This is a genomic window from Marinobacter halodurans (assembly GCF_004327985.1).
GTDB lineage: Bacteria > Pseudomonadota > Gammaproteobacteria > Pseudomonadales > Oleiphilaceae > Marinobacter_A > Marinobacter_A halodurans.
This window is the reverse complement of the sequence record NZ_SJDL01000011.1, coordinates 55,113-112,783: the sequence shown is the minus strand read 5'-3', so window position 1 is coordinate 112,783 and position 57,671 is coordinate 55,113. Positions and strand designations below refer to the sequence as shown.

The window sequence follows — 57,671 nt, the reverse complement described above, 5'->3', positions numbered from 1 at the left end:
GACGTCGATGTCAGCCTCTTTGGTGTCGTACATGCGCAGCAGCGTGGCGGTGGCGGGAATCGCCATGGCCACGAGGATCAAGAAGGGAACAATGGTCCAGAGGATCTCGACCCAGGTATGCTCGTGGAAGTTGGCCGGCTTGTGGCCCTTGGATCGGCGATGGGCGAAAATCGACCAGAACATGACGCCGAACACCACGATGCCGATCACCACGCAGACCCAGAATATGGTCATGTGGAGACCGTAGATGTCACGACTGACACTGGTGACACCGGGAGTCATATTGACGGTCCAGTCGGCGAGAGCCGATCCGGAAACCGGGAGTCCGGCCAGCAGTGTGCCGGCTCGTAATGCCGTCATGCGCATACCGTGTCTCCACAGAGTTCTGGCGCTTCGCACGAAGCCCCTTATTCTTGTCGTGGATACGACCCTGTGGCGCTACCGAAACCCGGCCCTGATACCAACGGGGCTGATCCCTGCCAACTCGGGTCGATCAGTTTTTTCTGCGTGACACTTCCATCGGGAAGCGCGTGCCTCCCGTCCCTTTTCCCGGTGCGACTCCGCACCAGCGCATCTGTCCCGGGAAGGAAGTCTTTTCACGGATTTCCGGGCCTGCCAAATCCGGCGGACCCGACTTGAGTATAGACAGAGGTTTCGGAATCCCTCAAAAAGCTGTTTAAAATTTAGACATCTTAAAACCCAGTATTTATTGCTTTTTGGAATAAATAGCCTTCAACAGATTGAGCCTGACGTGACACTGAACCCGCTCGACCGCCGTCTCTGGCATCTGGCCTGGCCGCTGATGCTGACCAATATCACCGTGCCCCTGCTGGGGCTGGTGGACACCGCCGTGCTCGGTCACCTGGACCAGCCGGACTACCTGGGCGCGGTGGCCGTGGGCGGCAACCTGTTCAGCCTCCTCTACTGGACGTTCGGTTTCATGCGCATGGGTACCACCGGTCTGGCTGCCCAGGCCTATGGCCGGCGCGACGACTTTGCCCAGAGCGCGCTGCTGGTGCGCTCGCTGCTGCTGGCCATCGGTATCGGGCTGCTGCTGATCGCACTGCGTGCGCCCCTGGTGGGCCTCGGCCTGCACCTGATGGGCGCCAGCGAGAGCGTGACGGAACTGGCCAGGGGCTATACCGAGATCCGCATCTGGAGCGCACCGGCGGTGCTGTGCCAGTACACGCTGGTGGGCTGGCTGATCGGCACCCAGTATCCGCGTGGGCCGATGCTGATGCTGATCATGGCCAATACCCTCAACATCGGGCTCGACCTGCTGTTCGTTACCGTCTTCGGCTGGAACAGCCGCGGCGTGGCGGCCGCCACGGCGATGGCCGAATACGCCGCGGCCGGACTGGGCTTCTGGCTGGTGTGGACCCGGCGTCCAGCCGACCTGGTGTTCGACCGGCGCCTGTTCGGCAAGCTGGCGGATTACCTCGCCATCCTGAAGGTGAACCGGTACATCATGGTGCGCACCATCCTGCTGCTGTTGTCGCTGGCGTTCTTCACCGCCCAGGGCGCGCAGCAGGGCGATACCATCCTGGCCGCCAACGCGGTGCTGCTCACGTTCCTGATGCTGATTTCCAATGGCCTGGACGGCTTTGCCAACGGCGCCGAAGCACTGGTGGGGGAATCGGTGGGCCAGCGCGACCGGGCACACTTCCGCGCCGTCTGCCGTACGGCGCTGCGCTGGTCGGTGTGGGGCGCCGGGCTGTTTACGCTGCTGTTCCTGATGGCCGGCAGCTGGATCATCAGCCTGCTGACCAGCATTCCCGAGGTGGCCACGACGGCCCGGCAGTACCTGCCCTGGATCTGGCTGCTGCCGTTCGCCGCGGTCTGGAGCTATCTGCTGGACGGCATCTTCATCGGCGCCACCCGCACGCGGGACATGCAGAACACCATGCTGTTCTCGGTGCTGGTGATCTACCTGCCGGTGTGGTGGCTCAGCCAGGGCTGGGGCAACCATGGCCTGTGGCTGGCCATCACCAGCCTGATGCTGGCCCGCGCCGCCAGCATGGGGTGGCTTTTCGTGCGCCACACGCGGGACGACCGCTGGTTCGCCGGGAACTGAATCGCAGGATATGCGTCCCATGGCGACACAACCTGGATCATGTCCAAAGAATTAACATTGCCGCGATACGTCTGATTCTCAACTACACTGATATTGGTTCTTGACCGACAACCGCAGGCGACGCCGTTTCGACCCGCCTGCCATGCAGTGGGGAGGCGTCTTGCAACCCGATCCTGGAGCGACACGAGCAGTCCCTGTGATGACACCCAACGCAGTACTCCACATTATCGACCAGGCGCGTCGACAGGAGGCCCGCTCAGGGACCTTCCTGGGTCAGATGGCGGAACGTGCCGCCAGTCTGCCGGACAGCATTACGGTCGAGGGACCGAATCCGGCCACCTGTCTGTTCCAGTTTGCGATCGAATACATCGAGATGGCACCGCGGCTGATCGAGTGCGTGACCACCTGTGCCCGGGACTCCGGCCACGAAGCGCTGTTTGAACCGTTTGTCGACGCTGCCATACGCTACTTTACCCGGCCCTCGATCCTGCTCGCCCAGTATGACGGCCTCGACGGCCTGCTGATCAAGGCCTACCTGTGCCACCGGCTGATGGAGGAAATGTACGAGAACAACTACTCCACCCGCGCCAGCCGGCTGGTCGACCTGGAGGCGATCCGCGCCAACCTGGTCACCCACTACCTGATCGGTGAGCCGTTCGCCAACGAGCTGGACCAGTCGATCGCCATCACGGTGGTGCAGATTGCCGGCACCCCCCATTACTACCGCCTCAACCTGACACCGTTTGTGGAACAGGCCCAGGACGCCGCCTGGGACTGGATGTGGGACTACTGGGAGAAGCTGCTGACACGCAACCAGATTGCCTTCAACCTCAATCCGGGGCTGGGCCTGAGCTGAGCGGCCGTCAAGCCCAACCAATGGCACATTGACGTGACGATCCAGGACGCTAAGCTTCAGTTTTAACTCAAGAAAGGACACTGCGATGCTGGAAAATGCGGATCTGGGCAAACTGATCGTTCGCCTCACCTTGGGCGGTCTCATCCTGTTCCACGGAATCTCCAAACTGTTCCATGGGGTGGGTTTCGTGGAATCGCAACTGGCCAGTCACGGCCTGCCGACCATCCTGGCCTACGGGGTCTACGTCGGTGAGGTCCTGGCACCGCTGATGGTGCTCCTCGGCTACCACACCCGCATCGGTGCGCTGCTCATTGCCATCAACATGATCGTCGCCATTGCGCTGGTCCACACGGGGCAACTGCTGAGCCTGAGCCAAACCGGCGGCTGGGCGCTGGAATTACAGGGCTTCTTCCTGTTCATCGCGCTGAGCGTGATCTTCCTCGGGCCGGGACGCTACAAGCTGCACTCCTGATGCCATTCCCCGGGAGCGGTGCCCGGCACCGTTTCCGGGTAGAATGGGGAGACATGCACGCCTGGGCAGACATCATGACACACACCCTCAAACCCGGCCGCTACCGGCACTACAAAGGCAAGGACTACGACGTCATCGGCGTGGCCCGCCACAGCGAAACCGAGGAAGAGCTGGTGGTCTACCGCTGTCTCTACGGCGACCACAGCCTCTGGGTACGCCCGCTGAACATGTTCCTCGAATCCGTTGACGTTGCCGGCGAGAGCGTACCCCGCTTCACCTACGTCGGCTGATACGTGAGCCGGGGCCGCCCCGGTTGTACGCTCCGCCTTTGACTCCGCTGGTCATTTCCTGCACATTAGCGCGCTTTTCGGAACAACCCCCCAAGGAAAAGCGCCATGAATGCTGTTGTCGCCGCCGTCGGTATCATGCTCGTCCTGAGCCTGTGCCGGATCCACGTTGTTGTCGCCCTGATCATCGGTGCCGTCGCCGGCGGGCTGATCAGCGGGATGTCCCTCGATGCCACCATTGCCGCCTTTAACAACGGGCTTGGCGGCGGCGCCACCGTAGCCCTGTCCTACGCCACACTGGGGGCGTTCGCCGTCGCCATCGGCAAGTCTGGCCTGGCCCACGCCCTGGCGGACAAGGCCCTGGCCATGGTCGGTCGCCAGGAATCCGCCGGTAACGGCGGCGGCCGGGCCATCAAGTTCGTGATGATCGGCTTGCTGCTGGCGATTGCCATTTCCTCCCAGAACATCCTGCCGATCCACATTGCCTTCATCCCGCTGGTGGTGCCGCCGCTGCTGTATGTGATGGCCAGGCTGGAGCTGGATCGCCGGCTGGTGGCGTGCGTGCTGACCTTCGGCCTGATCACACCCTACATGTTCCTGCCGATCGGTTTCGGCAGCATCTACCTGCATGAAATCCTGCTGGCCAAGGTAGAAACCAACGGCGTGGCCGTGGATGGCCTGAACGTCATGCACGCCATGGCGCTGCCGGCCCTGGGCATGCTGGTGGGGCTGCTGATTGCCGTGTTCTTCACCTACCGCAGGGGCCGCACTTACGACCTGGCCCCCATTGAGCGGGCCGAGCGGGTGGATATCGCCTACAGCAAATGGACGCTGATCATGGCCGGCGCCGCCATCCTGGTGGCTTTCGTGGTGCAGTTAACGCTGGACTCCATGATCCTGGGTGCACTGGCGGGCTTCGTGCTGTTCAACCTGTCCGGCGTGGTGAAGTGGAAGGAGGCCGACGACCTGTTCACCGAAGGCATGAAGATGCTGGCGATGATCGGCTTCATCATGATTGCCGCCTCGGGCTTCGCGGAGGTGATGCGCGAGACCGGCGACATCAAGACGCTGGTGGAAAGCTCGGTGGGCGCCATCGGCGACAACCAGGCGCTGGCGGCCCTGCTGATGCTGGTGGTCGGCCTGCTGATCACCATGGGCATCGGCTCGTCCTTCTCCACCATTCCCATCATCGCGGCGATCTACGTGCCGCTGGCGGTGCAACTGGGCTTCAGCCCGCTGGCCATCGTGGCGCTGGTGGGTACCGCCGGGGCGCTGGGGGATGCGGGATCACCGGCCTCGGACTCCACCCTCGGCCCCACCGCCGGCCTCAACGCGGACGGCCAGCACAACCACATCTGGGACACGGTGGTACCGACCTTCCTGCACTACAACCTGCCGCTGCTGGTGTTTGGCTGGATTGCGGCGATGGTGCTGTAAGGCGAGCCGGAATGGCGAACGAACAAGGCCCAACCGGTTGGTTGGGCCTTTTTATTGGCAGACTCGGGGTAGCGTAAAAATGTAGCCGACGCTTCAGCTTCGGAGGGCCCGCAAGGGCCCTGAGATCTATCAAACCAAGCGGAAAATATCCGGCCGACCGATGGTCGGCTCCGAAGCTGAAGCGTCGGCCACATTAAAGATCGATGCTCCGGCGTTGGGCTCAATCCTCGTCATCCTCATCCGCCGCCGCCTTGAAGAACACCACCTGTTTCACGGTATGGTCGTCCTCATTGCTGCGCTTGTTCACGCGGGTTTCCAGCTCGCCCAGCGGCTGGCCGTCCGGGGTCTGGGCGTCTTCAAAACCGCAGGCCACGCATTCGCGGAACTGGCCTTCCTCGGTCTGTTGCATCATGAGCTTGTCCATCTCGCCGCAGCGGGGACAAACTGCGCCGGCGATGAATCGTTTGGGGGTCGCCATCGGCTCTCCAGGGGTTGTGTTCGGCGGGGCCGTGGCCCCGCCATGAATCGATCAGGCCGCGTCGTCGGTGATGCCGGTTTGCCGCAGCAGGGCGTCCACTTCCGGCTCACGCCCGCGGAAGGCCTTGAACAGTTCCATCGGCTCGCGGGAACCGCCCCGTTCCAGGATGTTGTGCAGGAACGCGTGGCCGGTCTCCGGATCGAAGATGCCGTTCTCCTCGAACAGCGAGAAGGCGTCTGCCGCCAGCACTTCCGCCCACTTGTAGCTGTAGTAACCGGCCGCGTAGCCGCCCGCGAAGATGTGCGAGAAGCTGTTGGGGAAGCGGTTGAACTCCGGCGTCTCGGTGACGGCGATTTCTGAGCGCACCTGACGGTACATGTCGAGCGGGTTCACCGGCGTTTCCGGCGTGAACTCGGAGTGCAGGCGGAAATCGAACAGCGAGAATTCCAGCTGACGTACCATCTGCATGCCGGACTGGAAGTTCTTCGCGGCCAGCAGCTTGTCGAGCAGGTCCTGGGGCAGCGGTTCGCCGGTTTCGTGGTGCCTGGCGATCAGGCCCAGGGATTCCGGGTTCCAGCACCAGTTTTCCAGGAACTGGCTGGGCAGTTCCACCGCATCCCAGGCCACGCCGTTGATGCCGGACACGTCCGCCACTTCGACCTGGGTCAGCATGTGGTGCAGGCCGTGGCCGAACTCGTGGAACAGGGTAGTGACCTCGTCGTGGGTCAGCAGCGCCGGCTTGTCGTCCACCGGCGGCGTGAAGTTGCAGGTCAGGAAGGCGACCGGCAACTGCAGGCTGCCCCGCAGGTTGCGCCAGCGCACCCGGCAGTCGGCCATCCAGGCGCCGCCACGCTTGCCCTTGCGGGCGTACATGTCGAGGTAGAACCAGGCGATGGTCTCGTCACCGCGGCGGATGCGGTAGGCGGTGACGTCCTTGTGCCAGGTCTCGACGCCGGTGTCCGGTTCGATGGTCAGATCGAACAGGCGTTCGGCGACGCGGAACAGGCCGTTGACCACCGTCTCCGCCGGGAACCAGGGGCGCAGGGTTTCCGGCGAGATGTCGTAGCGCGCCTGGCGCATCTTCTCGCTGTAGTAGCCGATGTCCCAGGCTTCCAGCTCGTCCACGCCGAACTCGTCCTTCGCAAAGGCCTTGAGATCGCCAAACTCCTGCACCGCCACCGGACGCGATTTGGCCGCCAGCTCCTGCAGGAACTGCATCACTTCGTCGACGCTGCGGGCCATCTTGGTGGCCAGCGAACGCTCGGCGTAGCTGTCGAAGCCCAGCAGTTGGGATTGCTGGTGCCGGCGCTTGAGGATTTCCGCCATCACCGGCGTGTTGTCCCAGTGGCCGCCGTCCGGACCCACGTCGGAGGCGCGGGTGACGAACGCTTCGTACACTTCACGGCGCAGTTCGCGGTTGTCGGCGTAGGTCATGACCGGGAAGAAGCTGGGGAAATCCAGGGTGATCACGAAGCCATCCAGGTCCCGCTGCCGGGCCGCCTGGCGAGCGCCGTCAAGGGCGCTCTGGGGCAGGCCGGCCAGCTCCGCTTCGTCGGTGATGTGCTTGAACCAGTGCTGGGTGGCATCCAGCACGTTGTCGCTGAAGCGGTTAGTCAGTTCGGCCAGTTCCCGGGACAGGTCGGCAAACTGCTTTTTCTGGTCCTCGGGCAGGTCGACACCGCCCAGGTGGAAATCCCGCAGGGTGTTGTTGATGGCTTTCCGCTGGGCTTCGTCCAGCTCCTGGAACGCCGGGCTGTCCGCCAGGCGTTTGTAGGCGTTGCACAGCTCGGTGTTCTGGCTCAGCTCGGTGCCGTATTCGGTCAGCTTTTCCAGGCACCGCTTGTAGACGTCGCGCAGCTCGTCGCTGTTCATCACGCCGTTGAGGTGGGAGATCACCGACCAGGCGTTGTTCAGGCGGTCGTCGAGCGCCTGCATCGGCTGGAACAGGGTTTCCCAGGTGGGTTCGGACTGGGCGGCCAGGTCCTGGATCTGCATGCGGTTGTCGCTCAGGATCTGGTCGATCGCCGGTTCCATGTGCTCGACGCGGACGTGGTCGAAGCGGGGCAGCAGGTCGTCACTCAGCAGCGGATTGTTCATGGGGCTCCTTACTCGCCGAAATAAGGTCACTGATAATGGATCAATGACGGGCTGTTGCAGGCGGTGGTGGTCCGTGACAGGCACGGGACCGGTGCTCTACTGTATGACTCATCATACGCCAATGCCGCCCGCACGCGGATCTGTATAGGACTTATGTAATGACTCAAGTACGTTCTCACAAGGGGTTTAGCCCAAAAACCGGCGAACGGGTGTGGATCGATCCCAGTGCCCAGGTGATCGGCGACGTGGAACTGGGGGACGACTGTTCCGTCTGGCCGCTTACCGTCATCCGCGGGGACATGCACCGGATACGCATTGGCGCGCGCTGTAGTGTCCAGGATGGCTCGGTCCTGCACATTACCCACGCCAGTGACTACAACCCGGGCGGCCACCCGCTCACCATCGGCGACGACGTCACCATCGGCCACAAGGCATTGCTGCATGGCTGCACCGTAGGTAGCCGGGTGCTGGTGGGCATGGGGTCGATCATCATGGACGGTGCCGTGGTGGAAGATGAGGTGATCGTTGCAGCCGGTTGCCTGGTGCCGCCGGGAAAGACCCTGGAATCCGGTTACCTGTACGTGGGCAGCCCCTGCAAGCAGGCCCGCCCGTTGAGCGACAAGGAGCGGGGTTTCTTCAAGTACACCGCGGCCAACTACGTGAAGCTCAAGGACGAATACCGGGCAGAGGCCGGTCAGTAGACCTGGCGATTTTGCTGATCCAGATCAAAAAATGAGCCCTTGAAATCTGTCGAAGCGCTCTTAGATACGGAAATAACCAGTTCAGGAAAGCCCAGCCAGTTGGCGCCACTGTGTCGGGATCTTCCTTGAACGGGTCTGAAGTCGTTGCCTCCTGATCGAATCAGGGGGCGCTCAAACATGATCTCAGGTTCGTTTGGAGGAAACTCTCATGAGCAATCTCACACGTTGGAACCCCATCAGCGAGTTCGAGGACTTGCTGGATCGCTACAACCGTCACTTCGGCCTGCCCAGCACCCAGGGCGATCGCGAAAGCCGCGACCTGTTCCGCCGCAGCGACTGGGCCCCGGCCGTGGATATCCGCGAGACCCCCGAGGCCTTCGAAATCCAGGCCGAACTGCCGGGCATCCGAAAAGAGGACGTGAAGGTCACCGTGCATGACGGCGTGCTGACCCTGCAGGGTGAGCGCCAGAAGCAGGAAGAGTCCGGCGAAGGCAAGACGCACCGGGTCGAGCGTGTCTACGGCTCGTTCATGCGCCGCTTCACGCTGCCGGACAACGTCTCCGAAAACGACATCAACGCCACCTTCAAGGATGGCGTGCTGTCCCTGGTCCTGAAGAAAGTGGAACCCGCACAGCCGCGTTCCATCGAGGTTCAGGTCGAATAGGCCAACGCCACACCGGTACGCCCTCGCCCGCCCGTGGGCGAGGGTAACCGTGACGGTCCGCACGCCTACAGATCGATCACCAGCTGGTCGCTGAGTGCCCTCGAACAGCACGGCGTGAACTGATCGTTGGCCGCCTGCTCGGCTTCGCTGAGAAACAGATCCCGATGATCGGGCACACCGTCCAGCACCCGCGTGAGGCAGGTGCCGCAGATACCCTGTTCACACGACAGGGGGATCTCGATCCCCTGTCGCTCCAGCGCTTCGGCGACGGTCTGGTCGGCCGGTATCGCAATCACCTGGCCGGTGCTGGCGATCTTCACTTCAAAGCTTCCATCGTCCGCCTGGTGGGCGGTGTCTTCGGTGGCACTGAAGTACTCCCGGTGCAGGTTGGCGTCGGGCCAGCCGAGGTTCCGGGCAACGCCCAGGACGTACTCGATATAGCCCGGCGGACCGCAGACATACAGGTGCGTGTCCGGCGTCGGCGATGCCAGCACGCGCTCGGCATCCAGCCGTTCGCCGCCACCCTCATCCATGTGGACATGCACACGCCCCTCCAGGTCGGGCTGCCGGAACCAGTCCGTGAACGCCGCACGGTCCCGGGAGCGGACACTGTAATGGCATTCAAAATCGTCGCCGGCTTTTGCCAGCTCCTGCGCCATGGCCAGGATCGGCGTTATGCCGATACCACCGGCAAACAGCAGGCTGCGCCGGCTTCCGGGGTCCAGTGCGAACAGGTTGCGCGGTTCGCTGATTTGCAGCCGGTCGCCAACCTGCAGCTGATGCATGGCTTTGGAGCCTCCCCGCGATGCCGGCTCCAGCAACACACCAATCTGGTAATAGCCGGACAGGGCGCCGGGGTTGCACAGCGAGTATTGGCGTATCAGGCCGTCGGGCAGGTGCACGTCGATATGGGAACCGGCCGAGAACGGCGGCAAGTCGGCGCCGTCGGCGCGAGCCAGCTCGAAGCTGCGGATGCCGGTGGCCTCCTGGCGGACTGAAATCACAACAACATCAATCATAGTAACCTCGTGGCGGTCCGGGCGACCGCATCGCAATGGAGCAGGGGACCGTTTCAGACGGCCCGGGAGGTTTCAGGGGGACGGTCCGCAGCACGCTCCTGATCAATCAGTCGATCAATGATCTTGCGGGCCTGGACGCCACCGGCGTCGATGTTGAGCTTGAGCAGCTTGCGCTGCGGATGCTGGAGCAGGTTGAGTTGCTGGCGTTCGAGCACCTCCAGGTCCTCGGAAAAGATCTTGCCCTGGCCTTCGCGAATGCTCTCGGTGAGCGCCTCGTCTTGCGGTTTGAAGTTGCGGGCCATACCCCAGAAGTACCAGATGGAGGTGTCGGTTTCCGGAGTGATGAAATCCACCACGATGCTGGCGGCCTTGTCTTCCGGCGCTGCGTCGTAACCGCCTTTGCCGGCGTGGGCCACGCCGACTTCGATCATGACGTGGCTGGGTGGCGTGAACCGGCAGATCTGCCAGCGATCCACCGGCACATCCGGATCCAGGTCATTACCGCGCAGCGCGTTCTGCCAGAACGGCGGTGCCGGAATGTCGTACATGTGCCGGCTGGTAGTGACTTCCTGCCCGTTGACCTTGGTCTCCGGAGCCGCTTCATCGATTTCCTTCTGGCCAATGCTGGAGGCGTGCACGTAGGTTTCGTGGGTCAGGTCCATCAGGTTGTCGATCATCAGCCGGTAGTCGCACTGGATATGGTAAAGACCGCCGCCGTAGGCCCAGTCGTCGCTCTCGGCCCAGTGCAGATGGGGAATGTCCGCCGGATCCGCCTTGTCGGCCTCGCCCGGCCACACCCAGATGAAGCCGTGACGCTCCACCACCGGGTAGGTGCGAATGGCGGGAAAGCCGCGCACCCGCTGGCCCGGCATGCTGGAGCATTTGCCATCGCAGCCCATTTCCAGACCGTGGTAGCCGCAAACCAGCTGGCCATCGCGGACAAACCCCAGCGACAGCGGCGCACCGCGGTGGGGGCAGAAGTCTTCCACCGCCGCGACACGGTCGTTGTCGCCGCGGAAGAACACAATGGATTCATTACAGATACGCCGACCCAGGGGCCGGCCGTCGATTTCATCAGGGGTACAGGCCACGTACCAGGTGTTCTTGGGATACATAACAAACCCTCGTTCAGTGTTGTATTTGTGCGGGGCACCTTGATCTATGGATCCAATAAATAAGTTTTTTAGCCTGATGTCAAACAAAAATGCCTTTTATGGATCCAAAAAAACAGAATCCGTATTGGCCTACAGGCTGACGGAACGACGGCTACCGCTGGGTTTCGAACGATTAGGGAATACGGCCTTAAGTCGTCATAATGGGGCGGTTTCTGGATCCAGAACGATCCGCCGGATCGGTTCAATCGGGTCTGTCGGACAACGACCAACCAGCGGCAGAGCACGAGGCAGGTAATCGGTGGCAAGTGACAACAGCAGCGTGATCACCCAGCTGCGCAAGATGATCAGTGAAGGGGAATACCGCCAGGGAGAGCGTATCGGTGAAGTGCGCGTGGCGGAAGATCTGGGCGTCTCCCGTACGCCGGTGCGCCTGGCCTTTCGCACACTCGAGCAGGAAGGCCTGCTGGAGCGGACCGGCAAGCGCGGCTTTGTCGTCAGGGAGTTTTCCGAGCGTGATGTGCAGGTTGCCGTGGAAGTGCGCGGTGTGCTGGAAGGGCTGGCCGCGCGCAGGCTGGCCGAGGCCGGGTTGACCGATCCGGTTCGCGAACAACTCGAGCATTGCCTGGCGGAAGGCGACGCGTTATTCCGCAAGGGCTACCTGGAAGATGCGGATATCACCGCCTGGAGCCGGCTCAACGGCCATTTTCACCGCACCATCATCGAGGCCACCGGAACCCGGGTGATCGCCGATGCGATCCGGCGCAACGACCACCTCCCGTTTGCGTCGGCGGAATCCATCATCATCGACAAGCACTGCCTGGACGGGGAATACCGCAAGCTCTTCATGGCGCACCAGCAGCATTGGCTGGTCTATCAAGCCTTGCGGGAAGGTGAAGGGGCCCGGGCGGAAATGCTGATGCGCGAGCATGCCTACATTGGCCTGCGCTACGGCTCGCTGTTCGGGCTGACGGGCTAGGGAACAGAAACAGTGGCTGGGGGTACCGGCCCCACCCACTGTCAGCAATCAACCTGGGCGATCAGGCCTGCGCTGCGCCTTTAGCACCGAACTTCTTCAGCGCATCCACATACTCGACGCTGCGACGGTGTTCGCTGATGTGATCGAGGATGGTCTGGCCATGTTCATTGACGGCGTTCAGGTCGCGGCCCGCTTCGGTGAAGAAGCCCAGGAAGCGTTCGAAATCCCCGGCCCGCATGGCCTGGTAGGCCTTGATGAGCACCTGGTAGTCCGGGTTCAGGGCGGTGTCATACGGGGTGATGAACAGGAAGCTCTTGACCCGCTCATCACTCCACTCTTCCCCAATGACCTTCGGCTTGTCCGGTCCACTCATAGCTACCCTCATCAATGCTTTAAGATTTTTCCGACACCCACAGGAGGCCGGCGTGTGTCCCTGGAGGGGCGACAGTATAACGGGGTTGGCGCCTAAACGTTATATGAATAGCGCATGAGGTTCTGGCATGGCGTCATAAGAGCACGTCCAGATAGCGGTAACGCCCAAGCTTAAAGGCAGCGGCTGGATGCCCTTGCCGGAGGAGGGACATGGACGTCCCGGTCGCATTAGCCGGCCAGGGACGGCCGTCTAATGCAGCGGAGACAAGGGCATCCAGTCGCTGACCCGGCACGGGATTTAAGGCTTGGAGCATGTCGTGACTAGGGATTGATCTCCACGGGTAAATCCGCCGTGTCCGCCTTGGCGCTGCATTGCGGATCCCGGATGCTGATTTCCACCCGGCGGTTCTTGGCCCGGTTCTCGGGCGAGTTGTTGGGCACCAGCGGATTGGTTTCGGCACGGCCGGCGGCCACCACCCGCCCGGCCGGTACCTTGCGGTTCATCACCAGTTCGTGAACCACGGACACCGCACGCGCCGCCGACAGGTCCCAGTTGGAGCGATAGCGGGTACTCACTATCGGTCGGTCATCGGTATAGCCGGCCACCACCACGTCACCCTGGCACTCGGCCAGTACATCCACCACCCGCGCCAGGATCGGCTGCATGTCCGGTTTCAGCTCCGCGCTGCCGGACTGGAAGGTGGCGTCCTCGGCAAAGCGGATCACCACCTTTTCGGTATCGTACTTCACGTTCAGCGAGCCCTCGGCCACCTCGTTTTCCAGCTCCCGGATCAGGCGGCTGGCCAGCTCCGTGACGCCTTCCGGTATTTCGGTGACATTGGCCGTGGACTTGGGACTGTCGTCAATCAGTTGGGGCTGGTCCGGCGGGATGACGGCCGGTTGCCGGGCCGGCGCCGGGGGTACCGTGTCGCTTTCGATCAGGGTCAGCGGACTGCCGCCGACGGCATCGTCCTGGATCACGCTGCTGCCGAAGGCGCCGGCCAGGGAGCTGGCCATGGCCTTGTACTTGACCACATCCATGGTGGAGTAGGACAGCAACAGGATGAAAAAGGTCAGCAGCAGCGTCGCCAGGTCGGCAAAGGTGACGATCCAGTTCGGCGCGCCTGCAGGCTGCTTCTTCCGGCGCTGACGCGGCAGTCGGGATGCCGGCATGGATCAGGCCTCCCGTTCCCGCGCCAGGACCTGCTGCTGTTCCGGGGTGATGTAGGCCGACAGCAACTCGGTGATGACCCGGGGATTCTGGCCTTTCATGATGTTCTGGATACTGGTGATGATCAACGCCATGTTGCGCTGCTCGTCTTCGGCCTTGAGCTGGATCTTGTCCGCCAGGGGCAGGGCGATGAGCTGGGCGATGAAGGCACCGTACAGGGTGGTGAGCAGGGCAATCGCCATGGCCGGACCGATGGAGGACGGGTCGTCAAGGGTATTGAGCATCTGTACCAGACCCACCAGCGTGCCCAGCATACCGATGGCCGGCGCCGCGTCGCCAATCCCGCGGAAGATGCGTTCGGCCACCTCATAGCGCTCCATGCGCTGCTGCATGTCTTCCAGCAGGGCTTCCTCGATCAGTTCCGGCGGGTGACCGTCGACGCAGAGGTTGATGGCCTTGGCGAGAAAGTCGTTGCCGGTTTCATGGGATTCCAGGCCCAGGATGCCTTCCTTGCGCACCACCCGCGCCAGCTCGGAGACGTTGCGTATCAGCTCGATGGGGCGGTCCGACGTCTCGCGGAAGACCGTGCTCAGGGCCAGCCGAAAGGAGCTCGTGACCGACCGCAGGCGGAACTTGATCAGGGTCACGGCAAAGGTGCCGCCCAGGACGATCATCAGGCCGGGAATATTGAGGAAGGTGTTGATGCTCGCGTCGGCGAGCATCGCCACGGTCACGATCGCAACACCGGCGATCAGTCCGACGAGGGTCAGGATATCCATGGATTGCCTTATCTGGTTCAGGAACAGGCGAGCGCCCGCGGCGCCCCAATTCGCACAATCCTGAGAATAGCCTACTTGGCGACCCCAATCCTGTAACCAAGCGTTAAGGGGTGTGTTAAAGCCGACTAACCAACGCGGTCCCGCAATGCCGCCATCACCGGCGAGGTCTCCGGCCGCACCCCACGCCAGCAGGCAAACGCCTCCGCCGCCTGCTCCACCAGCATGCCCAGGCCATCGATGACACGCTCGGCCCCCAGATCCCGCGCCCATTGGTTGAACGGGGTCAGGCCGGGGCCGTACATCATGTCGTAGGTGATGGTTTCCGGACCCACCACGCTGCTGTCCAGCGGTGGCAGGTCGCCCTGCAGGCTGGCGCTGGTGCCGTTGATGATCAGATCGAACGCGTCTTTCGGATCCCGGAAGCCACAGGCCGTCACCGGCACCTCGCCGGCAAACAGCTCGGCCAGGGCTTCGGCCTTGGCCACGGTGCGGTTAGCGATCACCACGTCGGCAGGCTGCTCCTGCAGCAACGGGGCCATGATGCCGCGCACGGCGCCGCCGGCGCCCAGAACCAGGATGCGGGCGCCTTTCAGGTCGAGGCGCTGGTTGACGGTCAGGTCCCGCACCAGACCCGGGCCGTCGGTGTTCTCGCCACACAGACGACCCTCGTCGTCCCGGAACAGGGTGTTCACAGCCCCGGCCGCCCTGGCGCCGGGACTCAGCACGTCCGCCATGTTCCAGGCCTGTTCCTTGAACGGCACGGTCACGTTCAGCCCCTTGCCGCCACGCTCGAAGAAGGTCTTCACCGAATCGGCAAAACCGTCCAGTGGGCACTGGATGGCGGTGTACTCCACCGGTTCGCCGGTCTGGGTGGCAAACAGGCTGTGGATCAGCGGCGACTTGCTGTGGCTGATGGGGTGGCCCATCACGGCGTACAGGTCCTGGCTCATGCGTTGGTGTCCTCCTCGGCCAGCCAATCCCGGTCGGTCAGGAAATAGGCGGTCAGTTCGTGTTCCGGCGTGCCCGGCCGGGGCTGGCGGTTGTAATCCCAGCGGGCCAGGGGCGGCATGGACATCAGGATCGATTCGGTGCGGCCCCCGGACTGCAGGCCGAACAGGGTGCCGCGATCGTAGACCAGGTTGAATTCCACATAGCGACCACGGCGATACAGCTGGAAATTCCGCTCGTGCTCGCCGTAATCCATGGTCTGGCGACGCTGGACGATGGGCGTGTAGGCCTTCAGGTAGCTGTCCCCCACCGCCTGCATGAAGGCGAAGTCCCGATCGAAGTCGCCGCTGTTCAGGTCGTCGTAGAACAGGCCGCCGATGCCGCGCGGCTCCTGGCGATGGCGGATGTGGAAATACTCGTCGCACCACTGCTTGTAGCGCGGGTAGACGTCGTCACCAAAAGGCGCACAGGCGGCCCGCGCGGTACGGTGCCAGTGGACACAGTCATCGCGGAAGCCATAGAAGGGCGTCAGGTCGTAGCCCCCGCCGAACCAGTAGACTGGCGGCTTGTCCTCGGGCCGGGCAATAAAGAAACGGACGTTGGCGTGGGAGGTCGGCACGTAGGGGTTGCAGGGGTGCATCACCAGGGAAACACCCATGGCCTCCCAGGGGGCACCCGATAGTTCAGGACGGTGCGCCGTGGCCGAGGGGGGCATCTGGTTCCCCATGACGTGGGAGAAGTTAACGCCGCCTTTCTCGAAGATCCGGCCTTCGGCGATCACCCGGCTGATGCCACCACCGCCTTCCGGCCGCTCCCAACTGTCAGCTGCAAAGCTGGCCTGGCCATCCAATCGGGACAAGGTCTGGCATATGTGCTCCTGAAGCGATAGTAAGTACTTCTTGACTTCAGTGCTGTTGGGTTCCATGTCGTTCTCCGAATCGGTTCAACGCAACTGGCGTCCAGACACCAGGTCGATAATACGGCTGGGCTGGCGCTGACCGCCCAGGGCACCGGGCAGGATGTAGTCGAGACAATCCTCGAAATAGCGGGCGACCTGTAACCGACTGCGCGCTGGCGGGCGGCCCGCCGGATTACAGGAAGTGGAAACCACCGGCCCGCCAACCGCCATACACAGGCGACGGACCAGCGGATGGTCGCTGACGCGGATGGCCACGGCGCTGTGCTCGCCCTTGATCCATTCGGGAATCTGGTCGTGGACGTCCGGGATCAGGCAGGTGACCGGTCCGGGCCAGTGAGACAGGGCCCGCTCGCGCAGCGCCGGTTCGAGGGGGTCCAGCAGAAAAGCGACCTGCGCCGGCGTTGCTGCCGCCAGGATAACGCCTTTGTGCTGGGGACGATCCTTGAGGGCCAGCAGCCGGTCCACGGCGGCACCGTCCCAGGGATCGCATCCCAGTCCCCAGACGGCTTCGGTGGGGTAGGCGATTACACCGCCGGCCTCCAGCACGGCGGCGCTTTCCCGCAGATGCCACCAGCCTGGAGGATAGTCGTTTGGATTGAGTTGTGATTCGTTCATCGCTCGGCCTGACAGGGTTGGAGAGCCTCTGACGAACGCCCGAATCGTCACTGTGTGCCCAGGCGTTCATCAGAGGCCCCTTGGGCCTCGCATTATGGCGTTTGCTCTGGCAAGTGAACAGACCGATGCGATGACCGTCCGTCAATCTGTTCTCAATATCGGGTTCCGATCACGCCCTTTGGTAACCGCCCGGCACCGTCAGTACAAGACCTTCCATCTCCAGCATCAGGATAGCCTGCAACAGCACATCGGCGCTCAGCCCGGTGCGGTCGCACAGGTCATCGGTGGAGCAGGGATCGAACGCCAGTGCGCCGAACACAGTCCGGGCGTCCGCGCCAAGGTGCGCCGGCACGTCCGGCTCCTCGTCGACGGGCAGGGGTTCCGCCGCCGCCGAACCCCAGGCGGCCAGTTGTTCCTCGATGTCCTGGACCGACTCCACCAGCGTGGCACCCTGGCGGATCAGTTGGTGGCAGCCGCGGGCCAGGGGGTTGTGGATGGAGCCGGGAATGGCAAAGATCTCGCGCCCCTGCTCCAGCGCCAGTCGCGCGGTGATCAGCGACCCGCTACGCAGCCCGGCCTCCACCACCAGGGTACCCTGGGCCATGCCGCTGATGATGCGGTTGCGGCGAGGGAAGTGCCCGGCCCGGGCGCGGGTGCCGGGCGGAAACTCCGACAGCAGGGCGCCCCGCTCCGGAATGGCGGCGGCGAGCCGGCGGTGGGCGGCGGGATAGGCCACATCCACGCCGGTGCCCAGCACCGCCAGCGTCGAACCACCGGCCTCCAGCGCCCCTTGGTGGGCCGCGCCGTCGATGCCCAGCGCCATCCCGCTGGTGACCACGACCCCCCGTTCAGCCAGCGCACGGGCGAACTGCCGGGCATGGTCCAAACCGCTGCGGGTGGCGTTACGGCTGCCGACAATGGCGATCTGCGGGCGTGACAGCAGATCACGCCGGCCCTTGAGGTAGAGCACCGGCGGCGCGCCGTGGATCTGGCGCAGGGCCGCTGGATAGTCGGACTGCGCCCAATGGATCACGTCGATGGTATGGGCTTCCAGCCGCTGCCAGCAGGCCAGGGCGTCCTGCATGGCCGGATGTTCCGGGTCTCCCTGTTGCCAGGCCAGGACCGCGGCCCGGGCCAGCGGCGGCAGACCGATGGTCCGCAGGCTGGCCGGATCCAGGGTGAGCAGCTCGGACGGGTCCGGCAGGTGATCGAGAATGGCCTGCCAGCGGCGTTCGCCCAGACCCGGCAGATGGGCCAGCAACAGCCAGGGACTGCGGTGGTCCCGGAGAAAGGTGTCGTTGGACGACAGGGTGGTGTCTGTCATGGGTGGTCATTCCTTGGACGGGTCGGCACCCGGTTGGTACCGACAGCACAGGCCTTCCTGGCCAAAAAAAAACGGGAGGCGGCGCGGCCGGCTCCCGTTCGTATTCTAGCGTCGCGGTTACGGATTGCCTACACGGTCTCCGACAGCGAGGGTGCGGCTGGCCTTGAGGACCAGACCATAGCTCATTTTTTCATAGGTCTGGAAGATCATCATCAGGCCGGCGCGCTCGTCCGGCAGCTTGACGGCTTCCTTGGTGTAGGGGTCGGTCACGGTATTGCCAGCCTCGAACACGGCCAGCACGTTACCCGGCTTGAGGCCTTCACGGGTACCGCGGTTCACCACCACCACATCGTACTGACCGATCTGGGTCACCCCGCCTTCCACGGCGATCATGGTGCCATCGATGTCGCTATCCGGCGCGCTGGGGTTGAACGTCGGGCTGATACGGCGGTCTTCGGTCGGCAGCAGGCGGTCGCCGATGCGGACTTCCTCGTCGGTGCGCTTGAGCAGCAGGGTCAGGACCTCGCCGTTGGTTTCCTTGACGTCCGCCGCGCCGATGGCCTTGGCTTCCAGGCCCAGGAACTCGTTGGTGTCCGGATCATGGTAGGCCTTGCTGCGGCGGAACACGCCGAGGGTGTCGGCGTCGGTCTTGCCGCGGGCGTAGATGCGGTCGCCGGCGCCGGTCACGATGCGGGAGTCCTCACCTTCCAGCACGTAGGGCGCTGCGTCGAGCACCTCCGGGTCGACGATGCGGGTGTCGCTCAGGAAACCTTCGATAGCGTCCAGCGGAATCGTCGGGACCGGTGTGTCGATCGGGGTGGAGCGCACCTTGGGCGACAGCTTGACGACACCGTTGCCGGAGCGGGCCACCTTGGTGACGCGCGGCTGGCCGTCGATGTACACCAGCGCCAGCACATCGCCCGGGTAGATCAGGTGGGGATTCTCAACCTGCGGATTGGCGTGCCAGATTTCCGGCCAGTACCAGGGGTTGTCCAGAAAACGGGATGAGATGTCCCAGAGGGTATCGCCCTTGACCACGGTGTATCGATCGGGGTGATCCGACCGCAACTCAGGGCCGGCCGCGTGCGCCACCTGTATAAACAGCAACACAGCCGTAAGAACGTACAGCAGTTTCCTCATTGTCTGGGTCCTTGATTGCTTTACTTTTATCCAATGGAACCTGAAACCCCGGATAGCGTCCGCAGACGGGTTCCCATACCCACATCCCCCTACTATAGAAGATGTCAGCCTGTTTGTGATGTTATCTTTTGTTCTTCCAGTAAATTCTGGATTCAGACCGTAACACGGCCAGGCCGGGATCGCGGTCATCCGCAAGTCTGGTCAGATTGTAATCAGTCCGGGAGTTGATAGATAATAGACTATCAGCACTATTGATGTAGTTACCTTGAAACTTCCGACCGTGCCACGATCATAGACAATAGGCCGGTCAGGATGAGCGGTACGCCGTCGCATTTTGATCATCACACGCGGTCAAACGAACGATATAGATACCCATGATACTTGAGATTCTGGAATTTCCCGATCCGCGCCTGCGCACCGTGGCCAAACCCGTCCAGGAGGTCACCGACGAGACGCGCAAGCTGATCGACGACATGTTCGAGACCATGTACGAGGCCCCGGGCATCGGCCTGGCGGCGACGCAGGTGAACTGGCACGAACAGATCATCGTCATGGACCTGTCGGAAGACAAGAGCGAGCCACGGGTCTTCATCAACCCGGAAATCGAGGTACTGGGCCAGGATGTCCAGGACATGCAGGAAGGCTGCCTGTCGGTTCCCGGTTTCTATGAAGAGGTCAGCCGGCCGGACCATGTCATGATCCGCGCCATTGGCCGCGACGGTCAGCCTTTCGAGGAAGAGGCCGAGGGCCTGCTGGCGGTCTGCATCCAGCACGAGATGGACCACCTCAAGGGCAAGCTGTTCGTGGATTACCTGAGCCCGCTCAAGCGCACACGGATCCGCAAGAAGCTGGAGAAGCAGCACAAGATCCGGGCCTGATCAACAGGGCCACCCCAAGTGGTTTACAATAGGTGTCGATGGACCGGGCAACAGGCCCGGTTTTTTCGTTTGTAAGAGACCATTGCGGTCATTCCAGTCACCCCATTGATCCGAGGAGGCGCTGCGTGCGCATCGTTTTTGCCGGAACGCCGGATTTTGCCGCCACCGCACTCAAGGCGCTGCTGGACCATGACCACGAGGTGGTCGCCGTCTACACCCAGCCGGACCGGCCCGCCGGCCGCGGCCGCAAACTGACACCGAGCCCGGTCAAACAGGTGGCCCTGGACGCCAACCTGCCGGTACGCCAGCCCCAATCCCTGAAATCCGCCGAGGCCCAGGCCGAGCTGGCCGCGTTCCAGCCGGACGTGATGATTGTCGCCGCCTACGGCCTGATCCTGCCCCAGGCGGTGCTGGATATCCCGGCCCGCGGCTGTCTCAACATCCACGCCTCCCTGCTGCCGCGCTGGCGCGGTGCGGCGCCGATCCAGCGGGCCATCGCCGCCGGCGACGACCAGACCGGCATCACCATCATGCAGATGGATGCGGGACTGGATACCGGTGCCATGCTGCTCAAGCTGAGCACCCCGATTACCGGCGACGACACCGGTGGCAGCCTGCACGACCGGCTGGCCGATCTTGGCGGCCAGGCGATCCTGACCGCACTGAAGGAACTGGTCGACGGTGGGTTGCAGGCCGAGACGCAAGACGACAGCCAGGCCTGCTACGCCCACAAACTCAACAAGCAGGAAGGACACCTGGACTGGCAACAGCCGGCCATCGCGCTGGAACGGCTGGTCCGGGCCTTCAACCCCTGGCCCGGCACCTTCGTTGACGCGGATGGCGAGCGGGTCCGCATCCATGCGGCCGAAGCCCTGGCCAACACCAGCGACCAGGCCCCCGGCACCCTCATCGCCCGGGGACGGGGCGGCATCGACGTGGCCTGCGCCGAGGGCGTGCTGCGTCTGCATCGCGTACAGCTGCCCGGCAGCCGCGCCCAGTCCATCTCCGATCTGATCAACGGCGGCCGCGACGTGCTGGCTCTCGGCGAGGTCCTGCACTGACATGGCGCGACAGCATCTCCCCCTTCGCGCCGTCGCTGCCCGCGTGATCCACGCGGTGAGCGAGGGTCAATCCCTGTCCGATGCGCTGCCGCCGGCGCTGGCCCAAGTTAGCGATGACGAGCGCAGCCAGTTGCAGGCGTTCTGTTTTGGCACCTGTCGCTGGTATCACCGGCTCCAGGGCGAATTGCAGACCCGCCTGCACAAACCGCTGCGCAAAGGCGACCGCATCGTCGTGCCACTGTTGCTGGTGGCGCTCTTCCAGTTGCGTCACAGCGGCCAGGCGGACTACGCCGTCGTCAACGAAACCGTCGAAGCCTGCCGGTCACTGGGCAAGCCGCACCTCGCCGGCCTGGTCAATGCCATCCTGCGTGCGGCCCAGCGGGAAGGGGAACCGGAGCCCGCGTCCGAGGCCGCGGCCCTGAGTCATCCGGAGTGGATGGTGGAGAAGCTGCGTCACAACTGGCCGGACCACTGGCGCGCGGCACTTGAGGCCAACAATGTGCAGGGTCCGATGACCTTGCGGGTCAACCGGCGTCAGGGGAGTCGTGACGACTACCTTGGCCAACTGGCCGACGCCGGTATCGGCGCGCATCCCACCCGCTTTGCGACATACGGCATCCAACTGGACAAGCCGTGTGGCGTGGATCGGCTGCCCGGCTTCGAAGACGGGCAGGTGAGCGTGCAGGACGAGGCGGCCCAACTGTGTACCCAGTTACTGGACCTGTCGCCCGGACAGCGGGTACTCGACGCCTGCGCTGCGCCGGGTGGCAAGACCTGTGCCATGCTGGAAGCGACCGATGGCCTGGAAATGGTCGCCCTGGACCAGGCCGATCACCGGCTCCAGCGGGTCCGGGAAAACCTGGACCGTCTGGGCCTGAACGCCCAGCTCGCGGCTGCCGATGCCGCCAACCTGGACGGCTGGTGGGACGGCCAACCGTTCGACCGCATCCTGCTGGATGTGCCCTGCAGCGGCAGCGGCGTGATCCGCCGCCATCCGGACATCAAACTGCTGCGCCGGGAACAGGACATTGCCGGACTGGCACAGGTCCAGCTCAACCTGCTGGAGCGTCTTTGGTCGACGCTGAAACCGGGCGGACGCCTGGTGTACGCCACCTGTTCCGTGTTCCCGCAGGAAAATCACCGTATAATCCAGCGTTTTATGAAAGCGCATGAGGAAGCCGCCCTGACCCTGCCGGACGACCTGGCCTGGGGACTGGACACCGGGGCGGGGCGTCAGTTATTCCCGGAGACCGGATCACACGACGGGTTTTTCTATGCCTGCCTGACCCGGATCGACCCAACAGACAATCAGGCCTCTACGTCATGAAGATCATCATCCTGGGCGCCGGCCAGGTCGGCGGGACACTGGCCGAAAACCTGGCCAACGAAGCCAACGACATCACCATCATCGACGCCGACGGCTCCCGCCTGCGGGAACTCCAGGACCGGCTCGACATCCGCACGGTGCAGGGGCACGGTTCCTACCCCAGTGTGCTGCGCCAGGCCGGCGCCGAGGACGCGGACATGCTGATCGCCGTCACCAACAGCGACGAGACCAACATGGTGGCCTGCCAGGTGGCCTATTCGCTGTTCAAGACGCCCACCAAGATCAGCCGGGTGCGGGCCAACGCCTACCTGGCCCGCAAGGAATTGTTCAGCGCCGAGGGCTTCCCCATCGACGTGCTGATCAGTCCCGAGCAGGTGGTCACCCGCCACATCACGCGGCTGATCGAATACCCCGGCGCCCTGCAGGTACTGGAATTCTCCAAGGGCCTGGCGCGGCTGGTGGCGATCCAGGCCACCGCCGGCGGGCCGCTGGTGGGGCACGAGCTGTCCTACCTGCGTACCCACATGCCGAAGATCGATACCCGGGTGGCCGCCATCTTCCGCAAGGACCGGCCCATCATCCCGCAGGGGGATACGGTGATCGAGGACGGCGACGAGGTGTTCTTTATCGCCGGCACCGACCACATCCGCTCCGTCATGAGCGAACTCCAGCCGCTGGAAAAACCCTACAAACGCATCTTCATCTGCGGCGGCGGCAACATCGGCCAGCGCCTGGCCCACAACCTGGAGAACCGCTACCAGGTCAAACTGATCGAGCGCAACCGGGACCGCTGCGTGATGCTGTCGGAAAACCTGCGCAAGACCATCGTGCTGCAGGGTAATGCCGCCAACAAGGACCTGCTGCTGGAAGAGAATATCGAAAGCACCGACGTGTTCTGCGCGGTCACCAACGACGACGAAGCCAACATCATGGCGTCGCTGCTGGCCAAACGTCTCGGCGTGCGCAAGGTCCTCACGCTGATCAACAACCCGGACTACGTGGACCTGATCCAGGGTGGCGAAATCGACGTGGCGATTTCGCCCCAGCAGACCACCATCGGCAGCCTGCTGACCCACGTCCGCCGGGGCGACGTAGTGAATGTTCACTCACTGCGCAGGGGCGCTGCCGAGGCCATCGAGGCCATCGCGCACGGGGATCACCGCTCCTCCAAGGTGGTGGGCAAACGGCTCGATGAGATTACCCTGCCGGAAGGCACCACGATCGGGGCCATCGTCCGCCACAATGAGGTCCTGATCGCCCATGACCACCTGCGGGTGCAGCCGGACGACCACGTGATCCTGTTCCTGGTGGACAAGTCGCGTATCCGCGACGTGGAACGGCTGTTCCAGGTAGGCCTGACCTTCTTCTGAGCCGGCCCGACCCCAGGCGACGGCCGGTCATCAGGGCGATCCCCGGTGACCGGCCAGTGCTGTTCACCCCCGCTACTTACCGGCGCCGCCGGGCCGCCAACACCCGACTGTCAGCAATTTGTACAATCCTCGAACAGGTTTCGAAATAGCGGGACGAGAAGCGTATAATGCCCGTCTTCGTGCGCCGACCCGGGTTGTTTCCCCGCGGGGAATCCCCATCGTTATTCCAGACAAATGCATTGGCGCCACACCCAACCGGATCAACAGGCAAACCGTCGTGACTGAGATGGCAAACACGGACATCAAGACTTTCCAGGGTCTCATCCTGGCCCTGCAGCAATTCTGGGCACGGCACGGCTGTGTCGTTCAGCAGCCGCTGGATATGGAAGTCGGGGCCGGTACCTTCCACCCGTCCACCTTCCTGCGGGCGATCGGCCCTGAAACCTGGAACGCAGCCTATGTACAACCCAGCCGGCGTCCCACCGATGGCCGTTACGGCGAGAACCCCAACCGCCTGCAGCACTATTACCAGTTCCAGGTGGTGCTCAAGCCGTCGCCGGACAACTTTCAGGAGCTGTACCTGGATTCGCTGCGCGCGCTGGGCCTGGACCCGCTGGTCCACGACATCCGCTTCGTCGAGGACAACTGGGAATCCCCGACGCTGGGCGCCTGGGGCCTGGGCTGGGAAATCTGGCTCAACGGCATGGAAGTGACCCAGTTCACCTACTTCCAGCAGGTGGGCGGTCTGGAATGCTATCCGGTCACCGGTGAACTGACTTACGGTCTGGAGCGCATCGCCATGTACCTGCAGGGCGTGGACAGCGTCTACGACCTGGTCTGGACCAACGGCCCGGACGGCGTGGTCACCTACGGCGACGTCTTCCACCAGAACGAAGTGGAGATGTCCACCTACAACTTCGAGCAGGCCGATATCGACTTCCTGTTCCACTGCTTCGAGGTGCATGAGCGCGAAAGCCAGCGCCTGATCGAAGTGGGCCTGCCGCTGCCGGCCTACGAACAGGTCCTCAAGGCCTCACACACGTTTAACCTGCTGGACGCCCGTCACGCCATTTCCGTCACCGAGCGCCAGCGCTATATCCTCCGCGTCCGGACCCTGGCCCGGGCTGTGGCCAGGGCCTACTTCGACAGCCGCCAGGCCCTGGGCTTCCCCATGGCCCCGGAAGCGCTGCGTGACGAAATGCTGGCCAACGCGGAAAAAGGGGACGCATGATCATGGCAAAACAGGATTTTCTGGTCGAAATCGGCACCGAGGAGCTGCCGCCCAAGGCCCTCAAGACATTGTCAGACGCGTTCACGTCCGGCTTCTGCAAGGGGCTGGACGATGCCGGCCTGAGCTACGGTAAGGTCGAGTCCTTCGCGGCCCCCCGGCGACTGGCCATTCGCGTCCACGGCCTGGCGGACGCGCAACCGGACAAGGCGGTGGAGAAGCGCGGTCCGGCGGTGAAGGCGGCATTCGACGACGCCGGCAACCCGACCCGCGCGCTCACCGGTTTTGCCAACTCGGTCGGCGTCACCCCGGATCAGCTGGATACCCTGGAAACGGACAAGGGCGCCTGGGTGGTGTACCGCACGGTCGAACAGGGCCGCGCCACGGTCGACCTGATTCCCGAGCTGGTGGAGCAGTCACTGGCCGCCCTGCCGATTCCCAAGCGCATGCGCTGGGGCGCGCACAAGGCCGAGTTCGTGCGGCCGGTGCACTGGATCGTGCTGCTGTTGGGCAACAAGATCATCGACGCCAACATCATGGGTCTGCCCACCGGCAACGAAACCCGCGGGCACCGTTTCCACTGCCCGAAAGAACTGATCATTCCCACGCCGGATGCCTATGAAGTGGTGCTGCGCGAAGAAGGCTACGTGCTGGCCGGCTTCGAGGAACGCCGTGACAAGATCCGCGCCGGGGTTGAGGCGATTGCCCGCGAGCAGGGCAATGCCCGGGCCGTCATCGATGAGGAGCTGCTGGACGAAGTCACCGCACTGAATGAATGGCCGGTGCCGCTGCTGGGACGCTTCGAGGAGCGTTTCCTGGAGGTGCCCGCCGAGGCCCTGATCTCCTCCATGAAGGAGCACCAGAAGTATTTCCATGTGGTCGGCACTGACGGCCGCATCCTGCCCCTGTTTATCACGGTGGCCAACCTGGAAAGCAAGGACCCGTCGCAGGTCGTGGCCGGCAACGAGAAGGTGATCCGGCCCCGCCTGGCGGATGCCGCCTTCTTCTACGACACCGACCGCAAGCACACCCTGGAGAGTCGCATCGACGCGCTCAAACCCATCGTCTTCCAGGAAAAGCTGGGCAGCCTGCACGACAAGTCGGTGCGTGTTGCAGCCCTGGCCCGACGCATTGCCGAAGCCATCGACGGTAAACCCGCCAACGCCGAGCGCGCTGCCATGCTGGCCAAGACCGACCTGGTCAGCGAGATGGTGCTCGAGTTCACCGACCTGCAGGGCATCATGGGCCAATACTATGCCCGCAACGACGGCGAGCCGGACGACGTGGCCGCCGCCCTGAACGAACAGTACATGCCGCGCTTTGCCGGCGACGACCTGCCACAGACCCTGACCGGATGTGCCGTGGCCCTGGCGGATCGACTGGACTCGCTGGTCGGTCTGTTCGGCATCGATCAGCCGCCTTCCGGCACCCGCGACCCGTTTGGCCTGCGCCGCGCGGCACTGGGTGTACTGCGGATCATCATCGAGCGGGAACTGCCGCTGGACCTGCAAACCTGCTGCGAGTGGGCCGCCGGGAACTTCACCAGCCTCACCGTCGCCGATCCGGTCACGCCGGTGGTGGACTACATGCTCGAACGCTTCCGGGCCCACTATGACGAACAGGGCATCGGCGCGGAGGTCTACCTGGCCGTACACGCCCGTCGTCCGACCCGGCCGCTGGACTTCGATCAGCGCATCCAGGCGGTCGAAGCCTTCCGACAGCTGTTGGCGGCCCAGGCGCTGGCCGCCGCCAACAAGCGCGTGTCCAATATCCTGGTGAAGCAGGGCGGTGACAGCATTCCGGACCACGTGGACAGCAGCCTGCTCCAGGACGATGCGGAAAAGGCACTGGCCGAGGCCGTCGATACCCAGGCAGCCAGGGTCGCACCGCTGTTTGCACGCGGCGACTACGGCGCAGCCCTGACCTCCCTGGCGGACCTACGGGAAACCGTCGACCGCTTCTTCGATGAAGTCATGGTCATGGCGGACGAAGCGGCCATCCGCAATAACCGCCTGGCCCTGCTCAACCGTCTGCGCAACCTGTTCCTGCAGGTGGCCGACATTTCATTGCTACCCACAGGCTAGGCGATCGCGGTGCTGATTATCCTCGACCGTGACGGTGTCATTAACCGGTATCACGGAGAATATATCTGCTCGGTCGAGGAGTGGTTGCCCATTGCCAGCAGTATTGAAGCCATCGCGCGATTGACCCGGGCCGGCCACCAGGTGGCGGTCGCCACCAACCAGTCCGGTATCGCGCGGGGGTTTTACGATCACCTGATCCTCAATGCCATGCATGCCCAGCTCGAACGCCTGGTTGAATCCCTGGGCGGACGGGTGGATTGCATTGTCTATTGCCCCCACCACCCGGACGAGGACTGCCGTTGCCGCAAACCGCGCACCGGCCTGCTGGAAGACATCCGCGATCGCCTGGGGCTGAGCGACCTGCACGACGCGATCATGGTTGGCGATAGCCGTAAGGACCTAGAGGCCGGGCTGTCGGCGGGCTGTAAGGCCGCCGCACTGGTCCGTACGGGTAACGGACGCCGCACCGAAAAAGAGCTTCAGACGGCGCCTCTGGGGCAGGTTACGGTATGGAGGAACCTGGCCGCGTTCGTGGATGACCTGCTGGATGAAGACGACGATGGTCCTTCGGTAACCCGTTAGAAGAAAAGTCGTCCAAGGGGGCTGGCATTCCTCCGAATCATCAGTATAATACCGCCCAAATTCGGCGTGTGGCGCAGTCTGGTAGCGCACTTCGTTCGGGACGAAGGGGTCGCAGGTTCAAGTCCTGCCACGCCGACCATTTTCCCGCATTTCTCTTTATTTTCAATCACTTAACTCCATAGACGCCGACCTTGCCCGTGTCATCCGGCGGCTTGCATACCTACACCTCCCACGTCATTCTTCGTTATACTCTGTCTTATAGTCGGGGTGGTCTTGCGCACCCGGTGATTCCCGTCCAGAAATCAGGCTCGTAGCACTATGAACCAGCAATCCACGACGACGGCGCAGGCGCCCCAGCAACAACGTCCCTGGGCCGACCTGCTGATCAGCATCGTCATTCCATCTGTTATCCTGATGAAATTCAGCGGCGACCAGGACCTCGGCTCGGCCAATGCCCTTCTGGTGGCGCTGGCCTTTCCGCTGGGCTGGGGTTTGTATGAGCTGGTGCGTTTCGGCAAGAAGAACTTTATCGCGGTCCTGGGCCTGATCAGTATCCTGCTGACCGGGGGTATCGGCCTGCTGCACCTGGATGCACAATGGCTGGCCATCAAGGAGGCTGGGGTGCCCCTGATCATCGGACTGGCGGTGTTGATTTCCACCCGCACCCGATACCCACTGGTCCGTACCCTGCTGTATAACCGCACCGTGCTGGATGTGGACAAGATCCACGATGCCCTGGTGGAGAAGGGGAATGAAGGGATCTTTGAGTTGCGCCTGATGCGGGCCAGCTACTACTTTGCCGGTACCTTCCTGTTTTCCTCGATCATGAACTACGTGCTGGCCAAGTGGATCGTCACCAGCCCCTCCGGCACACCGGCCTTCAACGAGGAACTGGGCCAGATGACGCTGGTCAGCTATCCGATGATTGCCATCCCGTCGATGCTGATGATGATCGCCATCTTCTATTATCTCTGGCGGGCTATCCGTAACCTGACCGGATTCAAGCTGGAAGAGGTCCTGTCACCGGCACTGGCGGCGGCCCAGGAAGAGAAGGAAGCCAAGGACAACAGGCGCTGATCCGACGTCCTTTCTTTCGAATACAAAAAAGCCCGGGAACTTGCCGGGCTTTTTTTGGCCTTAAAACCGGTGATCAGACGTCCAGGTTGGTGACCGCCAGAGCATTGGTCTGGATGAAGTCCCGACGCGGCTCCACTTCGTCCCCCATCAGGGTCGTGAAGATCTGGTCGGCGGCAATGGCGTCCTCAATGGTCACCTTCATCATGCGGCGGGTTTCCGGATCCATGGTGGTTTCCCACAGCTGATCCGGGTTCATCTCACCCAGCCCCTTATAGCGCTGGATGCTCAGGCCCCGCTGCGCTTCCTTCATCAGCCACTGCAGACCACCTTCAAAGCTCAACACCGCCTGCTTGCGCTCTCCACGCTGGATGTAGGCGCCGTCCTCGACCAGACCATCCAGCTTTTCACCCAGCTTGGCGATCGCCGCGTAGGAGGCCGACTCGAAGAACTCGTGATTGAACACGTGAGTCTGGGGAATGCCATGGACGTAGACATCCACCTTGGGCAGGAACAGCTTGCGCTCGGTATCTTCGTGGACCGAGAACACATACTTGGTACCGGTACGGGTATCCAGTTCCAGGCCGGCGCCCAGACGTCCCACCCACTGGGTAACGGCGTCCAGGCTATTCAGATCGTCCGCGCTGAGCGTGCTGTTATAGACCATCTGTTCCAGCACCTTGGAAGGGTAAGCCCGAGCCAGGCGGTCAATCATGGCCATCACCGTCTGGTATTCCTTGACCAGGGATTCCAGCGCGGATTCGGCGATCGGAGGCGCATCCGGGTTGACGAAGAACTGGGCACCTTCCAGTGCAGTCTGGGTCAGATAGGCTTCCTTGGCCTTTTCATCCTTGATGTACTGCTCCTGCTTGCCACGCTTGATCTTGTAAAGCGGCGGCATGGCGATGAAGACATGACCACGCTCGATGATTTCCCGCATCTGGCGGAACAGGAACGTCAGCAACAGCGTGCGGATGTGGGAGCCATCCACGTCGGCGTCCGTCATGATGATGATGGAGTGATACCGAAGCTTGTCCGGATCGAATTCCTCACGACCGATACCACAGCCCAGTGCGGTGATCAGCGTGCCGACTTCAGCCGATGACAGCATCTTGTCGAAACGGGCTTTCTCCACGTTCAGGATTTTACCCTTCAGGGGCAGGATGGCCTGGGTCTTCCGGTCACGGCCCTGCTTGGCGCTACCGCCCGCAGAATCACCCTCCACAATGTAGAGTTCGGAGAGGGCAGGGTCCTTTTCCTGGCAGTCCGCCAGTTTGCCCGGCAGGCCAGCGATGTCGAGCGCGCCCTTGCGGCGGGTCATTTCCCGCGCCTTACGCGCCGCCTCACGGGCCCGGGCCGCCTCCAGCATCTTGTTGACGATCATCTTGGCTTCGTTGGGCTGTTCGACCAGGTACTCCGTCAGGTTCTGGTACATCTCCTGTTCCACCGCCGTCTTGACCTCGGAGGAAACCAGCTTGTCCTTGGTCTGGGAGGAGAACTTGGGATCCGGCACCTTCACCGAAATGATCGCGGTCAGGCCTTCCCGGGCGTCGTCGCCGGAGGTGGAGACCTTGGCCTTCTTGCCCAGGCCCTCCTGTTCGATGTAGTTGTTCAGCGAACGGGTCAACGCGGCCCGGAAACCGGCCAGATGGGTCCCACCATCCCGCTGGGGAATGTTGTTGGTGAAACAGAAGATGTTTTCCTGGAAGGCGTCGTTCCACTGCATGGCCACTTCCACCACGATGCCGTCTTCGCGCTCGTGAATGAAGTGGAAGACCCGGTTGATCGGGGTCTTGTTGGTGTTGAGGTGTTCGACGAACGCACGCAGGCCGCCTTCGTACTCAAACAGATCCTCCTTGCCCGTACGCTCGTCCTGCAGGCGGATACGGACACCGCTGTTCAGGAACGCCAGCTCCCGCAGGCGCTTGGCCAGGATGTCGTAGTGGAAAACGATGTTGGTAAAGGTTTCCGGCGACGGTACGAAGTGCACTTCGGTACCGCTATTGTCGGTTTCCCCCTTGGCGGACAACGGTGCATCGGGCACCCCGTCATGGTAAGTCTGCTCCCAGACCGTGCCGTCGCGGCGAATCGTGAGGCGCAGCTGTGAGGAGAGGGCGTTCACCACGGAAACCCCAACGCCATGAAGACCACCGGAGACCTTATAGGTGTTGTCGTCGAACTTACCGCCGGCGTGCAGGACGGTCATGATGACCTCGGCGGCGGACACCCCTTCTTCCTCGTGCATGTCGACCGGGATACCCCGGCCGTTGTCCCGCACGGTCACCGACTCGTCGGGATGGATGACGATGCCGATCTCGCTACAGAAACCGGCCAGGGCCTCATCGATGGAGTTATCCACGATCTCGAAGACCATGTGATGCAGGCCCGTGCCGTCGTCCGTGTCGCCGATGTACATACCGGGACGCTTGCGAACGGCATCCAGCCCCTTGAGGACCTTGATGCTGGAGGAATTATAAGTCGACGTAGTCATTCGGACGCTCCTAAAGCGCAGATCTTACTCTTCCGTAAAGTCGCCATGTTCCACGTGGAACACTTTGAAATCGGGCATGGGATCCCGCCACAGCAACTCTGGGCGGGGCGGCTCGATCGAGGTGATGAACACCTGGCTGCCGAGATCGCGAAGCTTACCGGCCAACATCTGTCGATGGGCCTCGTCGAGCTCCGCATTGATATCATCCAGTAAAAACGTGCATTGCCGACCATGCTCGCGAAGGAGCTGGCCCTGGGCAATCTTCATCAAAATAACCAGGGTTTTCTGCTGGCCTCGGGACAGGGTCTCCGCCACAGGGCGGCCCTGATACTTTACCCGCACGTCAGCCCGGTTCGGCCCGTACAGCGTATGCCCCATCTTGGCTTCCTGATCGCGATGACTCATCAACACGTCAGCCAGATCGGCTTTACGGTCCCAACCGGGAAAAAATTCGAATTTGAGGTCGCCACTCCAGGCCACATCCACATCGGCGATGACGGACTCAAGAAGCGGCTGAAACTGCTCAAATACTCGGCGCCGGGCTCCAGTCACCTGTTCAGCCAATGCAATGTATTGGCTGTCCCAGATCCTGAGCAGCGATTCGTCAATTCTACCATTTCTGAGAATTTTATTCCGCTGGGATACGGCCCTTTGAAACTGTTGCCACAGTGCTGCAAAGCCATGTTCCACGTGGAACACCGACCAATCGAGAAACTGGCGCCGCTTGCCCGGGCCACCCGTCACAATATCGAAGGTGCCGGGATCGATCACGGATACCGGGAGGTGACGCGCCACCGCGGACAGGTTCCTGACCCGTTCCCCATCAACCTTGAGGCGGGTCTCCCGGGTGCCCAGATCCCGGGATATCCCAATCCGATGGGTTTCCTTCAACGGTGTCGGGGCATCGCTATGCTCGGTGTTATCCGATACCTCGCCAAACACCGTCAGGCTCGGTGACCCATGACGGACTACCGCTTCATGCCGGTTGACGCGGAAGGAACGCCCCAGACCCAGGTAGGCTATTGCCTCCAGCAGGCTGCTCTTGCCACTGCCGTTGGCACCGTAGATCAGGTTTACGGTGGGAGAGAAGGAAAGAGCGACGGGCGCCAGATTTCGGAACTGCTGGGTTTGTAGTTTAAGAAGCGCCATGCACCACTGGAATCCGTTGAGGAATAGAAGCGACGACCTAGTCTACCGGTTCAGGCGGCCTGAGGGCAGGGTATTAACGAGAGTCCCTTTCCCCTCGCACGTCAAACTGAGCCAGCCTTCCGCCCATCATCCTTCGCGCCAGGGATGGACTGCCTTCCAACGCAAATCGGTACCCGTCGACCGGGTCAATGAGAGGAAGGAAAGGAGCGCAGGTAGCAACTTCTTCCCACCAGGATTCTTCGAAGAACGCGGGATATCGAGATCTGTTTCTTTAACCCGTGCGTGCATGGCGGCCAGTTGGGTCGTCCGGTGCGGCCTCCTCCGCGAAAGGTCGCCACCGCCATGTCATTGTCCTTGATCGCGTCGCCTCCAGCTCAGCTTGAAGGCACTGTGCAGCCAAGTCCTTATCGAAGCCATAAAAAAAGGTTCCACGTGGAACCTTTTAACGATCAGCCCAATTGTCGGCCCACAAGAGGAGGAGAGGACATCAATGCAGCATGTTCAGTCGCTCGTCCATAAACATATCCATCTCCGGCGCCAGAATATGAACGTAACGGTCGAAGTACAGGAACTGTTTGATCAACAGAGCGAACTCCCGCGGAAAATGAAGGCCGTGGGATTCGCCGATCTTCACCATGTCCATCAGGATGTTGTTCACTTCATCCTCGGCTTCTTCGGCCGCGTAGGGCGTATCCGGAACCATTCGATCCATCTGGTTGTAGAGTCGGCGCAGATCGTCGGCCAACTGATTCACATCGATGGTTTCGTGAGTCACACCGATACGGACCATGGCGTCCGCCATTCCTTCGAAGTGACCGACCATCACCGCAGAGATGAAATCGGAAACGGCCTGCCAGGTATCCGGCCGGATACGCCCGACAATACCGAAGTCGATAAAGCCCACGCGACCGTCCTTCAATACCATCAGGTTTCCGGCGTGCACATCGGCGTGGAAAAACTCGCACTGGGTCAGGCTGGAGAACCAAGTATTCATTGCGGTGATCAGGGTGCGCTCGGGGTCAGAGGTCACGGTGCGGATGGTTTCCAGGTCCGTCAGCGGTACGCCATGGAAACGTTCCATGGTGAGCACACGACGGGTGCTCCACTGCTCATGGACCTGAGGCACTGCGGCATCCACATTGTGGGTATCCAGCAGGAACTGGCGGAACGTCTTGAGATTATTGGCTTCCTTGATGAAGTCGCATTCCTCCATCATGGTGCGCTGGATTTCCTCGACGATACCGGACAGCGACGTCCAGGACAGCTTCGGCGCAAGCGTTTCCAGAATGCGGGCCGACGCATAAAGAAAGTTCAGATCCGTCAGCAGGATATTCTCCACGCCCGGCTTCTGGATCTTGATGACCACGTCTTCGCCGGTCACCAGTTTCGCCGCGTGGACCTGGGCAATCGAGGCGGATGCCAGAGGCACCGGATCGATCTCGGCATAAACGGACTCCAGCGGCACCTTGAGTTCCTCCCGCAGGATACGGCGCATCACACTGAACGGCAGCGCAGGGGTGCGGTCCAGGCATAGCTGGAACTCTTCCACGTAACTGGCAGGGAAAAAGGTGGGGGAGCTGGCGATGAACTGGCCCAGCTTGATGTAGGTCGCCCCGAGCTTCTCGAAGGTCTGACGAAGCAGGCGCGGTGTGGGAGGGCGATCGCCCCGCAGCCAGTTGATCCCCGTCCGGCCCAACACCGACAGTGTCTGACCGATGCGCAATGCGCCCTTGATGCCGTTAACCACCATAGCAGGCTGCCTCCCTGATTCGGATACGGGAACCACCCAGTGATCCCCGGGGCTTTGGGTTCACCCTGATTGGGCCGACGACCGGTGCTCCGGTCGCCAGGAGCCCATTACTTTACAGCCTCATGGGCATGACCACATACAGACAGCTGGGGTCATTTTGGGCCTCGATCAGGGCACTGCTGTTCGGATTGGACAACGTAATCTTGACCTGCTCTTCATCGAGGGCATTGAGCACGTCGACCAGGTAACCCACGTTGAAGCCGATCTGCAGTCCCTCGCCCTGATAATCCACAGACATGGCATCTTCAGCCTGTTCCTGGTCCGGGTTGTTGGCAAAAATCTGCAGCTCGCCCGAGGCCAGGCTCAGTCGCACACCGCGGATATTCTCATGGGACAGGATGCCCGCCCGCTGGAGCGTGTTCTTAAGCGTTGCGCGGTCAGCCAGCATGGTCTTGTCGCCGCCCCGAGGAATCACGCGGTTGTAGTCCGGGAACTTGCCTTCGATCAGCTTGGACGTGAACGTATAGGCGCCGATGGTCGCCCGCAGGTGGTTCGCGCCGAAAACCAGGGTTACCGGCGTCTGCACGTCGTCGAGCAGCCGCGCCAGCTCCAGCACCCCCTTGCGCGGCACGATCACCTGACGGGCCTCGCTGATCCCGGTGGACACGCCCAGTCCGGACAACGCCAGCCGGTGACCGTCTGTGGCCACCGCACGCAGGTGCTCGGAATCGACCTCCAGCAACAGGCCATTCAGGTAATAGCGCACGTCCTGCTGCGCCATGGCGAACGCCGTGGCATCGAGCATGTTGCGCAGGTCCGCCTGCGCCAGCTCCAGCCGAAAACTCTCTTCATCGTCTTCCACGTTCGGGAAATGCTCGGCCGGCAGCGTCGACAGGGTAAAGTGGCTGGCACCGCTGCGCAGGTGCAACCGATCCCCTTCCAGGTTGAGCTCGATCGGCGACTCGTCGCCCAATGCCCGGCAGATATCCGAAAGCTTGCGGGCCGGCACCGTGATCCGGCCCGGCTGATCCACGTGCACCGGCATAATCCGCGCGACCAGTTCCACTTCCATGTTGGTGCCGGTCAGGGTCAGGGTATTGTCCTCGGCTACCAGCAGCACGTTGGACAGGACCGGCATTGTCTGTTTGCGTTCCACCACGCCGGCAATGGATTGCAGCGGGGTAAGGAGAGATTCTCGGCTGATCGTCAGTTTCATGGCACTCGGATTCTGCTTGTCGGTTGAGAGTTATAGGATACGCAATGGGATCAGGTTGTCAGTAACCGCATGAAATTCTGGTAGTCTTCCCGGATGTTGGCATCCGATTCCTGCAATTCAACGATCTTCTTGCAGGCATGCAGCACCGTGGTGTGATCGCGCCCGCCGAACGCGTCGCCGATTTCCGGCAGACTGTGATTGGTCAGCTCCTTGGCCAGGGACATCGCCACCTGGCGGGGGCGGGTCACCGAGCGGGTCCGCCGCTTGGACAGGAGATCCGCCACCTTAATCTTGTAGTACTCTGCCACGGTGCGTTGAATATTGTCGATGCTGACCTGCTTTTCATGCAGCGCCAGCAGGTCCTTAAGGCTCTCCCGGATAAAAGGAGGCGTAATTTCCTGTCCAGTGAAGTGAGCATTCGCTATCACCAAACGGAGAGCGCCTTCTAGCTCCCTAACGTTTGAACGGATTTTCTGGGCGATAAAGAAAGCCGCCTCGCTGCTCAGACGCACATTCGCCTGTTCCGCCTTTTTCATCAGGATGGCGACCCGCGTCTCCAGCTCGGGCGGCTCCACCATGACGGTCAACCCCCAGCCAAAGCGGGACTTGAGGCGCTCCTCCATATCGGATATTTCCTTGGGGAAGCGGTCACAGGTCACGATCACCTGCTGCCCACCCTCAAGCAGCGCATTAAAGGTGTGGAAAAACTCTTCCTGCGACCGTTCCTTGCGGGCGAAGAACTGAATATCGTCAATCAGCAGCGCGTCCACCGACCGGTAGTAGCGCTTGAACTCGTTAATGGCGTTGAGCTGGAGTGCCTTAACCATATCCGCCACGAACCGTTCGGAGCGCAGGTAGGCCACCTTGGCCCGGGGATTGCGGCGCACGATTTCGTTGCCCACGGCATGCATCAGGTGGGTTTTCCCCAGACCCACACCACCATACAGGAACAATGGGTTATAGGCCCCGCCGGGGTTTTCCGCAACCTGCATCGACGCTGCCCGTGCCAACTGGTTCGACTTGCCCTCGACGAAGGTTTCAAACGTGAAACTCTCGTTCAGGAAGCTCTGGTGCTTGATATCGCCTTCCACCTGCACCCGGCGACGCTCAGGCGCTGCCGGAGAAGTGGGCCGCGTCGGATTCCTGCTCGAAGTTGCCGACAGCGACGGACGATCAACAACCGTGGCCGCAACGCCTTTCTCTTCCTCACTCACCGGACCCACGCTGTCGTCCTGCCCCGCAACCGGAGCCGGGGGCGCCGACCGCTTGACCGGCTCGCCCTGCACCGGGGCCGACCCAACCTTCATGTTGATACGCGGCGCCTGGCCACCCTGCAGATCCTTGAGTACTTCCTCGATCCGGCGCAGGTACTTCTCATTGACCCAGTCCATCACGAAGCGATTCGGCGCGAACAGCATCAACTGATCGTCCCGGTGATCGGATTGCAGGGGACGAAGCCAGGTGTTGAACTGTTGTGCGGGAAACTCGTCCCGTAGCACGTCAAGACACTGATGCCAGATACTTTGCGGCACGACAGCCTGCCTCCAATGCGTATCCAATCCCTGAACCAAGGACGATAGAAAACGAATGGCCTTCTTCTATTCGCATCACTGCGCCACCGTTGCCGGGTAACAGCGTCACGTTACACACAAACGAACCTCGACAACATCGCCAAACGGCGAGTTATCCAGAGTCGACAGCAACGGATGCGGTTGGAAAGCCTGAATAACCGCTCATTTTACGCGTGGAAGCCCGCCAACAAAAGACCTTCCGACAGGCCCATAAACACCCTGTTAATATCTTTTTCCATGTTTATCAAAAAAGTAGAGACTTACGCACTGGCTTGTGTACAGAAATTTGCCGTAAAAAAGTTTTCCACAGGAGGCTGTGAGCACCCCGTCAACAACACTGTGCACAACCTGAGCCCGAAACCATGAATAACTCGATGCCGGATGACAGGAGCTACTTTTCCCCAAAACAGTGACGGCTTATCCCCAAGGTCCAGGGGCGGTTACACCCAACCTTCTCAATGCGACAAACAACTGGAACCCATAGGAAATTTTGGCTTTTCCACAGATATCCCTCGACCTAACAGTAACAGTAACTGTCTTAATTCTCTTAAATAAGAAAAGAACATTATGAAGTTATTGGTTATGACGGCTGAACCACCTCCACCCTGTCGCCAGTCCCGCCGCTTTGAGGTACCAGCTCCGTAAATCCCGCATTCCGGAACCATAACGATTGAATTCCGGGACTCATTTGTCTAAAATCCCGCTCCTATTTTGGCTGTTCATTTTTTGACAAGTTTCCGGGACCGAATTGAACCCGGAGCCGGTACTGGCAGCCAGAGCCCGGATTCCGTTTTCCATACATCACCAGTGTGAGATCGATATCATGAAAAGAACGTTTCAACCCAGCGTCCTGAAGCGTAAGCGCGTTCACGGCTTCCGTGCCCGCATGGCTACTGCCAACGGCCGCAAGGTCATTGCACGTCGTCGCGCGAAGGGTCGTGCCCGCCTGTCTGCCTGATTCAGACTGACAGGTCGCAATGCCGGACCGGCGATTTACCAAGCAGGACCGTCTGCTCAAACCCCGTGATTACAGTGGGGTATTCAGTCAGGTCACTGTCCGAGTGCCTCACCGGCATTTCCTGATCCTGGCCACGCCCAATACGCTTGGGCACGCCAGGATTGGTTTGATTTTCTCCAAGAAAAACCTGAAGCTGGCCGTCCAGCGCAACCGCATGAAACGGCTTGTGCGCGAAACATTTCGCCAGCAAACGGATTTGCCCGCCATGGACATCGTTGTCCTGGGGCGGCAGGGATTGGCTGAACTCGACAACCCGGCCACTCATCGAATTCTCAATGAGCTGTGGCAGCGCTTGCGGCGCAAGGCCCGACGAGCAGATACTGCCTCCGGCTGACCAGGGGTACCGGATCTCATGATACGACAGCTCGTCCTCCTCCCGGTCCGGTTTTACCGGTATGCCATCAGCCCCCTCATGGCGTCCCATTGCCGCCACTACCCCACATGCTCCGCTTACGCACTGGAAGCGATTGAAAGACATGGTATTCTGCGCGGCGGCTATCTGACGATTCGACGATTACTGCGCTGTCATCCGTGGACTGCGGGAGGATATGATCCGGTACCGCCGGTATGCGACCGCGATCACGGCCAGGATAAGCACCACACACATTGTTCTTACCAAACAAAACAGCCGACACATTAACCTATGGATATTCAACGCACGATCCTCTGGGTAGGCCTTGCCATTGTCAGTTACATGATGGTGCTCGCCTGGAACGAAGATTATCACCAGACGCCGACTGAACCGGTGGCGCAAAGCCAGCAGGCGACCGACACCTCCTCCCCGTCGCTGTCCTCGGGTTCCGGGCAACAGCAGGCTACCGGCCAGACTGGCAGCAACGAGTTCGCCACGCCCGAAGATCAGGGCCAGACCCAGGTTGCAGGCTCCTCCGTCAAGGCTGCTGACAACGGACAGAAGATTGACATCCGGACCGATGTCCTTGACCTGAGTATCAACCTCCAGGGCGGTAACATCACCCGTGCGTCGCTGCTCAAGTACAAGGAGTCGCTGGACAGACCCAATCCCCTGGAGCTCCTGCAGAACAACGCCACCCGCACCTACGTGATGGAAAGCAGCCTGATCGGCCGCGATGGCATTGACGCCCCCAGCAACGGGCCGGTGCCGACCTACTCCGCTGCGCAGACCAACTACACCCTGGGAAATGGAACCGACAGCCTGACCGTCGACCTGAACTACACCACCGACAAGGGCGTCAAGATCACCAAGCGCTACACGCTGAAGCGTGACAGTTACGAGATCGATGTCCGCTACCTGGTGGATAACCAGTCCGACAGCCCCTGGCAGGCAAACTTTGCCGGCAAGATCGTGCGGGACAACAGCCCGGATCCCACGGCGCAGAAGAGCGTCGGGATCCGCTCGTTCCTGGGCATGGTGCTGAGCTCCAACCAGGATCCGTACGAAAAGTACAGCCTGGATGACCTCAAGGAGGCTCCCATCAACCAGACCGCGGAAGGGGGTTGGGTCGCCTTCCTGCAGCATTACTTCCTCAGTGCCTGGATTCCCGATCCGGACACCAAGCATAAGTATCAGACCACCCAGCGTAACAACCTGAACGTGATGGGCTTCGTCAGCAGCGCAACGACCGTCGCACCGGGTGAGCAGGCGGAGATCGGGGCACGCGCCTACGTCGGGCCCAAGATCATCGATCGTCTGGAAAACGTCGCTCCGAACCTGGACCGGACCGTCGACTTCGGCTGGCTGTTCTTTATTGCCACCCCGCTCTTCGTTGTCCTGAACTGGTTCCACAGTATCTTCGGTAACTGGGGGATCGCGATCATCCTGCTGACCTGTACCGTCAAGGCCCTGTTCTTCAAGCTGTCGGCGACCAGTTATCGCTCCATGGCACGGATGCGTGCCGTCGGCCCCCAGTTGCAACGCCTCAAGGAAATGTACGGCGACGATCGCCAGCGTATGTCCCAGGAAATGATGGCGCTGTACAAACGCGAGAAGATCAATCCGCTCGGGGGGTGTTTGCCGATCCTGGTGCAGATGCCGGTCTTCATCTCGCTGTACTGGGTCCTGTTCGAGAGCGTGCAGCTGCGCCACGCCCCGTTCTTCCTGTGGATTCACGACCTGTCGGTGATGGACCCGTACTTCGTGCTGCCGATCCTGATGGGCATCAGCATGTTCGTACAAATGAGCCTCAACCCGACACCGCCGGATCCCATGCAGGCCAAGGTGATGAAGGCCATGCCGTTTGTCTTCACCATCTTCTTCCTGTGGTTCCCGGCCGGTCTGGTCCTGTACTGGCTGGTGAACAACGTGCTGTCCATTACCCAGCAGTACTACATCACCCGCAAGATCCAGGCGGAGGGCGTCGGCAGCAAGGCCTGACCCCGATGCCAGATCCGAGACAGGGCTCCGCAGTGAGCCCTGTTTTCGTTTAGGATGCTGAAAACGGTTTCTCTGTTGCCAAACCGGACTACCGCCGATGACTGTAAACGACACCATTGCTGCGATCGCCACCGCACCCGGCCGGGCCGGTGTGGGGATCATCCGGGTCTCCGGACCGCTGGCGCGGCCCATTGCCAGGAAGCTGCTGGGCCTGGAGCCGAAGCCCCGCTATGCGCACTACGGGCCGTTCCTGGACCGTGATGGCCAAGTGATCGACGAAGGCATCGGTCTGTTTTTCCCCAACCCGCATTCCTTTACCGGCGAGGACGTCCTGGAATTGCAGGGGCACGGCGGCACCGTCATCCTCGATCTGCTGCTGCGGGAAGTCTGCGAACACGGTGCACGCCTGGCCCGGCCGGGCGAATTCTCCGAGCGGGCGTTTCTGAATGACAAGATGGACCTGACCCAGGCCGAAGCGATTGCCGACCTGATCGAGAGCAGTTCCGAACAGGCCGCCCGCTGTGCCATGCGGTCTTTGCAGGGCGCGTTCTCCCAGCGCATAGAAAGCCTGGTGGACGCCCTGACGCACCTGCGGATCTACGTTGAGGCGGCGATCGACTTTCCTGAGGAGGAGATCGACTTTCTCGCCGATGGCAAGGTGGCGGGTGACCTGCAGAGCATCATGGACGATCTCGACCGGATCCTGGCGGAAGCCCAGCAGGGCACCATCCTGCGGGATGGTATGCGGGTGGTGATCGCTGGCCGGCCCAATGCCGGCAAGTCGAGCCTGCTCAACACCCTCGCCGGCCGGGAGGCGGCCATCGTTACCGCCATTGAAGGCACCACCCGGGATGTCCTGCGGGAACATATCCACATCGATGGGATGCCGCTCCACGTGATCGATACCGCCGGCCTGCGGGACAGTCCCGACGAGGTGGAGAAAATCGGCATTGCCCGGGCCTGGGAAGAGATCGAGCAGGCGGACCGCATCCTGTTGATGGTGGACGCGACCACCACTGAAGCGGTTGATCCGGAAGCCATCTGGCCCGACTTTATCCACAGGCTATCCACGGGGGCACCGTTGACCGTGATTCGCAACAAGGTGGATCTGACCGGCGAGGCGGCCGGGCTGGATGAGAGCCAGGCGGTGCCTGTGGTTCGGATTGCCGCCAAGGCGGGCGACGGCATCGACGCCCTGCGGGAACACCTGAAAGCCTGCATGGGGTACGCCACCACCACCGAGGGCGGTTTCCTGGCCCGGCGACGACACCTGGTGGCATTGGAACAGGCCCAGGCGTCCCTGCAACAGGGGCAGGCCCAACTCGAGGGTTACGGCGCCGGTGAGCTGCTGGCCGAGGATTTACGCCAGGCCCAGGATGCACTTGGCGAAGTCACCGGGGCCATGACCCCGGACGATCTGCTGGGCAAGATCTTCAGCAGCTTCTGCATCGGCAAGTAGGCTGTCGGCGCGGGCCCCTGCAGCACCCAGGTCTGCCAATTGAACGGCGACCACCTCAGCCCCAAACGCCCGGCGCCGGGCTGGATCGGTGGCCGTCTACCGACTGGTCGCCGATTGGGCAGGAATTCACGTATTGATTCAGCGGCTTGAATCGGGTTGCTTTACAAAAACGAACAGCGAAGGCGACGAATTGCTACCCCACCCTGGGGTAGACTTTCCGACGATTTATTTCCGGGCGGACCGGGAGCGGGTCGCCCAAAATCCAATCGACGGAGATGTTCCCTGATGCGCAAAGTGCTCGCCCTGTGCCTGTTCGCCCTGACGCTGGTGTCGTCCGCCGGCGTCCACGCGGCGGATCCTGACAAGCTCTATTTCTATACGGAAAACTTCCCACCTTACAACATGAGCGCTTCGGGCCGTGCGTTCGAGCATAGCCGTGAGAACATCGACGGCATTTGTGCCGAGATGGTAAAAGCCCTCATGGCCCAGACCGACCTGGAATACCGCATGAAGCTGCGGAACTGGGATTACGGCTATAACCGCGTGCTGGAGAAAAAGAACCACGGCATCTTCTGCACCACCTATACCGAGGATCGTGCGCCGCTGTTCAAGTGGGTGGGCCCGCTCACCCATAACCTGTGGACGGTGTTTGCCCGTGCGGACAACAAGATCAAGATGGATAGTCTGGAAGACGCCAGAGGCAAGACCATCGGTGGTTACCGTGGCGACGTGATGACCGAGTACCTGCTCAAGCGGGGCTATACGGTATCCCAGCTGGACAGCGACGACCTGAACCCGAAGCGTCTGGATCTGGGGCAGATCGACCTGTGGATCGCCGACCGTCTGGCGGGTCCCTACTTTGCGTCCCAGCAGGATGTGGAAGACTTGGTGCCGGTGTATTCCTTCAACAAGACCGATCTCTACCTGGCCATCAACAAGTCCACGCCGGACGCCATCGTCGACAAGATCAAGGCAGGACTGAAGAAGATCCACGACAATGGCATGTACGAAGCCATCGAGGACAAGTACGGCCTCTGATCCGTCCTTGCCTGAAGACTCAAGCGGCACCCGGTGTATTCCGGGTGCCGCTTTTTTTTTGCGCAAGTCTGGCGCCGGTGGCTTAAATCGATGTGAATAATGGCGATAGAGTACTGAAAATAAATCGAATTTAAGGTTTATCCACAGGGTGGCCCGGAGCCGCCCTTGCGCGCGCGATGCTGTGGATCGGGACCACGGCCGGTGTGCCCGGCCGGCATTCTGCCAGCGGGCATCGGCCACCTGGACGTTGTCCGTCGGGCGGTGTCAGCCGACGTCTGTCAGCTCCCGGTCGCGCAGCGGTTTCAGGACCTGTACGTTGCTGCGGCTACCCAGGAAGTCGGGGCGGGCCTTGTTGCCGCAATAAGGGGATTCGAGGGTGTTTTCCACACTGTTATAGACGAAGAACAGGTTGCTGCGTGGCCAGGGCGACATATTGGCGTTGGAACCGTGCAGCGTATTGCACTCGAAGATGATCAGCGATCCGGCCGGTCCGGTGGGCGCCTTGATGCCGTTCTGGTCGATCAGGTCGTCCAGGTCCCGGTGGCCCGGCACGCCCAACTCCTGCTTTTTCAGGGAGGACTGGTAGTTGTCTTCCGGCGTACGGCCCACGCAGGGAATAAACGTCCTGTGGGAGCCGGGCACCAGCATCAGCGGGCCGTTGAACGGGGTGTTGTCGGTCAGGGCGATTGAGAAACTCACGGCGCGCATGCGCGGCATGCCGTCCTCGGCGTGCCAGGTCTCGAAGTCAGAGTGCCAGTCGAAGCCCTTGCCGTGGAAGCCGGGCTTGTAGTTGATGCGGGACTGGTGGATGTAGGCCTCGCTGCCCAGCAACTGGTGCACCATGTCCAGGATGCGCGGGTCCCGGGTCAGCCGGTGGAAGCGATCGGACAGTTCATGGATGCCGAAGATGGAGCGGATCTCCTGCTTGCCCGGTTCGGTGATGGTGCCCTCGGACTGCAGGATCGACTCGTCGTCTTCGTACAGGCGCAGATCGTCGCGGAAGCGGCGGACAGTGGCCTCATCCAGGAACCGGTTGAACACCAGGAAACCGTCGCGTTCGTACTGGGCCATTTCGGTTTCACTCAACGGACCGTCGGTGCGGTCCCGGCCCTGGCTGTGGACGATGGGGTCACGTCGGTCGAAACGCGCCATCGGGCGTTCCAGGCGGGTGGGATAAAAGTCGTCAGATCGAGTCTCCATTCGAACCTCCTACTTTTGCTGCTTAATGCTGATTTGTCGTGATTCACCTCGTTGGGAGAAAAGTGCGCCAGTGATTTATGGGCGTTGGAAAAACTTTCAAGCCCTGGATCCGAAAACAAAAAATCCCGACCGAAGCCGGGATTGCAAGAGGCCTGAAGGGCCATGCGTCAGTCCGTGAATGCCATATGCTCGGCATCCAGCTGCATCAGGTTGCGGGTGGGCGAGAGCATGCTGGTGGCATGGGCCTGTGCTCGTGGCAGGAGGCGGTCGTAATAGAACTCGGCCGTGGCCAGCTTGGCCCGGTAGAAGGCTTCGGACTCCTCCCCGCCCTTCTCCAGCTTCTCCGCTGCCACAGCGGCCATACGCATCCACATGTAGGCCATGGTGACGTAGCCGCTGAACATCAGGAAATCATGGGCGGCGGCACTGATCCGGTCGCGATCCTTGCGGGCGTTGAGCATCAGGCGCACGGTCAGCACGTTCCATTGGGCGGCCAGCTTCAGCAGTTCCCAGGCGTAGGGGCGCAGCTGCTTGTTGGCCACGTGTTTGCGCGCGAAGTTGGAGATGCGCAGGGTGAACTCGCGCACCGCCCCGCCCTGGGTCATCAGCATCACCTTGCGGCCCAGCAGGTCGAGGGCCTGTATACCGGTGGTGCCTTCGTACAGGGTGGCGATCTTGGTGTCGCGCACGATCTGCTCCATGCCGTGCTCACGAATGTAGCCGTGGCCACCGAACACCTGCACGCCCAGGTTGGCCGCCTCGTAGCCCATTTCCGTCAGGAAGCCCTTGAGGATGGGGGTGAGGAAGCCGAGCTTGTCGTCATAGGTTTCCGCTTTCTTTTCATCGCCTTCCAGATGGCCCTCCACCATGTGATCGGCCAGGCGCGCCGAATAGTAGAGCATGGCGCGGCCACCCTCGGCGAAGGCCTTCTGGGTCAGCAGCATGCGCCGGACGTCGGCGTGGTGGATCAGGCTGTCCGCCACCTGGTCCGGTTCCTTCTTGCCGGACAGCGCACGCATGGAACGGCGCTCCCTGGCGTACTCGAGCGCCCACTGATAGGACAGCTCGGCCGGGCCCACGCCCTGGATGGCGGTGCCGATCCGGGCGGTGTTCATGAAGGTGAACATGCAGTTCAGGCCTTCGTTTTCCGGACCGATCAGGAACCCTTTGGCCGCGTCGAAATTCATCACGCAGGTGGCGGAGGCCTTGATGCCCATCTTCTTCTCGAGGCTGCCGCAGGTGACGCCATTGCGTTCACCCACGCCGCCCTCGGCGTTCGGCAGGAACTTGGGCACGATGAACAGCGAGATGCCCTTGGTGCCTTTCGGGGCGTCCGGTAGACGGGCCAGCACGATGTGTACGATGTTCTCGGTCAGGTCGTGATCGCCGGAGGAAATGAAGATCTTGGTGCCGGTGACCCTGTAGGAGCCGTCCGCCTGGGGTTCGGCCCTGGTTTTCACCTGGCCCAGGTCGGTGCCGCACTGGGGCTCGGTCAGGCACATGGTGCCGCCCCAGCGGCCCTCGGTGAGCGGGACCAGGTAGGTCTGTTTCTGTTCGTCGCTGCCATGCAACTGGATGGTGTTCATTGCCCCCAGGGACAACCCCGGGTACATGCTGAACGGCCAGTTGGCGGTGCCCATCATTTCCTGCTTGAGCAGGCCCATGGACGCCGGCAGACCCTGGCCGCCCAGCTCCTCGGGCGCCGAAAGACCCTGCCAGCCACCCATCATGTACTGCTGGTAGGCCTCCTTGTAGCCACTGGGGGTGGTGACCTCGCCATTCTCCAGTTTGCAGCCTTCCTCGTCGCCGCTCTGGTACAGCGGGCTCAGCACTTCCTCACAGAACCTGCCGCATTCGGCCAGGATCGCGTCGACAATATCCGGCGTGGCGTTCTCACCCGCCTTCAGGGACGCGTAGTGCTTCGGATAGTCGAACACGTCGTTGAGCAGGAACTTCATGTCGCGCAGGGGCGCCTTGTACGTCGGCATAGCATCACCTCTGGAGTCGGTACAACTCGATAGCCCGGCACGGCCTAATGGCCGGCAGTTGCTGCACGTTGTACGACAATCGCCAGGGGCTGCCATTGACGAAAAGTGCCCGGGGGTCTGTCGGATTAGCCAATTGGCTGAAATGACGGAGTGGTGCCCGGCGCCCATTCTGCCGGGCATTGCAGCGAGTGCCGGTCGTTTCCCGGGGGCCTCGTCTTGGCCTGAAAAGACATGTCGCCGGCATTGGTCCGCCCGCTCGCGGATTCCGTATGAGCGAGGTAACAAGTTTTTACGGGCAATAGGTAGAGAGATCATGCAAAGTAAGTGGAAGCCTTGGTGTCGTCGCAGCTTTGCAGGCCTGGCCGGTGCCCTGGCATTGGCCGGGCTGCTGGCGGGGTGTGCCGCTCCGTCCCTGAGCGACTACGAAGGTCGCACGCCAACCCTGGAGCCGCGCACCTTCTTCGACGGGACCCTGTCGGCCCGCGGTATCGTCAAGGATTTCGGCGGCGAAGTGATCCGTACCTTCGATGCGGATATCCAGGCCAGCTGGAACGGACAGGGCGTGGGCACGCTGGATGAAACCTTCCGCTTCGATGACGGCGAGATCCAGACCCGTACCTGGACGCTGACGCCGGTCGACCACGGCTACCGGACCACCGCCGGCGATGTGGTGGAACCGGGGCTGATGCAGTGGCAGGGCAACGCCATTCATATGAATTACGTGCTCAGGGTGCCCTATAGCGACGACACCGTCGATGTGCGCCTGGACGACTGGATGTATGCGGTGACGGATGACACCGTCATCAACCAGACGCGGATGAGCAAGTGGGGCGTCACGGTGGGTGAACTGGTCCTGGTGATCCGCCGGGAGCCGACAGGCAGACAGTAGCCGACGGATGCGAATGCGCGGGATGTCAGTCCCGGCAAGCGTTTGGAGTGGACAATGGGTAAACAGGTGGCGATGGCCCTGCTGGTGCTGATCCTGGCCGGCGCGGCCACCGGCGGCTTCTTGTGGATGCAGCAACAGTCGGCCCCGACGGCCATGGAGCGCCAGCGTCCGCCGAGCAAGGTGAACGTGATCCAGCCCCGCATGGCGGAGGTGCAGGACGTGGTGGAGGCGGTCGGCACACTCCAGGCCCGTGAGGACATCATGCTGACGGCCGAGGTCAGTGGCCGCATCGTGGCGTTGAATTTCGACCCGGGCAAAGCGGTGCGCAAGGGGCAGTTGCTGGTGCAACTGGACGATCGCCAGGCCCGGGCGGATCTGGAGGTGGCCGAAGCCCGGCTGCAGGACGCCCGCACCAAGTACAACCGGGCCTCACGGCTGCAGTCCAACAACAGCATCTCCCAGTCCCAGGTAGACGAACTGCGCACCGCCCTGAGCGTCGCCGAGGCCCAGAAGGCCGCGGCTCTGGTGCGACTGGAGAACCACCGGATCGCAGCGCCGTTCGCCGGCGTGGTGGGACTACGCAACACCAGCGTCGGGGCTTATCTCGAAGCCGGCGACAGCATCGCCACCCTGCACGCCGTGGATCCGATGGAGCTCACCTTTTCCATTCCCGAACGCTACCTGGGCCAGATCAGCCTGGGCCAACCGCTTAAATCCAGCACCGCGGCGTACCAGGGCAAGGCCTTCGATGGCCGGCTGGCCGAGCTGGATTCCCGGCTTAATCCCCTGACTCGCGCGCTACCGGTCAAGGCGTTGATCAGCAATCCCGACGGTCTTTTGCGGCCGGGCCTGTTCATGGCCGTGTCACTGACGCTGGACACCCGCCGGGCGCTGGTGATTCCCGAGCAGGCGGTGATGACCCGGGGCGACACCCAGTATGTGTTCGTGGCCGTGGACGGCACCGCCCGTCGCCAGACCCTCAAGCTGGGCACCCGGTCACCGGGGCGGGTCGAGGTGATCAGCGGCCTGACCGAGGACGATGCCGTGGTGATCACCGGCCAGGACCGTCTCAGCAGCGGCGACGCCGTGGAGGTGCTGGAAGGCGGCGACAACCTGATCGGCGGTGACTGGCCCGATCGCCGGGAAGGGTAAGTAGGAATCCATGATCCTGTCCGATGTCTCCATCAAACGGCCGGTCTTCGCCACGGTCATCAGTCTGCTGATCCTGGTCTTCGGCCTGGCGGCGCTGCGTGGGTTGCCGGTGCGTGAATACCCGGACATCGATCCGCCCGAAGTGTCCGTTTCCACCCGTTACACCGGGGCCGCGGCGGAAGTGGTCGACACCCAGATCACCCAGGTGATCGAAGGCGCCATCAGCGGTGTCGAGGGGATCCGCTCGATCGAGTCCAGTACCGAGCAGGGCGAGTCCCGCACCTCCATTGAATTCACTACCTCGCGGGATATCGATGTCGCCGCCAACGACGTGCGCGATGCCGTGGCCCGGGTGGTCGACGAACTGCCGGAAGAGGCCGACGCCCCGGTTATCCGCAAGGCCGACTCCGATGCCCGCCCGATGATGTGGGTTACCTTGCAGAGCGACGAATGGGACGCCGCCCAGCTCACCGATTTTGCCGAACGGGTGCTGGTGGACCGGCTCTCCGTGCTGGATGGTGTGGCGGACGTCCGCATCGGCGGGGAGCGGCGTTACGCCATCCGCGTCTGGCTCGACCGGGAGAAGCTGGCCTCGCGCAACATCACCGTCGCCGAAGTGGAGGCGGCGCTGCGCGCGAACAACGTGGAGCTGCCGGCCGGCTCGATCGAGTCCAACACCCGGAACTTCACCGTGCGGGCCGAAGGCCGGTTATCCACCGTCGAGGAATTCCGCAACATGGTGATCCGCCGGGACGGCAACGACCTGCTGCGCCTGGGTGAGGTGGCCAACGTGGTGATGGGGGTGGAATCGGACACCAGCCGGCTGCGGGCCAACGGCCGCACGGCCATCGGTATGGGGATCATCCGCCAGTCCAAGGCCAACACCGTGGCGGTGTCGGACCGGGTGCGGGCCGAGATGGAGAGGATCCGCGAGACCCTGCCGCCGGAAGTCAGCATCCGCCAGAGCTACGACGAATCCATCTTCATCCGCGCCTCCATTAGGGAGGTGATGGTCACCCTGGGCATTGCCATCGCGCTGGTGATCCTGGTGATCTTCCTGTTCCTGCGCTCCTGGCGCGCCACCCTGATTCCGGCGGTGACCATCCCGGTCGCGGTGATCGGCGCCTTTATCGGCCTGGGTTTCATGGGCTTTTCCATCAACGTGCTGACGCTGCTGGCGATCATCCTGGCGATCGGTCTGGTGGTGGACGATGCCATCGTGATGCTGGAGAACATCCAGCGCCGCATCGACCTGGGCGAACCGCCGTTGGTGGCCGCTTACTTCGGTGCCCTGCAGGTGGCGTTTGCGGTCATTGCCACCACGCTGACGCTGGTGGCGGTGTTCATTCCCATCTCCTTCATGGGCGGCAATGTCGGCCGTCTGTTCGGCGAATTCGGTTTCACCCTGGCCAGTGCGGTGATCGTCTCCAGCCTCGTGGCGCTGAGCCTGACGCCCATGCTCTGCTCCAGGTGGCTCAGGCACAGCCCGGTCAGCGCCGAGGGCCATCGCCTCTGGGCGGCGTCGGAGAAGGTCTTTGGCGGCCTGAACCGGGGCTATGAACGATTGCTGCGTTTCTCGCTACGCCAGCCCGGCCTGCTGCTGGGCCTGGGACTGGCCGGTATCCTGCTCTCCGCGGCTGTTTTCCCCCGTCTGCCGCAGGAACTGGCCCCCACTGAAGATCGCGGTGTGATCATCATCCCCGCCAAGGCGCCCCGGGGCTCGACGGTGGAGTACACCGACCATCATGTGAAGAAAATCGAGGAACGGCTGTTGCCCTACATCGATCAGGGGGTGGCTGACCGCTTGCTGGCGATAGTCGGCTTCCGCGAAGAGGCGGACAACGCCTTCCTGATCCTGGGGCTGACCCCCTGGGACCAGCGCGACATGAAACAGCAGGACCTGACCGCAGAACTGTTTCCCAGGCTGGCCGAGGTGCCCGGGGTGCGTTCGGTGGCGGTGAACCCGCCGGGACTGGGCCAGCGGGGCTTCAACCAGCCGATCGAATTGGTCATCGGCGGGCCGGATTACGACACGGTGCAGCGCTGGAGCGAGGAAATCCTGGAACGGGCCAGGGAAAACCCGGACCTGCAGAACCTGGAAACGGATTTCGAACGGACCCGGCCGGAACTGCGGGTCACCCTGGACCGGCAGCGGGCGGCGGACCTGGACGTCACCGTGCAGGATGTGGGCTCCACACTGCAGACCATGCTGGCCTCGAGGCAGGTGACCACCTACCTGGACCGGGGCCGGGAATACGACGTGATCCTGCAGGCTGCCGACGCCGACCGGGCCACGCCTTCCGACCTGGGCAACATCTTCCTGCGGCCCCGGGCCGGCGGAGACCTGATTCCGCTGGGCGCGCTGGTGAACCTGCAGGAAATCGGCGCCAACCCGGACCTGCGGCGCATCGACCGGTTGCCGGCGGTGGTCATCAGCGGCTCACTGGCGCCGGGCTATGACCTGGGCTCGGCGCTGGATTATCTGAACCGGCTGGCTGTGGATAACCTGCCGCCGGAGGCCCGCATCAGCTACAAGGGGCTGAGCCGGGAGTTCGTGGATTCCTCCAACGCCATCTACGTCACCTTCATCCTGGCCTTCATCATCGTCTTCCTGGTGCTGGCCGCGCAGTTCGAAAGCTGGATCCATCCGCTGATCATCATGCTGTCCGTGCCCCTCGCGGTGACCGGTGCCTTGATCGCGCTGGCCCTGTCGGGCATCAGCCTGAACATATACAGCCAGATCGGAATCATCATGCTTTTAGGGCTGATGGCGAAAAATGGCATCCTGATCGTGGAATTTGCCAACCAGTTACGGGATGAAGGCTACAGCGTTCACGACGCCATCGTGGAGGGCGCCATCCTGCGCTTCCGTCCGGTGCTGATGACGACCATTTCCACGATTTTCGGCGCGGTTCCGCTGGTGATCGCCACCGGCGCCGGTGCCGAGAGCCGGGCAGCGATCGGCGTGGTGGTGCTGGGCGGCCTGATTTTCGCGACCACACTGACCCTGTTCATCATCCCGGTTCTGTATAACCTGATCGCCCGCTTCGCCCGGTCCGCCAATACGGTGGACCGGGAGTTGCAGCGGGAAATCCGATTGCAGGGGCGGTCCGGTGCGGTGGCGGGTGGCGCGCAGGCCCCGCGACAGGATGACGCCTGAAACCGTCCGAGGCTATTCGGGAAATCCGGTTGCGGTGCATTGCGCGGCTTGAGGGCTTGACGCAAACTTTTCCACGGATCGACGAAACGGACTTTCCCGGCCGGCGAAAGACAACAACAAACAGCAAAGGACCCAACCCACGATGGCAGACCGGAGCCAGTTCAGGCTGCTGGGACAGCGGCGTTTCCTGCCGTTCTTCCTGACGCAGTTCCTCGGGGCACTGAACGATAACTTCTTCAAGAACGCCCTGCTGTTCATGATCACCTACGGGCTGGCGCGAGGCCTGTTGGGACTGCCCACGGATATCGCCGTCAACCTGGCGGCGCTGCTCTTCATCCTGCCCTTCGTGCTGTTCTCGGGGATTGCCGGCGAGCTTGCCGACAAGTACGACAAGGCGCAGGTGATCCGCTGGGTCAAGCTGGCGGAGATCGGCATCATGCTGGTGGCGGCGGTCGGGCTCTGGCTGGGCTGGTATGCGTTGATGCTCGCGCTGCTGTTCCTGATGGGGGCGCAGTCCACCTTCTTCGGACCGGTGAAGTACGCCATCCTGCCGCAGGTTCTGGATGACGACGAGTTGGTCGGCGGCAACGCCCTGGTGGAAATGGGCACGTTTGTTGCCATCCTGCTGGGTATGCTGGCGGCCGGTGTGGTGATGGGTGTGGGCGGCGCGGAACATTGGGTGGCCCTCGGTGTGCTGGTGATGGCGGTGCTCGGGTACCTGGCGGCCCGGCAGGTGCCGTCGGCGCCGGCAGCGGTTCCCGGGTTGATCCTCAAACTGCAGCCGCTGCGCCAGACCTGGGCGCTGATCCGGATTGCCCGGGAGAATCACGCGGTGTTCCAGAGCGTGCTGGCCATTTCCTGGTTCTGGTTCCTGGGCGCCGCCTACCTGACCCAGTTCCCCAATTTCGCCAAGGTGGACCTGCTGGGCGACGAATCCGTGGTCACGCTGCTGCTGGCGGTGTTCATCATCGGGATCGCCCTGGGTTCCATGCTCTGTGAGAAGCTGTCCGGCCATCGGGTGGAACTGGGCATCGTACCCATCGGGTCGCTGGGCCTGAGCCTGTTCGGGGTGGATCTCTACTTCAGCGTCCCGGCGGCGCCGGTCCAGTCGGACTGGTGGCTGCTGCTGACCCATCACGAGGGTCTGCGGGTACTGGCCGACCTGCTTGGCGTGGGTCTGTTCGGCGGCTTCTTCATCGTGCCCCTGTATGCCTTTGTGCAGCAGGAGGCGGAGCCCGGCAAACGGGCCCGGGTGATTGCCGCGCTGAACGTGATCAACGCGCTGTTCATGGTGGCGAGCGCGCTGGTCGGGGCGCTGATGCTGGGGCCGCTGGGCTTGTCGATTCCCGAGTTCCTGCTGGTGCTGTCGATCGCCAACCTGGTGGTGGCGGGTTACGTCTACAGCCGGGTGCCGGAATTCGCCCTGCGGTTTGTCATCTGGTGCCTGTCCCACACCATCTACCGGGTGCGCCATGAGGGGCTGGACCACATCCCCGAGGAGGGCCCGGCCATCCTGGTCTGCAATCACGTGTCCTACATGGACGCGCTGGTGATTGCCGGTGCAGTCAAGCGACCGGTGCGTTTCGTGATGGACGACCGGATCTTCAACATGCCGCTGCTGGGCGGGTTTTTCCGCCTGGCCCAGACCATCCCGATTGCCCCGCGCAGCAAGAAGCCAGAGGTTTACCAGACCGCCATGGACAAGGTGGCCGAGGAACTGGCGGCGGGTCATCTGGTGTGTATTTTTCCGGAGGGCAAGTTGACCACCGACGGCGAGATCGACCAGTTCCGCCAGGGCATCGAGACGCTGGTGGCGCGTTCGCCCGTGCCGGTCGTGCCGATGGCCTTGCAAGGCCTCTGGGGCAGCGTATTCAGCCACAAGGGCGGTAAAGCCGGGACGCATCCTCCCAAGCGCTTCTGGTCCCGCATCGGTCTGGTGGCCGGTCCGGTGTGGTCGCCGGAACAGGTAAGTGCCGAGGGACTGGAAGCGACCGTGCGGAATCTACGGGGGAGTCAGGCCTGAACGATTGCGGAAATTCCGTAGATCCTGTGGATAACTTTATGAATAACCCGGGGGTAGCTTTGGGATACCTCTTGTATATATTTTATAAATCAATAGGTTGTGTCGATAAAGAGGCATTTTGGGACTTGGCCGCAATGTGGATAAGTGTTTTAAAAACTTTTCTGAGAAGAGCGGCCCAACCGGCTGACCAATAAGAACTTTTCTCAAAAAGTGGAACAGGTCGTTGCCGGAGTGTGCAGTGCAGTCGGGGGGTGGTTAAAAAATATTCATCGCCCCTGCAATTTTTTCCGTTAAACGGTATACTCCGTACCCATTTTTCTGTGTCTCCCGAGGTGTTTTGTGGAATTCCCGGATCGTTTCGATGTCATCGTCATTGGCGGCGGCCATGCCGGCACCGAGGCTGCCCTGGCGGCGGCGCGCATGGGATCCCGTACGCTGCTGCTGACCCACAATATTGAAACCCTGGGCCAGATGTCCTGTAACCCCGCTATCGGCGGTATCGGCAAGAGCCACCTGGTCAAGGAAATCGACGCCCTGGGCGGCGCCATGGCGCAGGCCACCGATCGAGCCGGTATCCAGTTCCGGGTACTCAACTCGCGCAAGGGCCCGGCCGTGCGCGCCACCCGCGCCCAGGCCGATCGCGTGCTGTACAAGGCCGCCATTCGCGAGGTGCTCGAGAACCAGCCCAACCTGACCATCTTCCAGCAGGCCGCCGATGACCTGATCGTCGAGGGTGACCAGGTGTGCGGCGTGGTGACCCAGACCGGGATCCGCTTCACCGCGGCCAACGTGGTGCTGACCACAGGTACTTTCCTGGGCGGGGTTATCCACATGGGGCTGAAGAATCACGCCGGCGGCCGTGCCGGTGATCCGCCCGCCATTGCCCTGGCCCAGCGCCTGCGCGAGCTGCCGTTCAATGTCGGTCGCCTGAAAACCGGCACCCCGCCGCGCATCGACAGCCGCTCGGTGGATTTCTCCGTCATGCAGGAGCAGTGGGGCGACGACCCGACCCCGGTCATGTCGTTCATGGGCTCCCGCGATCAGCATCCGCAGCAGGTATGCTGCTATGTCACGCGGACCACTGAGGAAACCCACGACATCATCCGCAGCGGCTTTGACCGCTCGCCGATGTTTGCCGGTGATATCGAGGGCGTCGGACCGCGCTACTGCCCGTCCATCGAGGACAAGGTGAACCGTTTTGCGGACAAGGATTCCCACCAGATCTTCGTTGAGCCGGAAGGACTGACCGTCAACGAGCTGTATCCCAACGGCATCTCCACCAGCCTGCCGTTCGACATCCAGTTGAAGGCGGTGCGCTCGATTCCGGGCTTCGAGAACGCGCACATCACCCGGCCGGGCTACGCCATCGAGTACGATTACCTGAACCCGCAGGACCTGCGCCACACGCTGGAAACCAAGTTCATCGGTGGGCTCTACTTCGCCGGTCAGATCAACGGCACCACCGGTTACGAAGAGGCCGGGGCGCAGGGACTGCTGGCGGGCATCAACGCCGCGCTGCGGGCGCAGGAGAAAGACGCCTGGTACCCGCGCCGCGACGAAGCCTACCTGGGCGTGCTGGTGGACGACCTGATCACCATGGGCACCTCCGAACCGTACCGCATGTTCACCAGTCGGGCGGAATATCGCCTGATCCTGCGCGAGGACAACGCCGACCTGCGCCTGACCGAAACCGGCCACAGGCTGGGCCTGGTGGACGAGACGCGCTGGCAGCGGTTCAACGCCAAGCGCGAGGCCATCGCCGTCGAGCGCCAGCGTCTGGACAGGACCCACGTGCACCCGAACACCCCGGAAGCCGAGCGGGCCAACCAGTACCTGAACAAGCCGTTGCAGAAAGAACACACCCTGGCGGACCTGCTGCGCCGCCCGGAGATCGTCTATTCGCATATCGCCGACATCAGTGGCGAACAGGCGAATGAAATCGTCGCCGGTCAGGTGGAGATCGAAGTGAAGTACGAGGGCTACATCTCTCGCCAGGAGGCCGAGATCGATCGCCTGCGCCGCAACGAGAACCTGCCGCTGCCGGTGGATCTGGACTACGATGCGGTGGGCGGCCTGTCCAACGAGATCAAGCAGAAGCTCAAGGACGTGCGGCCGGAAACCGTCGCCCAGGCCTCCCGCATCCAGGGGGTGACCCCGGCGGCGATCTCCCAGTTGCTGGTGCACCTCAAGAAGCGTGACCTGCTGCGCAAGCAATCCGCATGAGTCGCGACATCCCGGCCAACTGGCCGTCCCAGCTGGACAGCGGTCTCGCGGCCATGGCGCTGGACCTGCCCGATGACACCCGGGAACGGCTGCTGGCCTTCCTGGGGCTGTTGCAGAAATGGAACCGGGCCTACAATCTGACCGCCGTGCGTGAACCCGATGAGATGGTGTCCCGGCAGCTGCTCGACAGCCTGGCCATCCTGCCGTATGTGAAGGCACCGGCTGTCCTCGACGTCGGCGCCGGCGGCGGCCTGCCCGGAATTCCGCTGGCCATCGCCTGTCCCGATCGCCACATTACCCTGCTGGACAGCAACAGCAAGAAGACGCGATTCCTGACACAATGCGTGCTGGAACTCGGGCTCGATAACGTCGAGGTGGTGCATGCGCGGGCCGAAGACTATCGTCCCGGGCGGCCGTTCACCCAGATCACCTCGCGGGCGTTCACGGCCCTGGCCAACCTGGTGAGCTGGTGCGGCCACCTGCTGGCGGATGAGGGGCAGTTCCTGGCCATGAAGGGCCAGTTCCCGGAAGATGAGCTGGCAGCGCTGCCTTTCGACTGGCGACTGCGTGAGGACATCGCGCTGTCGATTCCAGGTTGTGATGGGGCACGTCACTTGCTTATCATTGATCGCGTTCGGACGACAGGAGGCTAACCATGGCGCGCATTATCGCGGTCACCAACCAGAAGGGCGGTGTGGGCAAGACCACCACCTGCGTCAATCTGGCGGCCTCCCTCAGCGCCACCAGGCGGCGCGTGCTGCTGGTGGACATGGATCCGCAGGGCAACGCCACCATGGGCAGCGGCGTGGACAAGAACGCCCTGGCCCTGTCCGGCTACGACGTCCTCACCAAGCGCCAGTCGGCGGCGGACGTGATCATCCTCGCCGAGGCCTCCGGCTTCGATATCCTGCCGGCCAACGGTGACCTGACCGCGGCGGAAGTCGAACTGATGAACGAGATCGGGCGCGAGCACCGGTTGCGGCTGCAGCTCAACGGCGTCCGCGACCGCTACGACTACATCCTGGTGGATTGCCCGCCGTCGCTGAACCTGCTGACCGTAAATGCCCTGTCGGCGGCGGACAGCGTACTGATTCCCATGCAGTGCGAGTACTATGCGCTGGAGGGGCTGGCGGCCCTGATGAACACCGTCGAGCAGATCCAGGAAACCGTCAATCCGGACCTGGCGCTCGAGGGCATCCTGCGCACCATGTACGATCCGCGCAACAGCCTGACGCTGGATGTCTCCGCCCAGCTCAACGAGTATTTCGGCGACAAGGTCTACAAGGCGGTCATCCCGCGCAACGTACGCCTGGCGGAAGCCCCCAGTTACGGGGTGCCGGCGCTCAAGTACGACCGGGCGTCCAAGGGCGCCATTGCCTACCTGGCCCTGGCCGGCGAAATGGTCCGGCGTAACGGGCAGCAGCGCCAGAGCCAGCCGGTGGCGGTCTGACGGTTCCCGGCCCACAGTTTCGATAACACTGATAAAGAATGACGGATACGATGGCGGCGAAAAAACGAGGATTGGGTGAGCGTGGACTGGGCGCACTGCTGGCGGGCTCCAAGGTCAACCTGGACCGGGATGACCTGAGCGAGCACGACGGCGAACTGCGGCAAATTCCCGTCGACCTGATCCAGCGCAGCCGCTATCAACCGCGCCGCGATATGGATCAGGCAGCCCTGCAGGAACTGGCGGACTCCATCCGTCAGCAGGGGGTGATGCAGCCGGTCGTGGTCCGTCCGCTTGCCGAGGGCCGTTTCGAGCTGATCGCCGGCGAACGCCGCTGGCGGGCCACACAGCTGGCCGAGCTGGACCAGATCCCGGCCATCATCCGCGACGTGCCGGACGAAGCCGCCATCGCCATGGCGCTGATCGAGAATATCCAGCGCGAGAACCTGAACCCCATAGAAGAAGCCTTCGCCCTTCAGCGCCTGCAGGACGAATT

Annotated in this window: 50 protein-coding genes and 1 tRNA gene (2 of these 51 cut by a window edge); 31 read left to right on the top strand and 20 right to left on the bottom strand. The window is 62.4% G+C overall.

Features of this window, described 5'->3' with window-relative positions:
* On the bottom strand, positions 1-366 hold the start of the coding sequence (coxB, locus tag EZI54_RS09330) for a cytochrome c oxidase subunit II (RefSeq protein WP_131481268.1). Its footprint begins 762 nt before the window's first position; only the first 366 of its 1,128 coding nucleotides appear in the window; its start codon is at positions 364-366; the stop codon falls past the left edge of the window.
* A 436-nt stretch (positions 367-802) separates the two neighbouring features.
* On the opposite strand from coxB, the gene EZI54_RS09325 reads away from it, so the two are divergent.
* The 5 genes from EZI54_RS09325 to EZI54_RS09305 all read left to right on the top strand — a co-directional run bounded on the left by EZI54_RS09325 (position 803) and on the right by EZI54_RS09305 (position 5,126).
* Complete coding sequence (locus EZI54_RS09325; RefSeq protein WP_131481336.1) at positions 803-2,074, top strand: MATE family efflux transporter; 1,272 nt, start codon at positions 803-805, stop codon at positions 2,072-2,074.
* Positions 2,075-2,273: 199 nt separating this feature from the next.
* Positions 2,274-2,930: a hypothetical protein gene (locus tag EZI54_RS09320; RefSeq protein ID WP_131481266.1), complete on the top strand. Its 657-nt coding sequence runs from the start codon at positions 2,274-2,276 to the stop codon at positions 2,928-2,930.
* 85 nt (positions 2,931-3,015) lie between these two features.
* Positions 3,016-3,402 (top strand): DoxX family protein, encoded by a 387-nt coding sequence (locus EZI54_RS09315; RefSeq protein ID WP_131481264.1) that lies wholly within the window; start codon positions 3,016-3,018, stop codon positions 3,400-3,402.
* A 53-nt stretch (positions 3,403-3,455) separates the two neighbouring features.
* Positions 3,456-3,692 (top strand): DUF1653 domain-containing protein, encoded by a 237-nt coding sequence (locus EZI54_RS09310; protein WP_423226992.1) that lies wholly within the window; start codon positions 3,456-3,458, stop codon positions 3,690-3,692.
* A gap of 105 nt (positions 3,693-3,797) precedes the next feature.
* A complete protein-coding gene (locus tag EZI54_RS09305; protein WP_131481260.1) occupies positions 3,798-5,126 on the top strand; it encodes a Na+/H+ antiporter family protein in 1,329 nt (442 codons plus the stop codon).
* 220 nt (positions 5,127-5,346) lie between these two features.
* On the opposite strand, the gene EZI54_RS09300 is transcribed toward EZI54_RS09305, so the two are convergent.
* Together EZI54_RS09300 and prlC are read right to left on the bottom strand one after the other, a co-directional pair.
* Entirely contained in the window at positions 5,347-5,604 is a 258-nt protein-coding gene (locus EZI54_RS09300; RefSeq protein ID WP_131481258.1) for a YheV family putative zinc ribbon protein, read from the bottom strand.
* Between the two features lie 51 nt (positions 5,605-5,655).
* Entirely contained in the window at positions 5,656-7,701 is a 2,046-nt protein-coding gene (prlC, locus tag EZI54_RS09295) for an oligopeptidase A (RefSeq protein ID WP_131481256.1), read from the bottom strand.
* Positions 7,702-7,859: 158 nt separating this feature from the next.
* On the opposite strand from prlC, the gene EZI54_RS09290 reads away from it, so the two are divergent.
* Together EZI54_RS09290 and EZI54_RS09285 are read left to right on the top strand one after the other, a co-directional pair.
* Positions 7,860-8,402, top strand: coding sequence for a gamma carbonic anhydrase family protein (locus tag EZI54_RS09290; protein ID WP_131481254.1), 543 nt, complete (start codon positions 7,860-7,862; stop codon positions 8,400-8,402).
* A gap of 208 nt (positions 8,403-8,610) precedes the next feature.
* Complete coding sequence (locus EZI54_RS09285) at positions 8,611-9,066, top strand: Hsp20/alpha crystallin family protein (protein WP_131481252.1); 456 nt, start codon at positions 8,611-8,613, stop codon at positions 9,064-9,066.
* Between the two features lie 65 nt (positions 9,067-9,131).
* Here EZI54_RS09285 and EZI54_RS09280 read toward each other — a convergent pair whose 3' ends face one another.
* Together EZI54_RS09280 and EZI54_RS09275 are read right to left on the bottom strand one after the other, a co-directional pair.
* Positions 9,132-10,085: a PDR/VanB family oxidoreductase gene (locus EZI54_RS09280; RefSeq protein ID WP_131481250.1), complete on the bottom strand. Its 954-nt coding sequence runs from the start codon at positions 10,083-10,085 to the stop codon at positions 9,132-9,134.
* Between the two features lie 53 nt (positions 10,086-10,138).
* Positions 10,139-11,200 (bottom strand): aromatic ring-hydroxylating dioxygenase subunit alpha, encoded by a 1,062-nt coding sequence (locus tag EZI54_RS09275; protein ID WP_131481248.1) that lies wholly within the window; start codon positions 11,198-11,200, stop codon positions 10,139-10,141.
* Between the two features lie 298 nt (positions 11,201-11,498).
* Here EZI54_RS09275 and EZI54_RS09270 point away from each other — a divergent pair, with 298 nt between their 5' ends.
* Positions 11,499-12,176: a GntR family transcriptional regulator gene (locus EZI54_RS09270; RefSeq protein WP_131481246.1), complete on the top strand. Its 678-nt coding sequence runs from the start codon at positions 11,499-11,501 to the stop codon at positions 12,174-12,176.
* Between the two features lie 61 nt (positions 12,177-12,237).
* Here the strand turns inward: EZI54_RS09270 and EZI54_RS09265 are convergent, their stop codons facing one another.
* The 8 genes from EZI54_RS09265 to EZI54_RS09230 form a co-directional block, all read right to left on the bottom strand.
* Positions 12,238-12,549, bottom strand: coding sequence for a PA4642 family protein (locus EZI54_RS09265; protein ID WP_131481244.1), 312 nt, complete (start codon positions 12,547-12,549; stop codon positions 12,238-12,240).
* A gap of 320 nt (positions 12,550-12,869) precedes the next feature.
* Positions 12,870-13,721 (bottom strand): flagellar motor protein MotB, encoded by an 852-nt coding sequence (locus tag EZI54_RS09260; RefSeq protein WP_131481242.1) that lies wholly within the window; start codon positions 13,719-13,721, stop codon positions 12,870-12,872.
* Positions 13,722-13,724: 3 nt separating this feature from the next.
* Entirely contained in the window at positions 13,725-14,498 is a 774-nt protein-coding gene (locus EZI54_RS09255) for a motility protein A (RefSeq protein WP_131481240.1), read from the bottom strand.
* 125 nt (positions 14,499-14,623) lie between these two features.
* Positions 14,624-15,448 (bottom strand): shikimate dehydrogenase, encoded by an 825-nt coding sequence (aroE, locus tag EZI54_RS09250; protein ID WP_131481238.1) that lies wholly within the window; start codon positions 15,446-15,448, stop codon positions 14,624-14,626.
* Entirely contained in the window at positions 15,445-16,371 is a 927-nt protein-coding gene (gene hemF, locus EZI54_RS09245) for an oxygen-dependent coproporphyrinogen oxidase (RefSeq protein WP_131481236.1), read from the bottom strand. Before hemF ends, aroE begins: the two co-directional genes overlap by 4 nt.
* Positions 16,372-16,389: 18 nt before the next feature.
* Complete coding sequence (tsaC, locus tag EZI54_RS09240; protein ID WP_131481234.1) at positions 16,390-16,980, bottom strand: L-threonylcarbamoyladenylate synthase type 1 TsaC; 591 nt, start codon at positions 16,978-16,980, stop codon at positions 16,390-16,392.
* Between the two features lie 169 nt (positions 16,981-17,149).
* Positions 17,150-18,304 carry a DNA-processing protein DprA gene (gene dprA / locus EZI54_RS09235; RefSeq protein ID WP_131481232.1) on the bottom strand — a complete coding sequence of 385 codons (1,155 nt, stop codon included), beginning with the start codon at positions 18,302-18,304 and terminating at the stop codon, positions 17,150-17,152.
* A gap of 117 nt (positions 18,305-18,421) precedes the next feature.
* On the bottom strand, positions 18,422-19,444 hold the full coding sequence (locus EZI54_RS09230) for a LysM peptidoglycan-binding domain-containing protein (protein WP_131481230.1): 1,023 nt from the start codon (positions 19,442-19,444) through the stop codon (positions 18,422-18,424).
* 374 nt (positions 19,445-19,818) lie between these two features.
* Here EZI54_RS09230 and def point away from each other — a divergent pair, with 374 nt between their 5' ends.
* From def to EZI54_RS09185, 9 genes are all read left to right on the top strand, one after another.
* On the top strand, positions 19,819-20,322 hold the full coding sequence (def, locus tag EZI54_RS09225) for a peptide deformylase (RefSeq protein ID WP_131481228.1): 504 nt from the start codon (positions 19,819-19,821) through the stop codon (positions 20,320-20,322).
* A 125-nt stretch (positions 20,323-20,447) separates the two neighbouring features.
* A complete protein-coding gene (gene fmt, locus EZI54_RS09220) occupies positions 20,448-21,383 on the top strand; it encodes a methionyl-tRNA formyltransferase (protein WP_131481227.1) in 936 nt (311 codons plus the stop codon).
* Between the two features lies 1 nt (position 21,384).
* Positions 21,385-22,710 carry a 16S rRNA (cytosine(967)-C(5))-methyltransferase RsmB gene (gene rsmB / locus EZI54_RS09215; RefSeq protein WP_131481225.1) on the top strand — a complete coding sequence of 442 codons (1,326 nt, stop codon included), beginning with the start codon at positions 21,385-21,387 and terminating at the stop codon, positions 22,708-22,710.
* The gene (trkA, locus tag EZI54_RS09210; protein WP_123633889.1) at positions 22,707-24,080 is read left to right on the top strand and encodes a Trk system potassium transporter TrkA; all 1,374 of its coding nucleotides are present in this window, start codon (positions 22,707-22,709) and stop codon (positions 24,078-24,080) included. Before rsmB ends, trkA begins: the two co-directional genes overlap by 4 nt.
* Before the next feature lie 286 nt (positions 24,081-24,366).
* Positions 24,367-25,311, top strand: a complete 945-nt coding sequence (gene glyQ, locus EZI54_RS09205) for a glycine--tRNA ligase subunit alpha (protein WP_131481334.1) — start codon at positions 24,367-24,369, stop codon at positions 25,309-25,311.
* A 2-nt stretch (positions 25,312-25,313) separates the two neighbouring features.
* On the top strand, positions 25,314-27,392 hold the full coding sequence (glyS, locus tag EZI54_RS09200) for a glycine--tRNA ligase subunit beta (RefSeq protein ID WP_131481223.1): 2,079 nt from the start codon (positions 25,314-25,316) through the stop codon (positions 27,390-27,392).
* Between the two features lie 9 nt (positions 27,393-27,401).
* Positions 27,402-27,974, top strand: a complete 573-nt coding sequence (gmhB, locus tag EZI54_RS09195; protein WP_131481221.1) for a D-glycero-beta-D-manno-heptose 1,7-bisphosphate 7-phosphatase — start codon at positions 27,402-27,404, stop codon at positions 27,972-27,974.
* Positions 27,975-28,036: 62 nt separating this feature from the next.
* Positions 28,037-28,113 (top strand) — tRNA-Pro (locus EZI54_RS09190).
* A 179-nt stretch (positions 28,114-28,292) separates the two neighbouring features.
* Positions 28,293-29,051 carry a VC0807 family protein gene (locus EZI54_RS09185; protein ID WP_131481219.1) on the top strand — a complete coding sequence of 253 codons (759 nt, stop codon included), beginning with the start codon at positions 28,293-28,295 and terminating at the stop codon, positions 29,049-29,051.
* Positions 29,052-29,124: 73 nt separating this feature from the next.
* Here the strand turns inward: EZI54_RS09185 and gyrB are convergent, their stop codons facing one another.
* The 5 genes from gyrB to dnaA all read right to left on the bottom strand — a co-directional run bounded on the left by gyrB (position 29,125) and on the right by dnaA (position 37,186).
* Positions 29,125-31,539: a DNA topoisomerase (ATP-hydrolyzing) subunit B gene (gyrB, locus tag EZI54_RS09180; protein ID WP_131481217.1), complete on the bottom strand. Its 2,415-nt coding sequence runs from the start codon at positions 31,537-31,539 to the stop codon at positions 29,125-29,127.
* 24 nt (positions 31,540-31,563) lie between these two features.
* Complete coding sequence (gene recF, locus EZI54_RS09175; protein WP_131481215.1) at positions 31,564-32,688, bottom strand: DNA replication/repair protein RecF; 1,125 nt, start codon at positions 32,686-32,688, stop codon at positions 31,564-31,566.
* Positions 32,689-33,175: 487 nt separating this feature from the next.
* The gene (locus tag EZI54_RS09170) at positions 33,176-34,438 is read right to left on the bottom strand and encodes an ABC1 kinase family protein (protein WP_131481213.1); all 1,263 of its coding nucleotides are present in this window, start codon (positions 34,436-34,438) and stop codon (positions 33,176-33,178) included.
* A 112-nt stretch (positions 34,439-34,550) separates the two neighbouring features.
* Entirely contained in the window at positions 34,551-35,654 is a 1,104-nt protein-coding gene (gene dnaN / locus EZI54_RS09165; protein WP_131481211.1) for a DNA polymerase III subunit beta, read from the bottom strand.
* 50 nt (positions 35,655-35,704) lie between these two features.
* The gene (gene dnaA / locus EZI54_RS09160) at positions 35,705-37,186 is read right to left on the bottom strand and encodes a chromosomal replication initiator protein DnaA (RefSeq protein WP_131481209.1); all 1,482 of its coding nucleotides are present in this window, start codon (positions 37,184-37,186) and stop codon (positions 35,705-35,707) included.
* 862 nt (positions 37,187-38,048) lie between these two features.
* Here dnaA and rpmH point away from each other — a divergent pair.
* From rpmH to EZI54_RS09130, 6 genes are all read left to right on the top strand, one after another.
* Positions 38,049-38,183 (top strand): 50S ribosomal protein L34, encoded by a 135-nt coding sequence (gene rpmH, locus EZI54_RS09155; RefSeq protein ID WP_004579611.1) that lies wholly within the window; start codon positions 38,049-38,051, stop codon positions 38,181-38,183.
* Between the two features lie 19 nt (positions 38,184-38,202).
* Positions 38,203-38,577: a ribonuclease P protein component gene (gene rnpA / locus EZI54_RS09150; protein WP_131481207.1), complete on the top strand. Its 375-nt coding sequence runs from the start codon at positions 38,203-38,205 to the stop codon at positions 38,575-38,577.
* 21 nt (positions 38,578-38,598) lie between these two features.
* The gene (gene yidD / locus EZI54_RS09145; RefSeq protein ID WP_131481332.1) at positions 38,599-38,883 is read left to right on the top strand and encodes a membrane protein insertion efficiency factor YidD; all 285 of its coding nucleotides are present in this window, start codon (positions 38,599-38,601) and stop codon (positions 38,881-38,883) included.
* Positions 38,884-38,886: 3 nt separating this feature from the next.
* Positions 38,887-40,596 carry a membrane protein insertase YidC gene (gene yidC / locus EZI54_RS09140; RefSeq protein WP_131481205.1) on the top strand — a complete coding sequence of 570 codons (1,710 nt, stop codon included), beginning with the start codon at positions 38,887-38,889 and terminating at the stop codon, positions 40,594-40,596.
* 97 nt (positions 40,597-40,693) lie between these two features.
* Entirely contained in the window at positions 40,694-42,055 is a 1,362-nt protein-coding gene (gene mnmE / locus EZI54_RS09135) for a tRNA uridine-5-carboxymethylaminomethyl(34) synthesis GTPase MnmE (RefSeq protein WP_131481203.1), read from the top strand.
* Between the two features lie 285 nt (positions 42,056-42,340).
* Positions 42,341-43,093 (top strand): substrate-binding periplasmic protein, encoded by a 753-nt coding sequence (locus tag EZI54_RS09130; protein WP_131481201.1) that lies wholly within the window; start codon positions 42,341-42,343, stop codon positions 43,091-43,093.
* A gap of 264 nt (positions 43,094-43,357) precedes the next feature.
* Here the strand turns inward: EZI54_RS09130 and thpD are convergent, their stop codons facing one another.
* A complete protein-coding gene (gene thpD, locus EZI54_RS09125) occupies positions 43,358-44,293 on the bottom strand; it encodes an ectoine hydroxylase (protein ID WP_131481199.1) in 936 nt (311 codons plus the stop codon).
* A gap of 167 nt (positions 44,294-44,460) precedes the next feature.
* Entirely contained in the window at positions 44,461-46,281 is a 1,821-nt protein-coding gene (locus tag EZI54_RS09120; protein ID WP_131481197.1) for an acyl-CoA dehydrogenase C-terminal domain-containing protein, read from the bottom strand.
* A 313-nt stretch (positions 46,282-46,594) separates the two neighbouring features.
* Here EZI54_RS09120 and EZI54_RS09115 point away from each other — a divergent pair, with 313 nt between their 5' ends.
* The 8 genes from EZI54_RS09115 to EZI54_RS09080 all read left to right on the top strand — a co-directional run.
* On the top strand, positions 46,595-47,170 hold the full coding sequence (locus tag EZI54_RS09115) for a DUF3833 domain-containing protein (protein WP_131481195.1): 576 nt from the start codon (positions 46,595-46,597) through the stop codon (positions 47,168-47,170).
* Positions 47,171-47,224: 54 nt separating this feature from the next.
* The gene (locus EZI54_RS09110) at positions 47,225-48,322 is read left to right on the top strand and encodes an efflux RND transporter periplasmic adaptor subunit (protein WP_131481193.1); all 1,098 of its coding nucleotides are present in this window, start codon (positions 47,225-47,227) and stop codon (positions 48,320-48,322) included.
* A gap of 10 nt (positions 48,323-48,332) precedes the next feature.
* The gene (locus EZI54_RS09105; RefSeq protein ID WP_131481191.1) at positions 48,333-51,482 is read left to right on the top strand and encodes an efflux RND transporter permease subunit; all 3,150 of its coding nucleotides are present in this window, start codon (positions 48,333-48,335) and stop codon (positions 51,480-51,482) included.
* 142 nt (positions 51,483-51,624) lie between these two features.
* Positions 51,625-53,505, top strand: coding sequence for an MFS transporter (locus tag EZI54_RS09100; protein WP_131481190.1), 1,881 nt, complete (start codon positions 51,625-51,627; stop codon positions 53,503-53,505).
* Positions 53,506-53,844: 339 nt separating this feature from the next.
* A complete protein-coding gene (gene mnmG, locus EZI54_RS09095) occupies positions 53,845-55,728 on the top strand; it encodes a tRNA uridine-5-carboxymethylaminomethyl(34) synthesis enzyme MnmG (protein ID WP_131481188.1) in 1,884 nt (627 codons plus the stop codon).
* Positions 55,725-56,381: a 16S rRNA (guanine(527)-N(7))-methyltransferase RsmG gene (rsmG, locus tag EZI54_RS09090; RefSeq protein WP_131481186.1), complete on the top strand. Its 657-nt coding sequence runs from the start codon at positions 55,725-55,727 to the stop codon at positions 56,379-56,381. The genes mnmG and rsmG overlap by 4 nt, the downstream gene beginning before the upstream one ends.
* 2 nt (positions 56,382-56,383) lie before the next feature.
* The gene (locus EZI54_RS09085; protein WP_131481184.1) at positions 56,384-57,178 is read left to right on the top strand and encodes a ParA family protein; all 795 of its coding nucleotides are present in this window, start codon (positions 56,384-56,386) and stop codon (positions 57,176-57,178) included.
* Positions 57,179-57,228: 50 nt separating this feature from the next.
* Positions 57,229-57,671 carry the 5' portion of a ParB/RepB/Spo0J family partition protein gene (locus EZI54_RS09080; protein WP_131481330.1) on the top strand. The gene runs 436 nt beyond the window's last position, so only the first 443 of its 879 coding nucleotides appear in the window; the start codon lies at positions 57,229-57,231; its stop codon lies beyond the right edge, outside the window.

What these genes read in the sequence shown, in the direction of transcription:
- def (WP_131481228.1), top strand. Translation starts at nt 19,819, where the DNA reads ATGATACTTGAGATTCTGGAATTTCCCGATCCGCGCCTGCGCACCGTG.
- EZI54_RS09290 (WP_131481254.1), top strand. Translation starts at nt 7,860, where the DNA reads ATGACTCAAGTACGTTCTCACAAGGGGTTTAGCCCAAAAACCGGCGAA.
- EZI54_RS09325 (WP_131481336.1), top strand. Translation starts at nt 803, where the DNA reads ATGCTGACCAATATCACCGTGCCCCTGCTGGGGCTGGTGGACACCGCC.
- mnmE (WP_131481203.1), top strand. Translation starts at nt 40,694, where the DNA reads ATGACTGTAAACGACACCATTGCTGCGATCGCCACCGCACCCGGCCGG.
- EZI54_RS09170 (WP_131481213.1), bottom strand. Translation starts at nt 34,438, where the DNA reads ATGGTGGTTAACGGCATCAAGGGCGCATTGCGCATCGGTCAGACACTG.
- EZI54_RS09280 (WP_131481250.1), bottom strand. Translation starts at nt 10,085, where the DNA reads ATGATTGATGTTGTTGTGATTTCAGTCCGCCAGGAGGCCACCGGCATC.
- hemF (WP_131481236.1), bottom strand. Translation starts at nt 16,371, where the DNA reads ATGGAACCCAACAGCACTGAAGTCAAGAAGTACTTACTATCGCTTCAG.
- tsaC (WP_131481234.1), bottom strand. Translation starts at nt 16,980, where the DNA reads ATGAACGAATCACAACTCAATCCAAACGACTATCCTCCAGGCTGGTGG.
- EZI54_RS09115 (WP_131481195.1), top strand. Translation starts at nt 46,595, where the DNA reads ATGCAAAGTAAGTGGAAGCCTTGGTGTCGTCGCAGCTTTGCAGGCCTG.
- recF (WP_131481215.1), bottom strand. Translation starts at nt 32,688, where the DNA reads ATGGCGCTTCTTAAACTACAAACCCAGCAGTTCCGAAATCTGGCGCCC.
- EZI54_RS09085 (WP_131481184.1), top strand. Translation starts at nt 56,384, where the DNA reads ATGGCGCGCATTATCGCGGTCACCAACCAGAAGGGCGGTGTGGGCAAG.
- EZI54_RS09230 (WP_131481230.1), bottom strand. Translation starts at nt 19,444, where the DNA reads ATGAGGAAACTGCTGTACGTTCTTACGGCTGTGTTGCTGTTTATACAG.
- EZI54_RS09265 (WP_131481244.1), bottom strand. Translation starts at nt 12,549, where the DNA reads ATGAGTGGACCGGACAAGCCGAAGGTCATTGGGGAAGAGTGGAGTGAT.
- EZI54_RS09305 (WP_131481260.1), top strand. Translation starts at nt 3,798, where the DNA reads ATGAATGCTGTTGTCGCCGCCGTCGGTATCATGCTCGTCCTGAGCCTG.
- EZI54_RS09315 (WP_131481264.1), top strand. Translation starts at nt 3,016, where the DNA reads ATGCTGGAAAATGCGGATCTGGGCAAACTGATCGTTCGCCTCACCTTG.
- EZI54_RS09255 (WP_131481240.1), bottom strand. Translation starts at nt 14,498, where the DNA reads ATGGATATCCTGACCCTCGTCGGACTGATCGCCGGTGTTGCGATCGTG.
- rsmB (WP_131481225.1), top strand. Translation starts at nt 21,385, where the DNA reads ATGGCGCGACAGCATCTCCCCCTTCGCGCCGTCGCTGCCCGCGTGATC.
- glyS (WP_131481223.1), top strand. Translation starts at nt 25,314, where the DNA reads ATGGCAAAACAGGATTTTCTGGTCGAAATCGGCACCGAGGAGCTGCCG.
- trkA (WP_123633889.1), top strand. Translation starts at nt 22,707, where the DNA reads ATGAAGATCATCATCCTGGGCGCCGGCCAGGTCGGCGGGACACTGGCC.
- thpD (WP_131481199.1), bottom strand. Translation starts at nt 44,293, where the DNA reads ATGGAGACTCGATCTGACGACTTTTATCCCACCCGCCTGGAACGCCCG.
- EZI54_RS09100 (WP_131481190.1), top strand. Translation starts at nt 51,625, where the DNA reads ATGGCAGACCGGAGCCAGTTCAGGCTGCTGGGACAGCGGCGTTTCCTG.
- EZI54_RS09285 (WP_131481252.1), top strand. Translation starts at nt 8,611, where the DNA reads ATGAGCAATCTCACACGTTGGAACCCCATCAGCGAGTTCGAGGACTTG.
- EZI54_RS09260 (WP_131481242.1), bottom strand. Translation starts at nt 13,721, where the DNA reads ATGCCGGCATCCCGACTGCCGCGTCAGCGCCGGAAGAAGCAGCCTGCA.
- prlC (WP_131481256.1), bottom strand. Translation starts at nt 7,701, where the DNA reads ATGAACAATCCGCTGCTGAGTGACGACCTGCTGCCCCGCTTCGACCAC.
- rnpA (WP_131481207.1), top strand. Translation starts at nt 38,203, where the DNA reads ATGCCGGACCGGCGATTTACCAAGCAGGACCGTCTGCTCAAACCCCGT.
- EZI54_RS09185 (WP_131481219.1), top strand. Translation starts at nt 28,293, where the DNA reads ATGAACCAGCAATCCACGACGACGGCGCAGGCGCCCCAGCAACAACGT.
- EZI54_RS09310 (WP_423226992.1), top strand. Translation starts at nt 3,456, where the DNA reads ATGCACGCCTGGGCAGACATCATGACACACACCCTCAAACCCGGCCGC.
- dprA (WP_131481232.1), bottom strand. Translation starts at nt 18,304, where the DNA reads ATGACAGACACCACCCTGTCGTCCAACGACACCTTTCTCCGGGACCAC.
- aroE (WP_131481238.1), bottom strand. Translation starts at nt 15,448, where the DNA reads ATGAGCCAGGACCTGTACGCCGTGATGGGCCACCCCATCAGCCACAGC.
- EZI54_RS09320 (WP_131481266.1), top strand. Translation starts at nt 2,274, where the DNA reads ATGACACCCAACGCAGTACTCCACATTATCGACCAGGCGCGTCGACAG.
- rpmH (WP_004579611.1), top strand. Translation starts at nt 38,049, where the DNA reads ATGAAAAGAACGTTTCAACCCAGCGTCCTGAAGCGTAAGCGCGTTCAC.
- dnaN (WP_131481211.1), bottom strand. Translation starts at nt 35,654, where the DNA reads ATGAAACTGACGATCAGCCGAGAATCTCTCCTTACCCCGCTGCAATCC.
- glyQ (WP_131481334.1), top strand. Translation starts at nt 24,367, where the DNA reads ATGGCAAACACGGACATCAAGACTTTCCAGGGTCTCATCCTGGCCCTG.
- EZI54_RS09110 (WP_131481193.1), top strand. Translation starts at nt 47,225, where the DNA reads ATGGGTAAACAGGTGGCGATGGCCCTGCTGGTGCTGATCCTGGCCGGC.
- gyrB (WP_131481217.1), bottom strand. Translation starts at nt 31,539, where the DNA reads ATGACTACGTCGACTTATAATTCCTCCAGCATCAAGGTCCTCAAGGGG.
- yidC (WP_131481205.1), top strand. Translation starts at nt 38,887, where the DNA reads ATGGATATTCAACGCACGATCCTCTGGGTAGGCCTTGCCATTGTCAGT.
- EZI54_RS09275 (WP_131481248.1), bottom strand. Translation starts at nt 11,200, where the DNA reads ATGTATCCCAAGAACACCTGGTACGTGGCCTGTACCCCTGATGAAATC.
- EZI54_RS09120 (WP_131481197.1), bottom strand. Translation starts at nt 46,281, where the DNA reads ATGCCGACGTACAAGGCGCCCCTGCGCGACATGAAGTTCCTGCTCAAC.
- EZI54_RS09130 (WP_131481201.1), top strand. Translation starts at nt 42,341, where the DNA reads ATGCGCAAAGTGCTCGCCCTGTGCCTGTTCGCCCTGACGCTGGTGTCG.
- rsmG (WP_131481186.1), top strand. Translation starts at nt 55,725, where the DNA reads ATGAGTCGCGACATCCCGGCCAACTGGCCGTCCCAGCTGGACAGCGGT.
- EZI54_RS09105 (WP_131481191.1), top strand. Translation starts at nt 48,333, where the DNA reads ATGATCCTGTCCGATGTCTCCATCAAACGGCCGGTCTTCGCCACGGTC.
- EZI54_RS09300 (WP_131481258.1), bottom strand. Translation starts at nt 5,604, where the DNA reads ATGGCGACCCCCAAACGATTCATCGCCGGCGCAGTTTGTCCCCGCTGC.